Source organism: Novosphingobium sp. BAM6, from assembly GCF_057784955.1.
The window spans coordinates 453,484-508,778 of sequence record NZ_JBYNTR010000002.1; the positions used below are offsets into that span (position 1 = coordinate 453,484).

55 protein-coding genes and 1 tRNA gene (2 of these 56 only partly in view) are annotated in these 55,295 nt (G+C 65.0%); 33 read left to right on the plus strand and 23 right to left on the minus strand.

Going from position 1 to position 55,295, the window contains the following annotated elements:
• The 9 genes from AC3EC3_RS10790 to AC3EC3_RS10830 all read left to right on the plus strand — a co-directional run.
• Positions 1–207 carry the end of a cytochrome c oxidase subunit 3 gene (locus tag AC3EC3_RS10790; protein WP_488489612.1) on the plus strand. 615 nt of this gene lie to the left of the window's left edge, so only the last 207 of its 822 coding nucleotides appear in the window; its start codon lies beyond the left edge, outside the window; the stop codon is at positions 205–207.
• A gap of 37 nt (positions 208–244) precedes the next feature.
• The gene (locus tag AC3EC3_RS10795) at positions 245–850 is read left to right on the plus strand and encodes an SURF1 family cytochrome oxidase biogenesis protein (protein WP_488489846.1); all 606 of its coding nucleotides are present in this window, start codon (positions 245–247) and stop codon (positions 848–850) included.
• Positions 851–1,192: 342 nt separating this feature from the next.
• Positions 1,193–2,605 (plus strand): threonine synthase, encoded by a 1,413-nt coding sequence (gene thrC / locus AC3EC3_RS10800; RefSeq protein WP_488489613.1) that lies wholly within the window; start codon positions 1,193–1,195, stop codon positions 2,603–2,605.
• A 13-nt stretch (positions 2,606–2,618) separates the two neighbouring features.
• Positions 2,619–3,521, plus strand: a complete 903-nt coding sequence (locus AC3EC3_RS10805; RefSeq protein WP_488489614.1) for a class I SAM-dependent methyltransferase — start codon at positions 2,619–2,621, stop codon at positions 3,519–3,521.
• A 75-nt stretch (positions 3,522–3,596) separates the two neighbouring features.
• Positions 3,597–3,968, plus strand: a complete 372-nt coding sequence (locus tag AC3EC3_RS10810) for a dihydroneopterin aldolase (protein WP_260925218.1) — start codon at positions 3,597–3,599, stop codon at positions 3,966–3,968.
• 13 nt (positions 3,969–3,981) lie between these two features.
• Entirely contained in the window at positions 3,982–4,332 is a 351-nt protein-coding gene (locus AC3EC3_RS10815) for a Rossmann fold domain-containing protein (protein WP_488489615.1), read from the plus strand.
• Positions 4,333–4,350: 18 nt separating this feature from the next.
• Positions 4,351–5,394 carry a GTP 3',8-cyclase MoaA gene (moaA, locus tag AC3EC3_RS10820; RefSeq protein WP_488489616.1) on the plus strand — a complete coding sequence of 348 codons (1,044 nt, stop codon included), beginning with the start codon at positions 4,351–4,353 and terminating at the stop codon, positions 5,392–5,394.
• Positions 5,395–5,398: 4 nt separating this feature from the next.
• A complete protein-coding gene (locus AC3EC3_RS10825) occupies positions 5,399–5,641 on the plus strand; it encodes a MoaD/ThiS family protein (RefSeq protein ID WP_488489617.1) in 243 nt (80 codons plus the stop codon).
• A complete protein-coding gene (locus tag AC3EC3_RS10830; protein ID WP_488489618.1) occupies positions 5,638–6,099 on the plus strand; it encodes a molybdenum cofactor biosynthesis protein MoaE in 462 nt (153 codons plus the stop codon). The genes AC3EC3_RS10825 and AC3EC3_RS10830 overlap by 4 nt, the downstream gene beginning before the upstream one ends.
• A 522-nt stretch (positions 6,100–6,621) precedes the next feature.
• Here AC3EC3_RS10830 and AC3EC3_RS10835 read toward each other — a convergent pair.
• Positions 6,622–7,188: a hypothetical protein gene (locus AC3EC3_RS10835; protein WP_488489619.1), complete on the minus strand. Its 567-nt coding sequence runs from the start codon at positions 7,186–7,188 to the stop codon at positions 6,622–6,624.
• Between the two features lie 294 nt (positions 7,189–7,482).
• On the opposite strand from AC3EC3_RS10835, the gene rplU reads away from it, so the two are divergent.
• The 4 genes from rplU (at position 7,483) to AC3EC3_RS10855 (ending at position 9,879) form a co-directional block, all read left to right on the plus strand.
• Entirely contained in the window at positions 7,483–7,779 is a 297-nt protein-coding gene (gene rplU, locus AC3EC3_RS10840; protein ID WP_260925209.1) for a 50S ribosomal protein L21, read from the plus strand.
• Between the two features lie 24 nt (positions 7,780–7,803).
• Positions 7,804–8,073: a 50S ribosomal protein L27 gene (gene rpmA, locus AC3EC3_RS10845; protein WP_086493003.1), complete on the plus strand. Its 270-nt coding sequence runs from the start codon at positions 7,804–7,806 to the stop codon at positions 8,071–8,073.
• A gap of 264 nt (positions 8,074–8,337) precedes the next feature.
• Positions 8,338–8,916 carry a GNAT family N-acetyltransferase gene (locus AC3EC3_RS10850; protein WP_488489620.1) on the plus strand — a complete coding sequence of 193 codons (579 nt, stop codon included), beginning with the start codon at positions 8,338–8,340 and terminating at the stop codon, positions 8,914–8,916.
• Positions 8,917–9,297: 381 nt separating this feature from the next.
• Positions 9,298–9,879: a GNAT family N-acetyltransferase gene (locus AC3EC3_RS10855; protein ID WP_488489621.1), complete on the plus strand. Its 582-nt coding sequence runs from the start codon at positions 9,298–9,300 to the stop codon at positions 9,877–9,879.
• Positions 9,880–9,943: 64 nt separating this feature from the next.
• Here AC3EC3_RS10855 and ygfZ read toward each other — a convergent pair whose 3' ends face one another.
• On the minus strand, positions 9,944–10,726 hold the full coding sequence (ygfZ, locus tag AC3EC3_RS10860) for a CAF17-like 4Fe-4S cluster assembly/insertion protein YgfZ (protein WP_488489622.1): 783 nt from the start codon (positions 10,724–10,726) through the stop codon (positions 9,944–9,946).
• A gap of 87 nt (positions 10,727–10,813) precedes the next feature.
• Entirely contained in the window at positions 10,814–11,719 is a 906-nt protein-coding gene (locus tag AC3EC3_RS10865; RefSeq protein ID WP_488489623.1) for a LysR family transcriptional regulator, read from the minus strand.
• Between the two features lie 157 nt (positions 11,720–11,876).
• Between AC3EC3_RS10865 and AC3EC3_RS10870 the strand changes: the two genes are divergently transcribed.
• The gene (locus tag AC3EC3_RS10870) at positions 11,877–12,575 is read left to right on the plus strand and encodes a pirin family protein (RefSeq protein ID WP_488489624.1); all 699 of its coding nucleotides are present in this window, start codon (positions 11,877–11,879) and stop codon (positions 12,573–12,575) included.
• Positions 12,576–12,685: 110 nt separating this feature from the next.
• Positions 12,686–13,264 (plus strand): nitroreductase family protein, encoded by a 579-nt coding sequence (locus AC3EC3_RS10875; protein ID WP_488489625.1) that lies wholly within the window; start codon positions 12,686–12,688, stop codon positions 13,262–13,264.
• A gap of 206 nt (positions 13,265–13,470) precedes the next feature.
• Here AC3EC3_RS10875 and AC3EC3_RS10880 read toward each other — a convergent pair whose 3' ends face one another.
• Positions 13,471–13,836, minus strand: a complete 366-nt coding sequence (locus tag AC3EC3_RS10880) for a hypothetical protein (protein WP_488489626.1) — start codon at positions 13,834–13,836, stop codon at positions 13,471–13,473.
• A 469-nt stretch (positions 13,837–14,305) separates the two neighbouring features.
• Between AC3EC3_RS10880 and AC3EC3_RS10885 the strand changes: the two genes are divergently transcribed.
• Entirely contained in the window at positions 14,306–15,049 is a 744-nt protein-coding gene (locus AC3EC3_RS10885) for a hypothetical protein (protein WP_488489627.1), read from the plus strand.
• A 157-nt stretch (positions 15,050–15,206) separates the two neighbouring features.
• On the opposite strand, the gene AC3EC3_RS10890 is transcribed toward AC3EC3_RS10885, so the two are convergent.
• Together AC3EC3_RS10890 and AC3EC3_RS10895 are read right to left on the minus strand one after the other, a co-directional pair.
• Positions 15,207–16,667, minus strand: coding sequence for a succinylglutamate-semialdehyde dehydrogenase (locus tag AC3EC3_RS10890; RefSeq protein ID WP_488489628.1), 1,461 nt, complete (start codon positions 16,665–16,667; stop codon positions 15,207–15,209).
• Between the two features lie 117 nt (positions 16,668–16,784).
• Positions 16,785–18,188, minus strand: coding sequence for a protein adenylyltransferase SelO family protein (locus AC3EC3_RS10895; protein ID WP_488489629.1), 1,404 nt, complete (start codon positions 18,186–18,188; stop codon positions 16,785–16,787).
• A gap of 71 nt (positions 18,189–18,259) precedes the next feature.
• Between AC3EC3_RS10895 and AC3EC3_RS10900 the strand changes: the two genes are divergently transcribed.
• The 5 genes from AC3EC3_RS10900 to AC3EC3_RS10920 all read left to right on the plus strand — a co-directional run bounded on the left by AC3EC3_RS10900 (position 18,260) and on the right by AC3EC3_RS10920 (position 24,160).
• A complete protein-coding gene (locus AC3EC3_RS10900; RefSeq protein WP_488489630.1) occupies positions 18,260–19,198 on the plus strand; it encodes an alpha/beta fold hydrolase in 939 nt (312 codons plus the stop codon).
• 53 nt (positions 19,199–19,251) lie between these two features.
• A complete protein-coding gene (locus tag AC3EC3_RS10905; RefSeq protein ID WP_488489631.1) occupies positions 19,252–20,379 on the plus strand; it encodes a glycosyltransferase in 1,128 nt (375 codons plus the stop codon).
• 158 nt (positions 20,380–20,537) lie between these two features.
• Positions 20,538–21,344 carry a tetratricopeptide repeat protein gene (locus AC3EC3_RS10910; protein ID WP_488489632.1) on the plus strand — a complete coding sequence of 269 codons (807 nt, stop codon included), beginning with the start codon at positions 20,538–20,540 and terminating at the stop codon, positions 21,342–21,344.
• Between the two features lie 20 nt (positions 21,345–21,364).
• A complete protein-coding gene (locus AC3EC3_RS10915; protein ID WP_488489633.1) occupies positions 21,365–22,711 on the plus strand; it encodes an outer membrane protein assembly factor BamB family protein in 1,347 nt (448 codons plus the stop codon).
• An 87-nt stretch (positions 22,712–22,798) separates the two neighbouring features.
• Positions 22,799–24,160 carry a methyltransferase family protein gene (locus tag AC3EC3_RS10920; RefSeq protein WP_488489634.1) on the plus strand — a complete coding sequence of 454 codons (1,362 nt, stop codon included), beginning with the start codon at positions 22,799–22,801 and terminating at the stop codon, positions 24,158–24,160.
• 155 nt (positions 24,161–24,315) lie between these two features.
• Here AC3EC3_RS10920 and AC3EC3_RS10925 read toward each other — a convergent pair whose 3' ends face one another.
• The 3 genes from AC3EC3_RS10925 to AC3EC3_RS10935 form a co-directional block, all read right to left on the minus strand.
• The gene (locus AC3EC3_RS10925; RefSeq protein ID WP_488489635.1) at positions 24,316–24,618 is read right to left on the minus strand and encodes a putative quinol monooxygenase; all 303 of its coding nucleotides are present in this window, start codon (positions 24,616–24,618) and stop codon (positions 24,316–24,318) included.
• Entirely contained in the window at positions 24,618–25,991 is a 1,374-nt protein-coding gene (locus AC3EC3_RS10930; RefSeq protein WP_488489636.1) for a glutamate--cysteine ligase, read from the minus strand. Before AC3EC3_RS10930 ends, AC3EC3_RS10925 begins: the two co-directional genes overlap by 1 nt.
• Before the next feature lie 107 nt (positions 25,992–26,098).
• A complete protein-coding gene (locus tag AC3EC3_RS10935) occupies positions 26,099–26,851 on the minus strand; it encodes a 16S rRNA (uracil(1498)-N(3))-methyltransferase (protein WP_488489637.1) in 753 nt (250 codons plus the stop codon).
• 121 nt (positions 26,852–26,972) lie between these two features.
• On the opposite strand from AC3EC3_RS10935, the gene ubiA reads away from it, so the two are divergent.
• The gene (gene ubiA, locus AC3EC3_RS10940) at positions 26,973–27,917 is read left to right on the plus strand and encodes a 4-hydroxybenzoate octaprenyltransferase (RefSeq protein WP_488489638.1); all 945 of its coding nucleotides are present in this window, start codon (positions 26,973–26,975) and stop codon (positions 27,915–27,917) included.
• Between the two features lie 49 nt (positions 27,918–27,966).
• Here ubiA and AC3EC3_RS10945 read toward each other — a convergent pair whose 3' ends face one another.
• On the minus strand, positions 27,967–29,784 hold the full coding sequence (locus AC3EC3_RS10945; RefSeq protein ID WP_488489639.1) for a bifunctional metallophosphatase/5'-nucleotidase: 1,818 nt from the start codon (positions 29,782–29,784) through the stop codon (positions 27,967–27,969).
• 123 nt (positions 29,785–29,907) lie between these two features.
• Complete coding sequence (locus tag AC3EC3_RS10950) at positions 29,908–30,312, minus strand: metallopeptidase family protein (RefSeq protein WP_488489640.1); 405 nt, start codon at positions 30,310–30,312, stop codon at positions 29,908–29,910.
• 225 nt (positions 30,313–30,537) lie between these two features.
• Here AC3EC3_RS10950 and AC3EC3_RS10955 point away from each other — a divergent pair, with 225 nt between their 5' ends.
• On the plus strand, positions 30,538–31,776 hold the full coding sequence (locus tag AC3EC3_RS10955) for a mechanosensitive ion channel family protein (protein ID WP_488489641.1): 1,239 nt from the start codon (positions 30,538–30,540) through the stop codon (positions 31,774–31,776).
• Between the two features lie 136 nt (positions 31,777–31,912).
• Here the strand turns inward: AC3EC3_RS10955 and gyrB are convergent, their stop codons facing one another.
• On the minus strand, positions 31,913–34,480 hold the full coding sequence (gene gyrB / locus AC3EC3_RS10960) for a DNA topoisomerase (ATP-hydrolyzing) subunit B (protein ID WP_488489642.1): 2,568 nt from the start codon (positions 34,478–34,480) through the stop codon (positions 31,913–31,915).
• A gap of 139 nt (positions 34,481–34,619) precedes the next feature.
• Between gyrB and AC3EC3_RS10965 the strand changes: the two genes are divergently transcribed.
• Positions 34,620–35,141, plus strand: a complete 522-nt coding sequence (locus AC3EC3_RS10965) for a MarR family winged helix-turn-helix transcriptional regulator (protein WP_488489643.1) — start codon at positions 34,620–34,622, stop codon at positions 35,139–35,141.
• 13 nt (positions 35,142–35,154) lie between these two features.
• On the opposite strand, the gene AC3EC3_RS10970 is transcribed toward AC3EC3_RS10965, so the two are convergent.
• On the minus strand, positions 35,155–35,574 hold the full coding sequence (locus AC3EC3_RS10970; protein WP_488489644.1) for an ester cyclase: 420 nt from the start codon (positions 35,572–35,574) through the stop codon (positions 35,155–35,157).
• A 585-nt stretch (positions 35,575–36,159) separates the two neighbouring features.
• On the opposite strand from AC3EC3_RS10970, the gene guaA reads away from it, so the two are divergent.
• Both guaA and AC3EC3_RS10980 read left to right on the plus strand, forming a co-directional pair.
• Positions 36,160–37,755, plus strand: coding sequence for a glutamine-hydrolyzing GMP synthase (guaA, locus tag AC3EC3_RS10975; RefSeq protein WP_260925147.1), 1,596 nt, complete (start codon positions 36,160–36,162; stop codon positions 37,753–37,755).
• A 227-nt stretch (positions 37,756–37,982) separates the two neighbouring features.
• Entirely contained in the window at positions 37,983–38,402 is a 420-nt protein-coding gene (locus AC3EC3_RS10980) for a hypothetical protein (RefSeq protein ID WP_488489645.1), read from the plus strand.
• 34 nt (positions 38,403–38,436) lie between these two features.
• On the opposite strand, the gene AC3EC3_RS10985 is transcribed toward AC3EC3_RS10980, so the two are convergent.
• From AC3EC3_RS10985 to AC3EC3_RS11000, 4 genes are all read right to left on the minus strand, one after another.
• Positions 38,437–38,862, minus strand: a complete 426-nt coding sequence (locus tag AC3EC3_RS10985) for a hypothetical protein (RefSeq protein ID WP_488489646.1) — start codon at positions 38,860–38,862, stop codon at positions 38,437–38,439.
• Positions 38,863–38,980: 118 nt separating this feature from the next.
• Positions 38,981–40,399, minus strand: coding sequence for a metalloprotease TldD (tldD, locus tag AC3EC3_RS10990; RefSeq protein WP_488489647.1), 1,419 nt, complete (start codon positions 40,397–40,399; stop codon positions 38,981–38,983).
• Between the two features lie 84 nt (positions 40,400–40,483).
• Positions 40,484–40,696 (minus strand): zinc-finger domain-containing protein, encoded by a 213-nt coding sequence (locus AC3EC3_RS10995; RefSeq protein ID WP_260925135.1) that lies wholly within the window; start codon positions 40,694–40,696, stop codon positions 40,484–40,486.
• 125 nt (positions 40,697–40,821) lie between these two features.
• Complete coding sequence (locus AC3EC3_RS11000) at positions 40,822–41,391, minus strand: FMN-dependent NADH-azoreductase (protein WP_488489648.1); 570 nt, start codon at positions 41,389–41,391, stop codon at positions 40,822–40,824.
• Positions 41,392–41,485: 94 nt separating this feature from the next.
• Here AC3EC3_RS11000 and AC3EC3_RS11005 point away from each other — a divergent pair, with 94 nt between their 5' ends.
• Together AC3EC3_RS11005 and AC3EC3_RS11010 are read left to right on the plus strand one after the other, a co-directional pair.
• The gene (locus tag AC3EC3_RS11005; protein ID WP_488489649.1) at positions 41,486–41,896 is read left to right on the plus strand and encodes a winged helix-turn-helix transcriptional regulator; all 411 of its coding nucleotides are present in this window, start codon (positions 41,486–41,488) and stop codon (positions 41,894–41,896) included.
• A 67-nt stretch (positions 41,897–41,963) separates the two neighbouring features.
• Positions 41,964–42,908, plus strand: coding sequence for an ABC transporter ATP-binding protein (locus AC3EC3_RS11010; RefSeq protein ID WP_488489650.1), 945 nt, complete (start codon positions 41,964–41,966; stop codon positions 42,906–42,908).
• A gap of 80 nt (positions 42,909–42,988) precedes the next feature.
• On the opposite strand, the gene AC3EC3_RS11015 is transcribed toward AC3EC3_RS11010, so the two are convergent.
• On the minus strand, positions 42,989–43,276 hold the full coding sequence (locus AC3EC3_RS11015; RefSeq protein ID WP_488489651.1) for a hypothetical protein: 288 nt from the start codon (positions 43,274–43,276) through the stop codon (positions 42,989–42,991).
• A 617-nt stretch (positions 43,277–43,893) separates the two neighbouring features.
• On the opposite strand from AC3EC3_RS11015, the gene nadB reads away from it, so the two are divergent.
• Positions 43,894–45,501, plus strand: a complete 1,608-nt coding sequence (gene nadB, locus AC3EC3_RS11020) for an L-aspartate oxidase (protein WP_488489652.1) — start codon at positions 43,894–43,896, stop codon at positions 45,499–45,501.
• 593 nt (positions 45,502–46,094) lie between these two features.
• On the opposite strand, the gene AC3EC3_RS11025 is transcribed toward nadB, so the two are convergent.
• The 4 genes from AC3EC3_RS11025 to AC3EC3_RS11040 all read right to left on the minus strand — a co-directional run bounded on the left by AC3EC3_RS11025 (position 46,095) and on the right by AC3EC3_RS11040 (position 50,190).
• The gene (locus AC3EC3_RS11025) at positions 46,095–47,681 is read right to left on the minus strand and encodes an alginate export family protein (protein ID WP_488489653.1); all 1,587 of its coding nucleotides are present in this window, start codon (positions 47,679–47,681) and stop codon (positions 46,095–46,097) included.
• Between the two features lie 108 nt (positions 47,682–47,789).
• Complete coding sequence (locus AC3EC3_RS11030) at positions 47,790–48,647, minus strand: alpha/beta fold hydrolase (protein ID WP_488489654.1); 858 nt, start codon at positions 48,645–48,647, stop codon at positions 47,790–47,792.
• Complete coding sequence (locus AC3EC3_RS11035; RefSeq protein ID WP_488489655.1) at positions 48,640–49,044, minus strand: carboxymuconolactone decarboxylase family protein; 405 nt, start codon at positions 49,042–49,044, stop codon at positions 48,640–48,642. The genes AC3EC3_RS11030 and AC3EC3_RS11035 overlap by 8 nt, the downstream gene beginning before the upstream one ends.
• A gap of 3 nt (positions 49,045–49,047) precedes the next feature.
• Complete coding sequence (locus AC3EC3_RS11040) at positions 49,048–50,190, minus strand: FAD-dependent monooxygenase (protein ID WP_488489656.1); 1,143 nt, start codon at positions 50,188–50,190, stop codon at positions 49,048–49,050.
• 272 nt (positions 50,191–50,462) lie between these two features.
• Between AC3EC3_RS11040 and AC3EC3_RS11045 the strand changes: the two genes are divergently transcribed.
• The 3 genes from AC3EC3_RS11045 (at position 50,463) to AC3EC3_RS11055 (ending at position 54,457) form a co-directional block, all read left to right on the plus strand.
• Complete coding sequence (locus AC3EC3_RS11045) at positions 50,463–51,950, plus strand: NAD-dependent succinate-semialdehyde dehydrogenase (RefSeq protein ID WP_488489657.1); 1,488 nt, start codon at positions 50,463–50,465, stop codon at positions 51,948–51,950.
• Between the two features lie 234 nt (positions 51,951–52,184).
• Positions 52,185–53,507: a dicarboxylate/amino acid:cation symporter gene (locus AC3EC3_RS11050; RefSeq protein ID WP_488489658.1), complete on the plus strand. Its 1,323-nt coding sequence runs from the start codon at positions 52,185–52,187 to the stop codon at positions 53,505–53,507.
• A 47-nt stretch (positions 53,508–53,554) separates the two neighbouring features.
• Positions 53,555–54,457, plus strand: coding sequence for a LysR substrate-binding domain-containing protein (locus tag AC3EC3_RS11055; protein ID WP_488489659.1), 903 nt, complete (start codon positions 53,555–53,557; stop codon positions 54,455–54,457).
• Between the two features lie 434 nt (positions 54,458–54,891).
• Here the strand turns inward: AC3EC3_RS11055 and AC3EC3_RS11060 are convergent.
• Positions 54,892–54,967, minus strand: a tRNA-Thr gene (locus tag AC3EC3_RS11060).
• 186 nt (positions 54,968–55,153) lie between these two features.
• Here AC3EC3_RS11060 and AC3EC3_RS11065 point away from each other — a divergent pair.
• On the plus strand, positions 55,154–55,295 hold the beginning of the coding sequence (locus AC3EC3_RS11065) for an aminotransferase class I/II-fold pyridoxal phosphate-dependent enzyme (protein WP_488489660.1). Its footprint extends 1,073 nt past the window's final position; 142 of the gene's 1,215 nt are visible here — the first part of the coding sequence; it begins with the start codon at positions 55,154–55,156; its stop codon lies beyond the right edge, outside the window.

A 55,295-nucleotide genomic window follows, 5' to 3' on the forward strand; every position in this document is an offset into this window, starting at 1 on the left:
GCGACGGGGTTCCACGGCTTCCACGTGATCGTCGGCACCATCATGCTGATCGTCTGCCTGATCCGCGCTCACAAGGGAGACTTCACCCCGCGCCAGCACTTCGGGTTCGAGGCGGCGGCGTGGTACTGGCACTTCGTCGACGTGGTGTGGCTGTTCCTGTTCGTGGCGGTCTATGTCTGGGGCAACTGGGGCGCGGTGGTTGAGTAGCGCGCTCGGTTTAGGCGGGGGAGAGGCCGCGCCGGACATGCCGGACCCGGCGCCACGGACGCGCCATCGCCTGCCGGTACTGGCGACCGCGGTGGTGCTCGCCGCCGTGGCGATGATGGTCTGGCTGGGGTTCTGGCAGATCCGCCGCCTGCACGAAAAGGAGGCGCTGCTCGCCCGCTTCGCCGAGGCCCGCGCCCAGATCGCCGAGGTAGACTGGCCTGCGCAGTGGCCCACCGATCCCGACAAGGGCTACGAACTCACCTATCGCCGCGCGCAATTGATGTGCAGCGCCGTGACCGAGCGATCCTCGATGGCGGGGCACAATGCAGCGGGCGAATCGGGCATGGCGCAGACCGCGCGCTGCGCACTGCCCGGTGGCGGCTTCGCGCTGGTGGTGATGGGCTGGTCGCAGAGCCCGATGGCGGGCACCGCGTGGCCGGGCGGCGAAGTCCACGGCATGATTGCACCGGGGCCGCGCCTTGTCGCCGACCCGCCGCTGGCCGGGCTCCAGCCCAACGCGCTGCCCGATCCGGCGGACCTGCCGAACAACCACCTGTCCTACGCCGTCCAGTGGTTCGCCTTCGCCGCGATGGCACTGGCGATCTACGCCCTCGCCCTGCGCAAGCGGTTGGAGAAGGGGTAGACCTTCCTTTTTCGTCATTCCCGCCCTTCGGCTGGCCGGAAGGCCGGCCGCTCAGGGTGAACTGCCCACAGGGCAGGCGGGAATCCAGACTTGGCGGAACGCATCGAGTTTCGGCCCAAGGCGAGAGGGTGGAACTGGATTCCCGCCTGCGCGGGAATGACGACAGTGAGATGGGTGCTATGATCAGTCCCTTACACGAATGACGAAGGGTGTGGCGCCTATGTCCGCCTCGAACATTCTTGCGCCACTGCCCCCGTTCCGGGGCTTTTCATTTCGCGCCCTTGCGGCTAACCGCGCCCCGAAGGCCGAGATTTACAGGCGCCGAAGGAAATGAAGGGCTCCATGGACTACATCAGCACTCGCGGCAGCGCACCGGCGCTCGATTTCGAAGGCGCGACGCTTGCCGGCCTCGCGTCGGACGGCGGCCTCTACGTGCCGCGCGAGTGGCCGCGCTTCTCTGCCGACGAGATCGCCGCGATGGCGGGCCTGCCCTATGCCGAACTGGCCGCGAAGATCATGCAGCCTTTCGTGGGCGACAGCCTGACCTACGCGCGCCTGCTGGAACTGACCACCGAGGCCTACGGTCGCTTCGCGCACAAGGCGGTGACGCCGCTGGTCCAGCTGGACGAACAGCACTGGGTGCTCGAGCTGTTCCATGGCCCCACGCTGGCGTTCAAGGACGTGGCGCTCCAGCTGCTCGGCCTGTTCTTCGAGGAGTTCCTTAGCCGTTCGGACCGCAACCTGACGATCGTCGGCGCGACCTCGGGCGATACCGGCTCGGCGGCGATCGACGCCGTGGCGGGCCGCGCCAAGGTGGACGTGTTCATGATCCATCCCGAAGGCCGCGTCTCGGACGTGCAGCGCCGTCAGATGACCACGGTGCTTGCCCCCAACGTCCACAACATCGCCATCGACGGCTCGTTCGACGATGCGCAGGCGATGGTGAAGCGCATGTTCAACGACGCGGCGATGACCGACCGCTTTGCGATCGGCGCGGTGAACTCGATCAACTGGGCGCGCCTGATGGCGCAGGTGGTGTACTACTTCGCCGCCGCGCTGCAGCTGGGCGCGCCGCACCGCAAGGTGGCGTTCTCGGTGCCGACCGGCAACTTCGGCGACGTGTTCGCCGGGTATGTCGCCGCGCAGATGGGCCTGCCGGTCGAGACGCTGGTGGTCGCCACCAACGTCAACGACATCCTGCACCGCGCGCTGTCGAACGGTGACTATTCGCAAGGGACGGTCACGCCGACGGCGGCGCCTTCGATGGACATTCAGGTGTCCTCGAACTTCGAGCGTCTGCTGTTCGATCTGGGCGGTCGCGACGGCGCCGCGCTTGCCGAGCAGATGGCAGGCTTCGAAGCCACCAAGGCGATGCAGCTGACCAATGCGCAGCGCGAAGGGGCGGCGAAGCTGTTCCGCTCGGCCCGCACCGATGGCACCGAGATGGCGCACGCCATTCGCTGGGCCTGGGAGAACTGCGGTGAGCTGATCGATCCGCACACCGCCTGCGGCCTTGCCGCCGCGCGCGGTCTTGCACAAGCGGGCGGGATCGACGCGAGCATTCCGGTGGTCACGCTGGCGACCGCGCACCCGGCCAAGTTCCCCGAAGCGGTCGAGCGCTCGACGGGGCAGCGCCCCGGCCTGCCCGCGCGCATCGGCGATCTGTTCGAGCGTGAGGAGCGCTTCGTCTCGCTGCCCGGCACCTACGAGGCGATTGCCGAGTTCGTCGCCGGCCACGCCGCGCCCAAGGTCTGACGGGCAGGTTCCGATGGCAACGCTGAACACCCAGCCGCTGGTCCTTTCGGGTGAGGGTTGGGCCGATTACGGGCTCGTCGATTCGGGCCATGGCCGCAAGCTGGAGCGCTATGGCGACTATCGCTTCGTGCGCCCCGAGCCGCAGGCGATGTGGACGCCGCGTTCCGAACAGTGGGATGCCCACGGCGAATTCGTCCCCGGTTCGGACGAGGACGGCGGCGGCAGATGGCAGTTCGACAAGGCGGTGCCGCGCGACGGCTGGCCGCTGGCGTGGAACGAGGTCTCGTTTACCGCGCAGTGCACCCCGTTCCGCCATCTCGGCTTTTTCCCGGACATGGCGCCGGTGTGGGACTGGATGCGCGAGCAGCTGGCCGGGCGCAGCGATGCCGAGACGATGAACCTGTTCGGCTATACCGGCGTCGGCACCATGGCGTTGTCTGGCCATGGTCGCGTCACGCACGTCGATGCCTCCAAGAAGTCGGTGGCGCAGGCGCGCGAGAATGCCGCGCTGGCAGGGCTGGACGATCGCCCGGTGCGCTGGATGATCGACGATGCCGCCAAGTTCGCCGCACGCGAGGTGCGTCGCGGTCGTCGCTATGACGGCATCATCCTCGATCCGCCCAAGTTCGGGCGCGGGCCGGAAGGCGAAGTCTGGCGTCTGGAAGAGCACCTTCCTGCGCTGCTTGCCGATTGCCGCCGTCTGCTGGACGGAGACAGCCGCTTCCTGTTCCTGACGGTCTATGCCGTGCGCATGTCCTCTCTGGCGCTGGCCGGGCTGATGAACGAGCTGTTCGCCGATCTTCCGGGCACCATCGAGCATGGCGACCTGGCGGTGCGCGAAGATGTGCCGACGGATGGCACGTCGCCCCGGATGTTGCCTACCGCGATCTTCGCGCGCTGGTCCAATCCGGCCTGATTCGGGCTCTCGCTGATTTGAATGATGCCGCAGGCGTTCACCTGCGGTGAAAATGCTTTAGAGAGCCTTCCCATCATGGCCGATTCGCTCATTCTTGAAGTCGCCGACTTTGAAGTCGATGTCCTCACCGGCATCCTCTCCGAAGAAACCGGCAAGCCCCAGCCCCTGCGCATCACCATCGCGGTGCGCCTGACGCCGGAGCGTCACTACACCCCCGATACGCCGCTGACCGCCAGCAAGAACTACATGGACCTCAAGTTCGCGGCGCGCGAAGCGCTGCCCGAGGGCGTGCATTTCAAGCTGATCGAGGCAGTCGCCGATCATATCTGCGATACGCTGTTCCTGCAGGACGAGCGGGTCGAGGCCGTCACGGTCAAGATCGTCAAGCTCGCGATTGCCGAGAGCAGCGAGAAGATCGGCATCACGCTCACTCGCGACCGTCGCTGATCGGCGCTGCGGCTTGGCGTCGGCGATCTTTACCGCCCGGATATCCGGTCTGCCCGAAGCCCCGCTCGACGCGGCGGTGGATTTTCATGCGCGTGGATTGCCGCAGGTGCTGGCCGATGCGGCGCAGGCTGTGACAGAGGCGCCGGACGGGCTGCTGTGCCTGCTGTTCGCTGCCGCCAGCTACGAACATCGCGAATGGCGCCTTGCCGCCGTGCAGTCGCTGGCCCGCGCGCAGGCCCCCTTGCGGGTCAATGCGCTGGAAGGTGGCGACGAGGCGCAGGTCGCTGCCGCGCTCGACTGGCTGGAGAGTGTGCCCGGCGTGACCGGCCAATTGTTGCGCCTTGATGGAAATGCCGCAGGCTGAATGCTATATGGCAGGACAATGAACGTGCCTGCAACCGCGCCTGCCCCCCTGCATGCCCCTCTGGTTGACCAGTTCCGGCGCCGGATCAGCTATCTGCGCCTCTCGGTGACGGACCGCTGCGATCTGCGCTGCACCTATTGCATGCCCGAGCGGATGACCTTCCTGCCGCGCAAGGACGTGCTCAGCCTCGATGAACTGCATCGCATGGCGCTGGGCTTTATCGCGCGCGGAATTACGAAACTGCGCCTGACCGGGGGCGAACCGCTGGTACGCCGTGACGTGATCGATCTGATCCGCGCGCTCGGCCGCCGGGTGGGGGCGGATGACGGGCAGGCGGGCCTTGAGGAGCTTACCCTCACCACCAACGGCACGCGGCTTGCCGAATTTGCCGACGATCTGTTCGATGCCGGGGTGCGCCGCATCAACGTCTCGCTCGACACGCTCGACCGCGCGACCTTCGAGAAACTGACCCGCCGCGATTCGCTGGGGCAGGTGATGGAAGGGCTGGCGGCAGCGAAGGCAGCGGGGCTGAAGGTCAAGATCAACACCGTGGCTCTCAAGGGCGTAAACGAGGCCGAAATCGGCGAAATCATCGCCTGGGCGCACGGGCAGGGCTTTGCGATGAGCCTGATCGAGGTCATGCCGCTGGGCGAGGTCGAGGAGGATCGCTTCGACCATTATCTGCCGCTGACACAGGTCCGCGAAAGCCTGGAACGCCGCTGGACCCTGACGCCCAGCAGCTACCGCACCGGCGGCCCCGCGCGCTATGTCGATGTGGCGGAGACCGGCGGGCGGCTAGGCTTCATCACCCCGCTCACCAACAACTTCTGCGATGGCTGCAACCGCGTGCGCGTCACCGCGACGGGTCAGCTCTATGCCTGCCTTGGCGGCAGCGAGCAGGTGGACCTGCGTGCCGCAATGCGTAGCGACGATCCCGAGGCGGGGCTCAGCGCGGCGCTCGACGTGGCGATGGCGATCAAGCCCGCGCGTCACGCCTTCGCGATCGATCGCGCCGGGGCCGCGCCTGCCCTTGCCCGGCACATGTCGATGACGGGCGGCTAAGCGTATGGCGCTGAAACTGGTGTTCCTTGGCCGTCTGGAAGACGTGGCCGGCGCGGGCGAGCGCGAGGTCGCCTTCGTCCCAGACCTTGCCGCCTTGCGCGCCGCGCTGCCATCCGCACTGGCCGAAGTCCTCACAGGCCCTCGCGTGCGCGTGGCGATCAACGGCGTGCTGCTGGCGGACGATGCCACGGCGTTGCTGAACGATGGCGACGAGATCGCCTTCCTGCCCCCGGTCTCGGGCGGATGACGACGGATGTTCGCCTGCTCTCCGCCCCCTTCGATGCGGCGGCGGAGCTTGCAGGCTTCACCCGCAGCCATGGCGAGGCGGGCGGCGTGGTCAGTTTCCTGGGGCAGGTGCGCGCCGAATCGGCGGACGCGGCAAATGCCGTCGAGGCGCTGGATCTGCGGCATTACGGACCGCTCACGCTTCCGGCGATGGAGCAGCTTGCGGCAGGCGTCACCGCGCGCTGGACGCTGGAAGGGCTGCTGGTCCTCCACCGTATCGGCGAGATGGTGCCCGGCGATCCGATCGTGCTGGTCGCTGCCGCCGCGCGCCATCGCCGCGATGCCTTCGCCGCCGCCGACTTCGCGATGGACCACCTCAAGAGCGAATCGTGGTTCTGGAAGCGCGAGCGGCGCGGCGGGATCTGGCAATGGATCGAGCCGCGCGCGCAGGACCACGACGATCTCGCCCGCTGGAAATAACGCGACCTTTGCTCTGATTTGACCGGCATCAATGCCCACCGCTGCGCAGGCGGGCACAAGCGCCCTTGTCGGCAGGCGAGGCGTCCCGTTCGGTCAGGACGGATACGGCGAACCTTCAGGCGGCATTTCGTTCAGCCGGTCACGGCGGCGCACTTCCGGGCGATGGCATGTGCAGGGAAGGCAGGCGTTTTCGGGATGTCGACAGTCCACCGGCATCGGGCTGTTGTCTAAGGGGACGGCAGGCGCGCGACGAGGACCATCGGTGCTCTGCTGCCACCTCGGCAGAACATCGCCTCGCGTTCGTCCACCAGTTCCGGCGGCGCGGTCCGAAGGACCCATTCGTACGGGCGGCGGGCCGGGGGGCCTCGGTCGTCCGTGCGGATGGGTCCCTTTTTTGAGTCCGTTTGAAAATTCGCGCGATGCGAATTTTTGCGGCACCTGCCCCCTTTGTTTTTGGCGCCCCCACCCTGCCACCCACAGGATACTACCGTTAGGTGACAGGGTGAGGCAGAGGACCGACTCCTAGCCCTTCAAACGCCGGCTCAGCGAATCGACAGCAGCGTTTTCGGCCGTGACGATGCCGAGCACGGTCTCGCGCGCGGCGGTGATCGCCTGGAGTGAGGGCGTGTCACCCACCGGCGTCTGGTCCCTGGCATCGCTGTAGAGCGCATCGAGGTCCGCCATTGCGGAAGAGGCCCCGCCGCGGGCCGAATCGAGCTGCGCCATCGCGACTTGCGCATTGCCCCACGAATCGGAGCCGAGCGACGTGCCCGAGGCCGCCGAAATCTTGCGATCGGCATCGGCGCGCAGCGTCTGGAACTGCGAATCGGAATCTTTGGCGTACTTCACCAGCCCGGCCAGGCGCGTGGTGAGGTCGCTCGACGCCGGAGGCGGAGCGGGCGGCGTCGGCGCGGTATCGGGAGCAGGCGTCAGGCTGTTGTCGATTCGCTCGATCGGGCGTTGCGCCAGCGAGGGATAGCTGGAATTCGCGACGCAACCGGCCAGCAACAGCGAGGAAGCCGCAATCGAAAGGATGGGCAGCGAGCGGGCCGCAGCGAAACGGCGGAGGCGAAGACTTGCGCGGATCATGCATTCGCCATAGCACGATGCGCACGCAAGGCGAGGGGGCATCGGTGCCCCCATGAAGGGCGCATGATCCGCAGAAATGCGAGTCTTCTTCATGACAGTTCGCCTACTCTCCCGTTGACAGCGGGCCGGGGTTGCCCTAACGGCACCCACTCTTCCGGCCCCCGCATTTCATGTGCGGGAAGCCGGTGCGTCGCCCGCAAGGCTTCCCACGGTTCTTCGTAGGACCATAGCGGCCGGGGCAAAGAAACTGTTTCGGCCCGTTTCGGGCACACACAAAGATTAGGTAAGGGCACCATGTTCGCAGTAGTGCGCACGGGCGGCAAGCAGTACCGGGTTGCCGCCGGAGACAAGATCGCGGTTGAAAAGCTGGCTGGTGAAGCCGGTGAGACCATCACCCTGGGCGACGTCCTGCTCGCGGGCAAGGACGGCGAAGTTCTCGACGCCGCCAAGGTTTCGGTTTCGGCCGAGATCATCGCGCAGGCGAAGAGCGAGAAGGTCGTGGTGTTCAAGAAGCGCCGCCGCCATAACTATCGTCGCAAGAACGGCCACCGCCAGCAGCTTACGCTGCTGCGCATCGTGTCGGTCGCCTGAGCCAAAGATCGGAAGGACTGAACAATGGCACATAAGAAAGCAGGCGGTTCGTCGCGCAACGGTCGCGACTCTGCGGGCCGCCGCCTTGGCGTCAAGAAGTTCGGCGGTCAGGAAGTGATCGGCGGCAACATTATCATCCGTCAGCGCGGCACCCGCGTGTACCCCGGCGTGAACGTTGGTATGGGCAAGGATCACACCCTGTTCGCCACCGCCGAAGGTCGCGTGCGCTTCCATGACGGCAAGCTCGGCCGCAAATACGTCTCGGTAGACGTAATGGCAGAAGCAGCCGAATAATCGGATGGTTCCTGGGGCCATCCTGACGGGATGGCCCTGCCGACTCTCCTGAGGGAGATGATCGGTAAGACGAGGGAGAGGGCCACGGCCTGTCTCCCTTTTGTCGTTTCTCCCTCGGCAAACCGGCACGGCCGCCCCTGCGGCCCCCGTGCCTCGTAGCGAACGCGGACAAAAGGATTTTCACGTCCGTAACGCGAACGTCACGCGCCTGTCCTAAGGGGCCTCCCAAGGGGCGGGCGGGGTGAGAGAGTGGAGACAAACGCGATGTTCGTTCGTACCGAACGTCTGTTCCTGCGGCCCGCCTGGCCTGAAGACCGGGATGAGCTGCTGCCCCTGATCGCCGACCATGCGGTTGCGCGGAACCTCTCGCGCGTGCCCTGGCCCTATACCGCCAGGGACGCCGAAACCTTTATTGGTCTGCCGCATGTCGCCGGGCTGCCCCGCTTCCTTATCACTGTTCCGGATGGCACGGGATCGCGGGTCGTGGGCTGCATCGGCCTGTCCGAAGTCGAAGGCGCGATCAACCTTGGCTACTGGATCGCGCGCGACCACTGGGGGCAGGGCTATGCCACAGAGGCCGCACGCGCCGTGCTTTCGCTGGCGGCAACGCTGGGTCATCGCCGCATCGAGGCGCGGCATCTGGTGGACAATGCCGGTTCGGGCCGGGTTCTCGCCAAGCTGGGCTTCCGTCGCATCGGCCGGATGGTCGCGATCTTCAGCCCGGCGCGCGGTGAGGCCGCGCCCGCCCTCGTCCATTCGCTCGACCTGTCGGGCGAGGGCGAGAGTGGAGACGACGGCAATGGCAAGGGCAGTGGCTCTGACATGCGCCGCAAGGCCGCTTGAGGTCAAAGCTGGATGAGCTTGTCTCATCGCAGCTTTGGTCAAGCCCGTGTGGCGTCTGAACATCGCCAAGGCGTGATGCGTCAGCATCTCGGCGCCTTGCTATGCGACGCCGCGAATCGGGAGACCGATTCGCGGCAGTTCGCATGACCGGAGCGCTCATCGCGCAGCGGCCTAATTGTCTGTCAAAAGGCGGTGCAAAGGATTGAATGCAGGGGGAAATGCGGTGGGCCGTTATGGCTTACGGAAACTTTTCCCTGCGATATTCGTCCTGTGGCGGAGAAGTGCGCGTCAAGAGGCCTCCCGCCGCAAAACGCGTGCATGTGTCCCGAAACTGGTGCATAAGTTTTCTGCGGCAGTCATAAGAAAACGGAGAACCGTCCCATGTTCATCCGCACGGAGAGGTTGTTCCTTCGGCCCGGTTGGCCTGAGGATTTTGAAGAGCTGATCGAGATGCTCGGTGACGATCCGATTCTCGGAGAGGAACTCCCCGACGAAACGATCGCGTCGATCCGCGATTATCTGGGCCGGCAGCGCGACCCGCGGCTGCCTCTGCTGTTCATCTATTTCCGCAGTGCCGTGGGCGCCGTGCTGGTCGGCGGCATCGGCCTTGCCATGCGCGGAGACGACGTCGAACTCGACTTCTTCGTCGCCCCGCGTTTTCGCGGCAAGGGCTTCGCGGCTGAAGCCGTGCGCGGGCTGCTCGAACATGCCCACGCGCTGGGCCATCGCCGCCTGACCGCGACCAATGTACTGGCCACGGACAGCTGCGCCGGGCAAGTGCTGGAGCGGGCGGGCTTCCGTCCCACCGGCAAGACCCGCCGCCGCATGGTCAGCGGCTTCGAGGGCGAAGTTGAGGCACCGATCTACGCAGCGGAAGTCGCGGCGCTGGCCCCGGTTACAGGTTCTCAGGCGGGCAAGGCCCCGGTTGGCATGGGAAGGCCGGAAGGGCTCGCCTGCCACTGAGCTTCGCGAAATTCTAGAATCCCCTGGGCGCCCCGTCTGACATCTGTCCGGCGGGGCGCTTTGCTTATTCGGCTTCGGTTTCGCCTTCGGGGTTTGGCGCAGGCATCCAGTGGGGGCGCAGATCGTCGGCGATCGCATCGACGCGCAGGTGATCGACCGCCAGCCCCAGTTCGGGATAGGCCGCGCGGCGGCGCTTTTCTTCCGAGCGGTCCAGCGGCACCACCACCAGTCGGCGATTGACCTTCTGGCGCCAGTTCATCCGCGCGGTGTTCTCCTGACCCACGTAACAGCCCTTGGTGAAGCTGACGCCGTTCAGTTCGACCGCGTTGCACTCCAGCCAGAGCGTCTCGCCATCGCCCAGTTCCCCGCGTCCTTCCACGACGCCCAGCGCCAGCCGGTGTGCGCGCCATGCGGCGTCGGCAGAACCTTGCGAATCGGGATCAAGCGGATCGACCGGGGCCAGCCAGCGCTCGCCCAGCGCGTGCAGGCGCGGATCGGGCGCAGCGCCATCGCCTTCATGCGGACTCCAGTGGACGGCGAGTTTCTCCTCGCGAACGATGTCGATCGCGCGGCGCAGGCGGTACATCGACAGGCGCTTCACCAGCGCGTCGGCTACCTCTGCCTCGCAGTCGATCAGCAGCGAGGGGCCGTTCGCATTAGGGCCGCCGGGCCAGACGAGGAAATCGAACAGCGCCTTGCCCTGCGCGGTCAGCAGCGCGGTCCACACGGGAAGCGCCTTCTGCACGTCGGACGTCACCAGCCCCTGCAGGAAAGCGGCAACATCCTCGCCGGGCTCGCGGGGGGAAAGCCGGATTACGGCGCGGTCGGTGAGGCGTGTCGCTGTCATGGCGCAGGACTTGGGATCGGCGGGGGCGATTGGCAAGCGGGAAGGATGGGGGAAGTTGAGGAAGTCGGAAGAGTGATCCTTCAGCCCTCAAACACCGCCGCCGAGCCGTTCCCGAAAAGCATCGAGCACCCACACGGCGGCAGGCCCCGGCGGGGTGTCCTTGCGCCACAGCGCGACCAGCGAATAGCGCAGCGCCGGGCGCTCGGGCAGGTGCAGTTCGACGAGGGCACCGCTGGCGAGATCGTCGGCGACGGCGTGGCGCGGCATCGAGCCCCAGCCGATCCCTTCGCGCAGCAGGGCGTGCTTGGCGCCGAGGTCGGCGAGGCGCCACGAGCGGGTGCCGAGCACCGAGAAGTCGCGCCCTTCGGTGAGCGGCGAACGGTCGGTGAGGACAAGCTGGACATGCTTGCGCGCCTCGCCCGATGCGATCTTTCCGGCGCGAGCGAGCGGGTGGCCCGGCGCGGCGACAGGGACGAGTTCGACCGCGCCCACCGTCTCGCGTTCGAGATCGGGCAGATCCAGCAGGTCCGGCCCGGCAATGGCCAGCGTGGCACGCCCTTCGAGTACCAGCGCCGCCACCGCGCCGAGCGCCTCGACATGGAGGCGCAGCGGAACGGTGGGGTACATGAACTGGAAATCGCGCAACAGCGCGGCAAGGATATGCCCCGGCACCATCACGTCGACCGCCAGCGAGAGTTCGGGCTCCAGCCCCTGCCGCAGGCTGCGGACCTTGGCGAGTAGCGCGTCGATATCGTCGGAGACGGCGCGCGCCTCGCCCAGCAGCGCCTCGCCGTCGGGGGTGAGCGTGGGACGGCGCGAGCCCTCGCGATCGAACAGCCGCACGTCGAGCTGGGCTTCCAGCTGGCTGATCGCGTAGCTGACCACCGAGATCGCGCGGCCAAGCCGTTTGGCGGCGGCATTGAAGCTGCCTTCCTCGACCACGGCCAGAAAGGCGCGCAAGTGATCGAGGCTGGGCGGGATTAGATCAGGCATATTCCACTTCCTCGAACATCTCGCTCGATTTTATCCCAATTTCCCGATTGTCCTGCAAGGCCTAGATAGACCTTCAAGACGCGAAGAGCTGCACTGCCGTCATTGGGACGGGATAGCGCCAGTCGCTTTTGGAACAGCCTTCGCCGGAGTTGCCACGATGATCGAACTGCGACCTTTCGAAACGCTGGGCGGCGCCAACCACGGTTGGCTCGATGCCCACCACCACTTCTCGTTTGCCGGGTATCACGATCCGGCGCGCACCAACTGGGGCCGCCTGCGCGTGTGGAACGACGATCTGATCGCGCCCAAGTCCGGCTTCCCGCCGCATCCGCATCAGGACATGGAGATCATCACCTATGTCCGCACCGGGGCGATCACGCACCGCGATTCGATGGGCAATCTTGGCCGCACCGGCGCGGGCGACGTTCAGGTGATGAGCGCGGGTACCGGTGTCCAGCACGCGGAATACAATCTGGAGGACGAGGATACCACGCTGTTCCAGATCTGGATCCTGCCCGACCAGCGCGGCGGCGAGCCGGGTTGGGGCATGCGCCCGTTCCCCAAGGACGCGCGCGAAGGGCAATTCGTCACGCTGGCCAGCGGGATCTCCGGTGATGGGGACGCGCTGCCGATCCGGGCCAATGCACGCCTGCTCGGCGCGACCGTGAAGGCGGGAGAAAGCGTCACTTACGAGACGACGGCAGACCGCCATCTCTATCTGGTGCCCGCGACCGGCCGTATCCGCATTGCGGAGGTTGAGGCCAAGGCGCGAGACGGCGTGGCCGTGACCGGGCTTGACGCGATCACGGTGACTGCGCTCGAAGACGCCGAACTGGTTCTGGTGGATGCCGCCTGATCCGATCTGAATCCCCCCCGTGTGGGCAACTCTGTGCCGGCCTCTCGCCGAAACCGGAGTTGCCCATAACGCAATTGCTTCTCTAGGCTTATCTCGCGAAAGGATTTCTCATGACTGGACGTACCGCCCACCCCAAGATCGAAAAGCTGATCGTCGATCGCTGGTCGCCGCGCGCTTTCGATGGCTCGGAAATTCCGCAGGAAGATCTGGACGTCATTCTTGAGGCGGCAGGCTGGGCACCCTCGGCGTTCAACGCGCAGCCCTGGACCTTCCTCTATGCGAAGAACGGCGATGCCAACTGGGATCTGTTCCTCTCGCAGCTGATCGACTTCAATCAGGGCTGGGCGAAGAACGCCTCGGCGCTGGTGTTCGTGGTGACGGACAAGCACACCCATTCGGACAAGGGCGATCAGCCCAACTACAGCCATAGCTTCGATGCAGGGGCTGCCTGGGGCTATGCCGCCCTTCAGGCTCAGGCGCTGGGCTATCACACCCACGGCATGACCGGCCTGAAGTTCGGCGAGGCGGAAGCGGCGCTGGGCGTGCCGGAAGATCACCGCCTCGAAGCCGCCTTCGCGATCGGCAAGCAGGGCGACAAGGCGATCCTGCCCGAATTCCTGCAGGACAAGGAAGCCGCCAGCGCCCGCAAGCCGCTGGCCGAGATCGCCAAGGCCGGCAAGTTCGCCTGACAAGGCGCGCTGAATAAGGCCTTTGCACCATCCTGACGGGAAAGCGCGGTTCAATCCAGCCTCTCCCGTCCCAACAGCCCCCCGGGGCGCCCGACCCCCACCCCTCATGGGCGCCTCGATGGCCCGATCCGTCTTTCTGACGGGTCGGGCTTTTGGCTTTTGGGCCTTTTGAATTTGCGGGGCGAGCGGCCTTTTCGTGGATTCGGTCAGAACGGCAGCTTTACGCCGACCATCACCCGGTTGCTCAGCTGGCCATTGGCCATTCCGGCGCTCTCCATGTGAAGATCGAGCGTGGCATTGCCCAGCTTCGTTTCGGCTTTCGGCAGAATCGGATCGATGCTGGGGCCGGTCGCGCCATGCAGGCGGTCGGCCTGCGGGTTGCGCGCGCAGACCACGATCTCTCCCGTGTGTCCTGCCGGACAGCGTGGCCCACCGATGCCAAGGTCGATCTTGCCGGTCGCGAGGGAGGTCGCGGGCGGAGTCTGCGGCGACGGCGATGCGCCGACATCGAACGCGTCGATGTGGCGAACCTGCGCTGGCGGAGAGAGGGGCGGGGCATCGGCAATCGGCATGGCTGCACCTCGTTGGGGGAAACGGAAGCGGGCGGGCGTCGATCGAAGGAACAGAGAATGTTGTCGTTGCCGGTCAGAAGGCCATGGAATTGCGGCAGTTTCGGGGCGGCATGAGCAGGAGGGGAAGATGCTGATGGGCGCGCGGGTGTCAGAGGCGCAAGTGAAATTCGTGTCAGCACGCGCTATTCGCATCGCATAGGGAGCCTTCATGCCTGCCTTACGGCTGAACGCGGGAGCGACCTTTGGTTCAGGAACGCCTCGCTAAACCTGAATGCAGCGGCGGGAGCGATCCCGGCGTCAGGGTCCGGGCGGACGGCGCCGTCCGGACCCGCCTTCCCGACCTGCCTGTCGAGCGGCGCACCGGGGCTTCCCGTAATGGGACAGGCCGGATTCGCCCGGCCGGGGAGCTTGCCAGCGGCTCGGCTGTTCATCACTAGGTGATGATACAGGACGCCAAGGATCGCCGCGCATGACCCAGACTTTCTTCCGTCGCTCCTCTTCCGCCAAGCTCGCCCTGATGGCGATGGCCGGCACGGTGCTGCTCGCCGGGTGCCAGAAGCAGGGCGGCGATGTCGCTCCGGCGGACCGCAGCAGCGACGATCCGGCGCTGTCGGGCGCTCTGGCAGACAAGATCGCGGTCGATCCGGCCAAGACCGGGGATCAGGGCGCGGCGCTTGCCGCCAATGGCGATGACGGCTCGGTGCCGCCGGTGCAGCGCTCGCCCGATGCGATCGCGGCGGCGCTGGGCGAGGCGCGCGCGCAAGTCGGCGGCACGTTGCAGGCTGCGCCAGCACCGCAGGCGGGCGGCGCTGCGGCGCTGGCCGGACAGGCGGCCACGGCAGCGCAGGTCGCCGGGAATGCCAGGCTGGGAAAAGTCGATTGCTCGAAGGCGGTGAAGTATTCCGCCACCTGGGCTGCCAAGCTGCCGCCCGAACTGCCGGTGTTCCCGCGCGGCGCGGTGCAGGAAGCGGCGGGCACGGACGATGACGGCTGCGCCCTGCGCGTGGTCAATTTCGTGACGCCCGTCAGCGTCAGCGATGTGCTCGGCTACTACAACACGCGTGCGGCGCGGGCGGGCTATGGCGTGCAGGCGCGCACCGATGGCACCGATCATGTGCTCGGCGGCAGCAAGGGCGGCCGGGCCTACGTGGTCTATGTGCGCAAGCAGGACAACGGCCTGACCGGCGTCGATCTCGTCACCAGCGGGAAATAAGGCTTGGTGTCCGTTTGAAAATTCGCGGTACGCGAATTTTGCGGCACCGGCCCTCTCCCCCACCCTGCCACTCGCAGGATACTACCAATGGGTGGCAGGGTGGGGGAGAGGGCCGGTGCCGCCTCGAAATGCCCGGAAGGGCATTTTCAAACAATCCCTAAGCCAGTCCCACGCCGATCATCGCGCGGGGCTGGTCCATCTCGCCCGAGGCGACCGGATAGGCCACGCTGTCGGCCAGATAGGCGCCGCCGGGGTGATGGTTGCCCGAAAGTCCGGCGCCGCCCAGCGGGGTCGAATCGTTGGGGCCGGTGGTCGGCCGGTTCCAGTTGACGATCCCCGCGCGCATGTTCGCCCAGAAGCGGTTGTAATCCTGCGGACTGCCGCCGATCAGCGAGGCGGTGAGGCCGAAGCGCGTGGCGTTCGCCTCGGCGATGGCGGCGTCGAGATCGGCCACGCGCACCACTTGCAGGATCGGCCCGAACAGCTCGACATCGGGGCGCTGCTCCATCGCCGTCACGTCGATGATCGCGGGCGAGAGGAAGGGCAGGCTGTCGCTGAGGCGCACGAGATGTTTGATTGCCCGCCCGCCGTGGCTGAGCAGATAGAGGAAGCTCTCGGTCAGCCCGTCGGCGGCGTGGTTGTCGGCGACAGGGCCCATGAATGGCACCGTCTCGTCGAAAGGCGCGCCGACGACCAGCCGGTCTGCCAGCGCCTTCACTTCGGCGATCAGCGGATCATACATGCGATCGGTCACGATCAGACGGCGCGCGGCGGTGCAGCGCTGGCCGCTGGACAGGAACGCGGACTGGACCACCAGCGCGGCGGCATCGGTGATCTTGGGCGTGTCGGTGACGACGATCGGGTTGTTGCCGCCCATCTCCAGCACCGCCAACCGGTCCGGCCGCGCGGCAAGGCGACGGTTGATGCCGATGCCGACCCGTGCCGAGCCGGTGAACAGCACGCCGTCGATCCCGTCATGCCCGACCAGCGCCTGCCCCTGCTCGGGGGCGCCCTGCACCACTTGCGCGACGGCGGCGGGAATCCCTGCGCGATGCAGGCAGCGGACCAGCGCCTCGGCGGTGCCGGGGGCTTTCTCGCTGGGCTTGAGCACCACGGCATTGCCCGCGATCAGCGCGGGCACGATGTGCGAGGCGGGGACATGCGCGGGGTTGTTGAACGGGGTGATGACCGCCAGCACGCCATGCGGCTTGTGGCGAACGGCGGTGCGGCCTGCCAGCGCCGAATCGAAGCGGCGCTGCCCGCTGCGCTCGGCATAGGCGCGGATCGCGTGCTCGACCCCGGCGATCACCCGGTCGACCTCCTCGCGCGCGTCCCATGCGGGCTTGCCGGTCTCACGCGCGACCAGCGTGGCCAGCGCATCGGCATCCTTGCGCGCTTCGTTGGCGAAACGGCGCAGCAGTTCGATGCGGTTGGCCAGCGGCAGCGCCGCCCAGTTCGGCCAGGCGCGCTGTGCCCGTGCGACCGCGCCATCGACATCGCCGATCCGCCCGCGCCAGACTTCGGCGCCGGTCGCCGGTTCGACCGAGACGAACAGGCCCGCAGCGCCAGAGGGCGGCGGCGCATCGTCGGCGGTCGGAGCAGCGGGAGGGCGAGTCATCTCGTTCATCGTTCCTTGCCTATGCCACGCACATCCTACCGGTCTGCTAACGCGAAGGCGATGGACGTGAATTGACGCGGATCACTTGGTAACGTTTCGTATCAGGTCGGCCCGTTTTCAGAAGATCCCGGCGGGGGCAGGCGGTTCCCCCAGCGCTTCGCCGAGCGCTCGAATCCGGGTGACGGCCTCTTCCAGCTGCGACCAGTTGTCATCCTCGGCAATGGCGGCCCAGATGCGCTCCACCTTGTCGATCTGCAACGCAGGGGGCGCGGTTTCGCTGCGAAAGAATGCGTCCAGTTCGGCGGCAGGGGCGCGGGTGCGCAGCGCCGCCCCGAAATCATCATCGCCCGGATCGCGGCCCGCGCGGTGGGCGAAGAAGAACGCATCGGGCGTCTCGCCAGTGGCCAGCATCCGCTTTTCGGCGGCCTGCACCAGCGCGGTGTCGGCCTCCACCCCCAGCGAGGTTACGCCCAGCCGCCAGCAGAACCGGCGCGCCATCGCCGCCTGATAGAGCGGCCCGAAGCGGTCGAGCGCGGCCACCAGCGGCGCGGTATCGGCCAGCATCCGCAACGCTACCGCCAGCTGCCCGCAGTTCCACAACAGCGCTTCCGGCTGGCGACCGAAGGCATAGAGCCCGGCATGGTCGAAATAGGCGGCGGTAAAGCTCGGGTCCCATTTGGGCAGCCAGCGCCAGGGGCCATAGTCGAAGCTCTCACCCGAGATGTTCATGTTGTCGGTGTTGAGCACGCCGTGGACGAACCCTGCGACCATCCACGAGGCGGCAAGGTCGGCCAGTCGCTCTACCACCTGATGCAGCAGGATCACGGCGGGTTCGTCGCGGCCCGGCGCGTCTTCGGGCGGGGGCGGGCCGGGGAACTGTTCGAGGCAATAGGCGATCAGCGCTTCCATGTGATCGCGCTCGTCCAGCATCAGCAGGCGCTGGAAACTGCCGATGCGGATATGCCCGTGGCTGAGCCGCACCATCACGGCGGAGCGCGTGGGCGAAGGCTCGTCGCCGCGCCACAGGTTCTCGCCGGTCTCGATCACCGAGAAGGTCTTGCTGGTGTTCACGCCCAGCGCTTCGAGCATTTCCGTCGCGAGGATTTCGCGCACCGCGCCTTTCAGCGTGAGGCGACCGTCGCCCTGTCGGCTCCACGGCGTTTGCCCCGAACCCTTGGTGCCAAGGTCGAGCAGGCGGCCTTTTGCGTCGCGCATCTGGGCGAACAGGAAGCCGCGACCGTCGCCAAGGTCGGGGTTGTAGATGCGGAACTGGTGCCCGTGATAGCGCAGTGCCAGCGGCTGTGGCAGATTGCCCGCCAGCGGCTCGAACCGCCCGAAATGGCGCAGCCATGCCGTCTCGTCGAGATCGCCCAGCCCTATGCCTTGCGCCCAGCGCTGGTTGCGGAAGCGCAGGGTGGTTTCGGGAAAGTCTGCGGGCGGGACCGGATCGGCCAGCCAGGGGCTGAGAGTTTCGATCGCGGGATCGGGGCGATAGGCACTTGCTTGCGGTTGTAAACGCATGTGGCATTAGTGGGCGTCAAAGGTGCCGCGCGCAAGCGGTGGCGCGAAAAGGGTGAGGGCGGCGGCCCGCAATGGCTGCTCCCCTCGCGCACGAGATGGAGGCCCCTTCGGGCATGACGACGCAATTCGAAAGCCGGTTCTGGGCCAGTCGCGACGGGCTGAAGCTGCACTATCGCGACTATGCCCCCGATATTGCAGCCTATCCTGAAGGTGCCACGGCGCTGCCGGTGGTGTGCCTGCATGGCCTGACCCGCAATGCCCGCGATTTCGAGCGGCTCGCGCCGGTACTGGCCGAGGGGCGCCGGGTGCTCTGTCCCGAGATGCGCGGGCGCGGCGAAAGCGAATATGCGCGCGATTCGGCCAGTTACGTGCCGCTCCAGTATATCGACGATCTGCGCCTGCTGCTGGAAGAGCAGGGTATCACCCGCTTCATCGCCATCGGCACATCGATGGGCGGGCTGATGACGATGGTCATGGCGATGATCGCGCGGGGCGACGAGACCGCGCCGAAGATCGCCGGTGCCGTGCTCAACGATATCGGCCCGGCGATGGAGCTTTCCGGGCTGGAGCGTATCCGCGAATACGTGGGGCAGGGGCGCAGCTTTCCCACCTGGGTCCATGCCGCGCGCGGGCTGGAGGAAGTGCAGAGCGATGCGCATCCGGGGCAACCGCTCGATTTCTGGATCGGCCTTGCCAAGCAGCGCATGACCGTCTCGACCGGCGGGCGCATCGTGTTCGATTACGACATGAAGATCGCCGAGCCTTTCGCCAGCTTCGATGCCGATACCCAGCCCGATCTGTGGCCCGCGTTCGAGGCGTTGTCCGATGCGCCGCTGCTGCTGCTCCACGGCGAGAAGTCCGATCTGCTTTCGGCAGCGACGCTTGCCAAGATGCAGGCGCGCATTCCTGCGGCGCAGGCGATGACGGTGCCCAGGGTTGGCCACGCGCCGACGCTGGACGAGCCCGAGGTGGTCGCCGCGATCACCCGGCTGGTCGAGCAGGTCGGCTGAGCGCGGTGGTAAAGGTGGTGGCCACGAACGGCGCACCCTTGCGCATCCTCCACATGCATTCCAGTTTCGCGGCGGGCGGCAAGGAGCTGCGCGCGGCGCGGCTGATGAATGCCTTTGCCGCCGATGCGCTGGGGCGGCCTGTCCATCACGCGGTGGTCTCGGCAGAGGAAGGTGCGTTCGGGGCGAAAGTGGCGCTCGATCCGGGGCTGGATGTGGTCTTTCCGGAAGACTTCCCCTCCTTGCAGGGCCAGCCGCTGCCGCCGCGTCTTTGGCGCTTTGCGCGGGCGATGCAGGCCTACGATCTCGTGCTCACCTACAACTGGGGCGCGATGGACGGGGTGATGGCGCGCGCGCTTTACGGCGGCGTCCTGAAGATGCCGCCGCTGGTCCATCACGAGGACGGCTTCAACGAGGACGAGGCGGCAGGCCTCAAGCCCAAGCGCAACCTGTTCCGCCGTTTCGCACTGCGCGGGGCGGCGTCGCTGGTGGTGCCCTCGCAGCGGCTGGCGGGGATCGCGCGCGAGGTCTGGCATTGCCCGGAAAGCAAGCTGCGCCTGATCGGCAACGGCATTGCGCTCTCGGCCTATGGCACGCCGCCTGCGCCCGATGCGGTGCCGGGACTGGTCAAGGCGCCCGGTGCGAAGTGGGTGGGCACGCTGGCGGGCCTGCGCGCGGTGAAGAACCTGCCCCGGTTGGTGCGGGCTTTCGCCGCGCTTCCTCCCGAATGGCAGCTGGTGATCGTGGGCGAAGGGCCGGAGCGCACAGCGATCGAGGCCGAGGCGCGATCGCTGGGGCTGGCGGAGCGCGTTCACCTGCCCGGTTTCGTGGCGCGTCCTGCCGATGTCGTCGGCCTGTTCGATATCTTCGCGCTGTCGTCCGATTCGGAGCAGTTTCCGATCTCGGTGGTCGAGGCGATGGCGGCGGGCGTGCCGGTGGCCTCGCCCGCAGTCGGCGACGTGGCCGCGATGGTTTCGGCGCCGAACGCGCCCTTCATCACCGCCCCCGGAGACGGGCAGGCGCTCGGGGCCTCGCTGGCGGTTCTTGCAGGCGATAGTGCCCTGCGAGAGCAGGTCGGCATGGCCAACCGGCGCGAGGCGCTGGCCCGCTTCGACGAGCGGATCATGATCGAGGCCTACAGGGCGACGTATGCCGCCGCGCTGGGGCGCGATAGCTTCCCTTGAGGTGGGCTTAGCCCCTCTCTAGCCCCTTTCTATCCTCCTCTGTCCCGTTCAGACCCGCTTCAGTCGGGGACAGGCAGCGATCAAGCCCGTTGAAAACCCCTGTCCATCCGCTAAACAGCCCGGCAACCTTACCAGAATCCCCAGAAAGCGCGCGCACCTTGGCTCTCATTCCCACTACCCCGTCCAACGACAAGGCGGCTGCCGCAAAGGCGCAAGGCCAGATCTTCCAGCGCGAGGTCGACGACGCGATGCGTCAGGACCGGATGGAAGATTTCTTCAAGCGTTATGGCGTGGCCGTGGCGGTGCTGGTGGTCGCGATTCTGGCGGCAATCGGCGGTTGCTTCTTCTGGAAGCACGAGCAGACCAAGGCTCGCAATGCCAATGCAGAAGTGTTCGTGCAGGCGCTCGACAGCCTGCAGGCGGGCAATTTCGACGATGTGAAGAAGAAGCTCGGACCGGTCGTCGATAAGGCTGACGGCGCTTCCGGCGCGTCGGCAAAGCTGCTGCTCGCCGATGTGGCGCTCAAGCAGAATCGCCTCGCCGATGCGGTAAAGATCTACGATGCGGTTGCTGCCGACACCGGCGTGCCGCAGCCGCTGCGCGATCTGGCGACGGTGCGTTCGGTCGCCGCGAATTACGATACGCTCAAGCCCCAGGCGGTCGTCGATCGTCTCAAGACTCTGGCACAGCCCGGAAATCCATGGTTCGGTGCAGCCGGTGAAATGATCGGCGCGGCCTATGTCGCGCAAGGCAAGAAGGATCTGGCGGGGCCAATCTTCGCCGAGATCGCCAAGGACGAGACCCAGCCCGATTCGCTGCGCAACCGTGCGCGCCAACTGGCCTCGGTGCTCGGCGTCGATGCCGTGGACCCCGTTGTCGATGCCGATGGCAAGCCGCTTCCCGATACTGCCACCGTTTCGGCCGTGAAGGCCCCTGTTGCTGCTCCCAGCGCTGCTGCCCAGTAACGGCTCGAGAGGACACGCGAATGACCGCCTTTTTCAAGACGCGCCGCCTTGCTGCGGCCAGCCTTCTCGCTGTTACGCTGGCCGGCGGCCTTGCCGGTTGCGCGGGACATCACAAGAAGGTTCGCACGACCCCGACCGTGGGCAATCGCGTGCCGATTCTCTCGCGCATTGAAAGCGGCGCGCAGGTCGATGCGACCCTTGCTGGTGTGTCGGTGATCCTGCCGCCGCCTACAACCAATGCCGACTGGCCGCAGGCGGGCAACACGTCGAACAAGAGCTATGGCCAGCTTACGCTCGCACCGCAGCCACAGAAGCTGTGGACGGCCGATATCGCCGGTTCGACTACGCGCCAGCGCCTTGCCGCTGCGCCGGTGATCGGTGACAAGCATCTCTATGTCATGGACACCAACGGCGTGGTCCATGCCTACAACGCCGATACCGGCGTTCAGGAGTGGTCGCACAATTTCTCGGTCTCGGGCGACAACGAAAAGTCGGTGTTCGGCGGCGGTGTCAGCTTCGATCAGGGCAAGGTCTACGTGACCACCGGTCTGGGCGAAGTGGCAGCACTCGACGCGGCGACCGGCAAGCAGGCGTGGAGCGTCAAGCCGGCAGGACCGCTGCGCGGCTCGCCCACGATTGGCTTCGGCGCGGTCTACGTGATGACGCAGGACAACCAGATCTTCGCGGTCAACGCGGCAGACGGCAAGGTGCTGTGGAACGAATCGGCCTCGCTCACCCAGGCAGGTGTTTTCGGTGTTGGCGCTCCGGCTGCCGGCCAAGGTACGATCGTGGCCGGCTACGCCTCGGGCGAGTTGGTGGCCTATCGTTACGAAAACGGCCGTCAGCTGTGGTCCGACGCGCTTGCCCGCACGTCGATCTCGACGTCGGTGGGCAGCCTGACTGACGTCGATGCCGATCCGATCGTCGACAATGGCCGTGTTTATGCGCTGGGTCAGGGTGGTCGCATGGCCGCTTATGAGCTGGTCACCGGACAGCGTATCTGGGAACTCAACCTTGCGGGCATCTCGACCCCGGCTGTTGCGGGGGACTGGATCTTCACGCTGGACGACCACGCCGAACTGCTGGCGATCCAGCGCAACACCGGCAAGGTGCGCTGGCTGACCCAGCTTCAGCGTTATCATAACGAAAAGAAGCACAAGGGTGCGATCTTCTGGAAGGGGCCGGTTCTGGCGGGCAACAAGCTGTGGGTCGCCAATTCCGAGGGTGAACTGGGCTGGGTCGATCCGCTGAGCGGCACGTGGAACGAATATCGCAAGTTCGACGCGCCGATCTCGCTCGCACCGGTTGTGGCCAACGGCACGCTCTATGTACTGGACGATTCAGGCACGATCACGGCGCTGCGCTGAGGCGCCAAACCGCACGAGGGGGCTCGCACACGCCATGATCACAAGCGTCCAACGGGGTCTTAACCGTTTGACGCTAGGCCCTTGATCATGACCGAGCCCTCTTTCGCTTCTCCTGCCCCCACGAGTCGCCCTGTAAGCGACGTATCGCCCGGCGTCGGCCTGTCCGGCGTCGCGGCGCTGATCGTCTGGGTGCTGGTCTGCCGCAACTGGGCGACAATCGGCGAGGCGCTGCATCTTCCCGGCCCGCGTGCCGTCCTGAGCGGGCCTTACGCGGCGCTCGCTTCCGTGTTCTTCACGACGACCACGATGGCGCTGTGGTCGGTTCTGGTGGACAAGGTCCACCGCCGCCCTTCCACGGGGTTGGACTGGACGAACCCGCGCCCGCTCTCGCAGGTGATGGAAACCGCCGTGACCAAGCTCGCCGGGCTGTGGGCGACCTGGGCGGTGATCGGGTTCTACTACTGCATCGGCCGCTGGTACTGGGACGGGCAGTACGTCTTCGCAATGGACGTGCTGGGCGCCGTGGCGGTCCCGCTGTTCGTGCTGTCGATCCCTTACGTGCTCTGGCTCGAACGCTACATGATCGAGCCGCGCGATCATGCCTGGCACTTCGGCGCTATGCTGATCGGGCGCGAGGCGTGGGAAGCCGACGAGGTGAAGAAGCACGCGCGCGCTTGGGCGATCAAGGCGTTCTTCGGCGCCTTCATGATCTCGATCCTCCCCGGCGGTTTCGCAGGCGTTGTCGAGGCGGATTTCGGCCAGATCACCCGCGATCCGGTGATGATCGGCACGGCGCTGATCAACCTGCTGTTCACGGTCGATGTCCAGATCGGCACGGTTGGCTACTTGTGTACCTTCCGCCCGCTTGATGCGCATATCCGCTCGGGCAATCCGCTGCTGGCGGGCTGGGTGGCGGCGTTGATGTGCTATCCGCCCTTCGTGATGGCAACGATGGGCAATGCGCAGGTGCTGGCCTACGAGGTCAATACCGGCGGCTGGGCCTGGGCCTTGCAGGGCCACACGGCACTGCTGTGGCTGTGGGCGGGCGTTATGGTAGCGCTGACGGCGATCTACGCCTGGGCGACCTTCGCGTTCGGTATCCGCTTTTCGAACCTTACCTATCGCGGGGTGCTGACGAACGGGCCGTACCGGTTCACCCGGCACCCGGCCTATCTTTCGAAGAACCTGTTCTGGTGGCTTTCGGCGCTGCCCTTCGCAGTCAACAATCATTCGCTGACCGACATGGTGCGTAACACCGTGCTGCTGGGCGTGGTGAGCGGGATCTACTACTGGCGCGCCCGTACCGAAGAGGCGCATCTGCTGGCGGAAGATCCCAAGTATCGCGCCTATCATGCGTGGATGAGCGAGAACGCGTTGATCACCCGCACGCTGGGCCGCATCGCCGGACTGATCCGCCCGCGTAATGGCGAGGCGCAGGCGGCGGAGTAGGAAGAGCTTTTTAGGGCTGATCGACATTCAGATGATGACGCGCCGAAAATGGTGATTGTCCGAGACCCGGAGCGCAGCGTACTTCTTGTACGTGAGCACCGGAAGCCCGGGAAATCCCCATTTGTAGGCCGTCAGGGCTGAATGTCGATCGGCCCTTAGAGCGCTTCGCTGCTTTCCACGCTATGTGCGGTGATATCGCGGTCGCTGAAACCGAGCGCGGCGCGGGTCTCGGCCCAGACCTTCATATGCGGCTGGGCGAAGTGCGCGGTCAGCGCCTCGCGGCTTTCCCAGATTTCCGAGACGCGAAACAGGCCCGGCTCCAGCACGTCCTCGGCATAGGCATAGTGCAGGCACCCGGTCTCGGCCCGCGTCGCGGCAACGACGGCGGCCATCGCCGCGACCGCCTGATCGCGAACAGCAACGGGCATGCGGAACTGGCCGGTGATTACGATCATCATCAGAAGCTCTTCACCTTGTAGACCTGAGAAATGTCGCCGCCCCACTCACCGTTGTAGAGGTCGAGCAGGCGCTCGGCAGGCACCTTGCCCGAGCGCACGATCTCGGCCAGCGGTTCGAGATAGCCGGTCTCGTTGTCACCGCTCGAATTGAGACGGGCGCGGGCGGCAAGACCCGACCGGGCAATGTCGATCACTTCACCGGCGATGTCGCGCAGCGTTCCGCCACCGGGCAGAGGTGCGCCGAGGCCAAGCTTGGGCACGGAGGCACGCAGCGTCTCGCGGCCTTCCATGTCCCAGCCCTTGACGAGATCCCATGCCGCATCGAGCGCGCTCTGGTCGTAGAGCAGTCCTACCCACAGCGCCGGAAGCGCGCAGATGCGGCTCCATGGTCCGCCATCGGCCCCGCGCATTTCGAGGAAGGACTTCAGACGCACTTCGGGGAAGGCGGTGGAAAGGTGGTCCTGCCAGTCGGACAGGCGCGGCTTTTCGCCGGGGAGCACCGAAAGCTCGCCCTTCAGGAAGTCGCGGAAGGAGAGGCCTGCCGCGTCGATGTACTTGCCGTCGCGGAACACGAAATACATCGGCACGTCGAGCATGTAGTCGACATAGCGCTCGTAGCCGAAGCCGTCCTCGAACACGAACGGCAGCATGCCGGTGCGCGCGGGATCGGTGTCCGACCAGATATGGCTGCGGTACGAGAGGTAGCCGTTGGGCTTGCCCTCGGTGAACGGCGAGTTGGCGAACAGCGCGGTTGCCAGCGGTTGCAGCGCCAGCGAGGTGCGAAACTTCTGCGCCATGTCGGCCTCGCTCGAATAGTCGAGGTTGACCTGGATGGTGCAGGTGCGCAGCATCATGTCGAGGCCCATGGTCCCCACGCGCGGCATGTGCCGCAGCATGATCGCATAGCGGCCCTTGGGCATGATCGGCAGCGCCTCGCGCGTCTTGTCCGGCCACATGCCAAGGCCGAGATAGCCCTTGCCGATCTCGTCGCCGATGGTCTTCACCTGCGCAAGATGACGTCCGGTTTCCGCGCAGGTCTCGTGCAGGTTCTCCAGCGGCGCGCCAGAGAGTTCGAGTTGCCCTGCCGGTTCCAGACTGACGTTGCCGTCTGCGCCTTTGAGCGCGATGACATGATCGCCCTCGATGATCGGGCTCCATCCGAAGGGCTGGAGCTGGTCCAGCAGATCGCGGATGCCGCCGGGCTCGTCATAGGACGGAGCGTGGAAATCCGCCTTGTCGTAGACGAACTTCTCATGCTCGGTCCCGATCCGCCACGCCTCGCGCGGCTTCTCGCCCGCCGCCATGGGGGCGGCCAGCTGGTCCATGCTTTCGATCAGCGGATCGTCGCGATCCGATACCTCACGGGTGCTCATGGCGCGGAGGTAGAATGCCCCGCGCCGCTTCGCCACTGTTTTTTATACCGATCAGTTTATTGTTCGCCTGACGCCTGTTCCGGCACGGATTTCCGCCAGTAACCGGTTCAGTCTCCGGCCCAGTCTCCAGCCGTGCCCATCCACAATCCCAGCGCGGCGATCGTGGCCGTCTCGCCGCGCAGGATACGCGGCCCCAGCGTGATCGCACGGGCTTGCGGCATAGCGCGGATCGCGGCGCGCTCCGCCTCGTCGAACCCGCCTTCGGGGCCGACCAGCAGCGCGGCGGGGCCGGTGTGGGCGCGGAACACCTCTGCGGCCGGGGCGCCGCCGGTCTCGTCGGCGAAGAACAGCGCGCGGTCCTGCGGCCATTCGCGCAGCAGGACGTCGAGCTTCACCGGCTCGGCAAGCTCCGGCAACGCGGTGCGGGCGCATTGCTCCGCTGCTTCGGTGACGATGTTGAGCGCGCGTTCGGGGTTGAGCTTGTCCGCCACGCAGCGGCGGGTGACGACCGGCTGGATCGCGCGCACGCCCAGTTCGGTCGCCTTTTCCAGCACGAGGTCGAAGTTGGGCTTCTTGAGGAGCGCGGCGCAAAGCGTGAAGTCGGGCACCTGCTCGCGTTCGCGCAGATGGTCGCGCACTTCCAGCACGACATCGCGCTTGCCGGCAGAGGCGACCATGCAGGCCCATTCGCCGGTCGCGTTGTCGCAGGCGATCACCGCGTCGCCGCTCCCCACGCGCATCACCTTGGTAAGGTAATGCGCCTGCTGCCCCTCGATAACGAGGGGGTGTCCCGCGAGGAGCGGACCGGAAACGAAAAGACGAGGGGCCGAGCGCGGCGGCCAGGCGGGGGTAGCGGCCATAGGCCTCGAGCTCTAGCGCAAGGGCAGGGGCTCGTCACGATCTTCGTTGCAACGTGCATTGCGGGAGATGGGGCGCAGTCTTGCCATGACAGCGACGCGCGGATGGACTAGGCCGTGCAGTGTGAGTGACACACTGAATAATACGCCAAACCATATCAATTCGGCCTTCGTCCCGGACTCGCAGCATCGCGGCCTGGTGGGGCGCCTGCCCGCGCCGTGGCGGGACTATGCCATGCTCGCCCGGTTCGACCGGCCGATCGGCTGGTGGCTGCTGTTCTGGCCCTGCGCCTGGGGCGTGCTGCTGGCGGGCGGCGAGGCGCGGATCGGCCTGATCGCGCTGCTGCTGGTCGGCTCGATCGCGATGCGCGGCGCAGGCTGCGTGCTGAACGATATCGTCGATGCGGATCTCGACCGCCGCGTGGCCCGCACCGCGCAGCGCCCGGTGGCGAGCGGTCGCGTCAGCCGCAAGGCCGCCGCGTTGTGGCTGGGCCTGCTGTGCCTCGTCGGGCTTGTGGTGCTGGTGCAGTTGCGCTGGCAGGCAGAGGTCATGGCGCTCGCAAGCCTCGGCCTTGTCGCCGCCTATCCCTATATGAAGCGGATCACCTGGTGGCCACAGGCGTGGCTGGGCATGGTCTTCACCTGGGGCGCGCTGGTCGGCTGGATTGAGATCCGGGGCGACAATATCGGCGCGCTGCTGGCGCTCTATGCAGGGGCGATCACCTGGTGCATCGGGTACGATACGATCTACGCGCTGCAGGACCGCGAGGATGACGCGATGATCGGCATCCGCTCGTCCGCGCTGCGCATGGGGCAGTGGGTCAGGCCCGGTGTGGGGCTGTTCTATGCGGCCTCTGTCGCGTTCTGGGCGCTGTCGTTCTGGCTGATCCGGGCAGACTGGGTGGCTTTCCTCGGCCTCGCGCCGGTGGCGCTGCATCTGGGCGCACAGGTCGTCACGCTCAAGCCGGACGACGGCGGCAACGCACTGGCGCGCTTTCGTTCGAACCGCGACCTTGGTCTGCTGATGGCGTTGGCCTGTTGGGTTGTCGGCAATGCCGGGATGCACTGAGACATAAAGCAAGGCCGGGAAGCGAACTCCCCGGCCTTTCTTGTAGCGCTTACTTGCCCGTGCCGATTTGCGTGACACGCGTCTCGGTTGGCACTGCGCGCATCGGCACGGCGGCGAGCCATGCTTCCAGCGCATCGAGATCGTTCATGCCGATCGTCCCGCCGGAGATCTTCGCCAGTTCGCCGAAGCTGTCGCCGCCGTTTGTCAGGAAGTTGTTGGTGGTGACGCGATAGGTCTTCGCGGGATCGAGCGGCTTGCCGTCTAGCGTGATCTTCACCACGCGGGCACCGATCGGCTTGGACAGGTCGAAGCTATAGGCGAAGCCATGGCTGGGGACGAGCGACTGGTGCGGCTGGTCGTCGTCATAGCCTTGCTCCAGCAGGGTCTTGATCTCGGCCCCGGTCAGCGACTTGGTGACGAGCACGTTGCCGAAGGGCTGGATCGCGTAGATCTGCTGATAAGTCAGCGAGCCGTCCTTGGCGGGTGCCAGCATATGCGGGGCGCGAATGCCGAAGGCGTTGGTGAAGGCGATCTGCGCGCCTGCGCCCCTTGTAGCGTCAAGCTGGGCATCGGCGATCAGGCTGCCGAGCGTGCCGCCTCCGGCAATGCCGCTGTCGGGCGAGGAGACCATTCCCGCCAGATGGCCGACCGGACGCTGCGCCTGCGTACGCGCCGCCGCAGCATAGCGCTCGACATAGGCCGCGACCTGCTGGTCGGCGGCAAGCTGCGGGTAATGGTCGGTATTGGCGACAAGGCCGTCCTTGCCCTGATAGGCCGGGCTCTGGACGATCACGTTATGCGCGCTCTTGCCGACGACCTTGTGCGTCACCGGGTCGATCTTGAGCGTGATGTCGGTCACTTCCTTGCCGTAAAGCCCGGCGCTGGTCAGCAGCACGGGGTGTTGCGGATCGACCGCGCCCCAGTTGCACACATAGTCCTGATGGGTATGCCCCGAGACCACCAGATCGACGCGGGGGTCCAGCTTCGCAAGGATCGGCTCGATCGCCCCGTCGAAACCTGCGCAGGCGCTGGGATCGTGCTCCTTGCCGCTTTGCGCGCCGCCCTGATGGATCAGCACGACGACGGCATCGGCGCCTTGCGCCTTCAGCTTGGGCACCAGGGCGTTGATCGTGCTGGCTTCGTCGACGAAGCGAAGGCCCTGCAAGCCTTGCGAGGAGACGAGATCGGCGGTGTCCTTCAGCGTCAGGCCGATGAAGCCGATCGTGACTTTGCGCGCGCCTTCGCCGAAGCTGCGGATGGCGGTGGCGGGGAACAGTGTGCTGCCGTCCGGCATCACCGCATTGGCGGCAAGGTACTGGAACTTGGCGCCGCCGAACTGTTCAAGCTGGCAGGGCTGGCGCAGCGTGTTCTTCTCGCAGCCGCCGAACTGGTCGCGGTGCAGTTCCTTGATGCCGCGATCAAATTCGTGGTTGCCGATCGAGGTGATATCGAGGCCGATGCGGTTCATCACGCCGATGGTCGGCTCGTCAACGAACAGCGCGGAGCTGAGCGGCGAGGCGCTGATGATGTCGCCTGCGGCCACGGTCAGGCTATAGGTGTAGTCCTTGCGCAGGTTTTCGAGCGTGGCGCCGAGCCAGGCCGCGCCGCCGGCCGGAACCGCCATCGTCCCGCCCTTGCCATCGGGTGCCATTACCGCCTGATGCGGCGCTTCGATGTTGCCGTGGAAGTCGTTGAACGCCAGGATGCCGACGGTGACGGGACTGCTGTCCGCTTTCGCTTCAGCCGGGGCAGGCGCGGCGCTGCTGGGCGGCGTTGCGCAGCCCGCCAGCAGGGCGACGAGTGCGGTGGAGAGCAGGGCAGGCGCAAGGGCGCCGTATGCAGAAACTGGGCGCAGGCGGGATTTCATCTCAGGCATTCCCCGAATGGTCGGCATCCCGCGACGGGTTCACGGGAAAATGGGATGGATGCCTTGCTCCTGCACGCAAATGCAGGGCGGATCAACGCGTGTTGCGTGACATTTCAGCGGCATTCAATCGTCCGATGCCTCTTCCAGCGCATGCATCTGTTCGTCGCTGAGGCCGAAGTGATGGCCGACCTCGTGGATCACCACGTGCGTTACGAGCGCATCCAGCGTCACGCCGCTTTCGCACCATTCGGCAAGCAGGGGCTGGCGGTAGAGCGTGATGTGCGGTCGCTCCTCCCCCGCGCTCCAGATGGTTTCGTCCTCCATCGGGCGCCCATGATAAAGACCGGTGAGTTCCCAGCCATCCTCGATGCCGAGGGCGTTCAGAGTCTCGTCGTCGGCAAATTCCTCCACGCTGACGGTGATGCCCTGGAGGTGTCTGGCGAAAGGGGCTGGAATGCGGTGGAACGCGGCCTGTGCGAGGAACTCGAAGTCTTCCACGCTTGGGGCTGCTCCGAAGCTGCGGGCCATGGGCGTTCCTTTCGCGACAGGTGGGGCCTGGCCGGCGTATCAGGTGCTCGTATTCCGGTCCAGAACCGCGCCAAACGGTCTGTCGAGCCGGTGGATCGTTGCGCTGCAAACCTTTGAGCGGAACCTTGACGCCGGGCGCTGCATTGTCTTTCGGGACACGGCGGGCGCCTGAAACTGCCGTCCGTTTTCGCGATACCGTTTTGAAATGCACCCGAAAGGCCGACGATGACAGCCACCGCCGCCACCGCTCCAGCCCCCACGAGCACGGCTACTGCCGCCGCTGCACCGGCACCCGCCGGGCCGCACTATACGCCCGAGCAGATGTTCCATCATTTCTCCAAGTCGGTGATGGACTGGATCGGCGATTACTGGCTGCAGATCCTGATCGCGGGCATCGTCGCCGTGGCCATCGCCTTTGCACTGACGGCGGCGCGGCGGTTCGGCCATCGCCTGATCCGTGAAGAGGATGCCCGGCGTAACTGGCTGGCCATCGTCGGCAAGGCGATCACCAAAACCACCAATTATTTCATCGTGATGGTGGCGATCCGCGTGGTCGACAATTACGCCGGAACGCCGGGCTGGCTCGACAAGCTGGTGGCGTTCCTGTTCACCATCGCTGCCGTGATCCAGGGCGCGATCTGGGCGCGCGAAATCATCCTGGGGGCCATCGAGCACCGCACCTCGTCCGAGAACTTCAAGGGCGAGGCGGTGATGAACGCGATGGGGCTGATCCGCCTCCTCGTCAGCTTCGCGGTCTTTGCCATCGCGGGCGTGGTGCTGCTCGACAATCTGGGCGTCAATGTCACCGGTCTGGTTGCCGGTCTTGGCGTTGGCGGTATCGCCATCGGCCTTGCTGCGCAGGGTATCTTCGCAGACCTGTTCGCGGCGCTGGCGATCATCTTCGACCGCCCGTTCGGGCGCGGCGATGCGGTGACGTTCGATACCTTCTCGGGCACGGTCGAGACCATCGGCATGAAGTCCACCCGCATCCGTGCCTATACCGGCGAGCTGATGGTGATCGCGAACAAGAACCTGCTGGAAAAGACAATTTTCAACGTTGCCGGGCGCGACCACATCCGCCTGCCGTTCGCCATCGGCGTCGCCTACGAGACCCCGCCCGAGACGCTGGCGCGCATTCCCGACATGCTCAAGGAACTGGTCTTGGCCGAGGGGGGCACGCCCTCGCGCGCCGGGTTCGAGAACTTCGGTGCCAGTTCGCTGGATTACACGTTGCTGGTGGACGTGCCGGGCCGCGACTGGTCCATCGCCCACCCCTTGCGCGATCGTCTTGTCGTGTCGATCGTGAAGCGTTTTGCCGAGGAAGGCATTGTCTTCGCCTATCCGACGCAGACGACCTATTTCAACGCCCCGAACGGGCAGCCGGTCACGCCCTGGCCGCAGAAATCCGCCGCTCTCGCCGCCGCCGCGTCTGCCGCGCAGACACCCGAGGCCAAGGCGGACTGAAGGCAGGCTAAGACGGGCTAGAGGTAGGCTAGAGATAGGCTAGAGGCAGGCTAAGACCGCTCTGGCCTCATGAAAAAGGGCCTGCCGGGATATCCTCCCGGCAGGCCCTTTTCGTTTTTGCGAAAACCTGAAGAACTCAGACATCGAGGTTGGCGACGTTGAGTGCGTTCTCCTGAATGAAGTCGCGGCGCGGTTCGACCACGTCGCCCATCAGGCGGGTGAAGATCTCGTCCGTCACGTCGGCATCCTCGACCTTGACCTGCAGCAGGATGCGGTTGTCCGGATCGAGCGTGGTCTCCCACAGCTGCTCCGGGTTCATTTCGCCCAGACCCTTGTAGCGCGAGATCGACAGGCCCTTGCGGCCGCTGGCGAGGACCACTTCGAGAAGTTGTGTCGGACGGGTGATCGCATCGTCGGCCGCGACCTTGCGGGCAGGCGCTGCGGATTCGACGATCTCTTCCTCGGTCTCGCCTTCGGTGGCGGGCGCTTCGGGCTCGCTGGTCTCTGCCGCCGCACCGGCGCGCACGAGGCGGGCGGTTCCGGCGTAGACCTCTGCCTGCTCGGCGGCGAGGCGGGCGAGCTTGCGGGCTTCGGCGCTGACGAGGAAGGCGGCCTCGATCTTGTGGTGATCGGTGACGCCGCGCCACAGGCGCTCGACCTCGACGGTGCCGTCTTCCGAGAGGCGGGCCGACCAGCGCGCTTCGCCGTCACCGCGCTCCAGCCAGGCGGCGGCGCGGGCGAGGGCGCCGCTGCGGGCCTCTGCCGAAAGGTCGGTGGCGAAGGCACCGGCAAGCGCCAGCGATTCGATGATCACCGGATCGTAGCGGCGCGGCACGAAGGCCATCAGGTTGCGCAGGCGCACGGCGTGCTCGACCAGCACCTGCAGATCGGCGCCCGAACGCGCGCCGCCGGTGGTTTCCAGCACCCGTCCGGCAAGCCCCGCCTCGACCAGATAGCGATCGAGCGCGGCATTGTCCTTGAGGTAGACTTCCGAGCGGCCCTTGGCGACCTTGTAGAGCGGCGGCTGGGCGATGAAGAGGTGCCCGGCGCGGATGATCTCGGGCATCTGGCGATGGAAGAACGTCAGCAGCAGGGTGCGGATGTGCGCCCCGTCGACGTCTGCGTCGGTCATGATGACGATCTTGTGGTAGCGCAGCTTCTCGATGTTGAAATCGTCGCGGATGCCGGTGCCCATGGCCTGGATCAGCGTGCCGACTTCCTTCGAGGAGATGATGCGATCGAACCGCGCGCGTTCCACGTTCAGGATCTTGCCCTTGAGCGGGAGGATCGCCTGATAGTGGCTGTCGCGCCCCTGCTTGGCCGAACCGCCTGCCGAGTCACCCTCGACGAGGAAGACTTCGGACTTGGCCGGATCGCGCTCGGCGCAGTCGTGCAGCTTGCCGGGCAGGCTGGCGATGTCCATCGCGCCCTTGCGGCGGGTCAGCTCGCGGGCGCGCTTGGCGGCTTCGCGGGCGGCGGCGGCATCGATCACCTTGAGGATGATCGCCTTGGCGGTGGCGGGGTTTTCTTCCAGCCATTCGCTCATCTTCTCGCCCATCAGCGCTTCCAGCGGCTGGCGCACTTCGGAAGAGACCAGCTTGTCCTTGGTCTGCGAGGAGAACTTCGGATCGGGCAGCTTGACCGAGACGATCGCGGTCAGGCCTTCACGCATGTCGTCGCCCGAGAGCGTGACTTTCTCCTTCTTGAGCAGGCCCGAACGCTCGGCATAGCCGTTGAGCGTACGCGTCAGTGCGGCGCGGAAGGCGGCGAGGTGGGTGCCGCCGTCACGCTGCGGGATGTTGTTGGTGAAGCACAGCACGTTCTCGTAGTAGGAATCGTTCCACTCGAGCGCGACTTCCATGCCGATCCCGTCCTTCTCGGCGGTGATCGCGATGGGGCTTTCCATCAGCGCCGCCTTGTTGCGGTCGAGATACTGCACGAAGGCGCCGATGCCGCCGTCGTAATAGAGGTCGTGCTCGCGCACTTCCTCGCCGCGCTTGTCGCGCAGCAGGATGCGCACGCCCGAGTTCAGGAACGCCAGTTCGCGGTAGCGGTGCTCCAGCTTGTCGAAATCGTAGACGGTGACGTTCTTGAACGTCTCGTCCGAGGCGAGGAAGGTGACGCGCGTGCCCTTCTTGAAGCCGTCCGCATCGGGGTTGCGGTCGCTCTTCGGAGCCGGGCCCTTGACCTCGAGCGGGGCGACGGCATCGCCGTTGGCGAACTTCATCCAGTGTTCCTGGCCCTCGCGCCAGATCGTCAGCTCCAGCCATTCCGACAGCGCGTTGACCACCGAGACGCCCACGCCGTGCAGACCGCCCGAGACCTTGTAGGCGTTGTCGTCCGAGGTGTTCTCGAACTTGCCGCCTGCGTGGAGCTGGGTCATGATCACTTCGGCGGCGGAAACGCCCTCTTCGGGGTGCAGGCCGGTGGGAATGCCGCGGCCGTTATCCTCGACCGAAACCGAGCCATCGGGGTTCAGTTCGATCAGCACCAGGTCGCAATGCCCTGCCAGCGCTTCGTCGATGGCGTTGTCCGAAACCTCGAACACCATGTGGTGGAGGCCCGAGCCGTCGTCGGTATCGCCGATATACATGCCGGGGCGCTTGCGGACCGCATCGAGGCCCTTGAGGACCTTGATCGATTCCGCACCGTAGGCATTGGCGTTGGGGGCGTTGGGCTTGGGGGTTTCCGGATCAGTTGCCATATCGATTATATAGGCACGCGCGCGCGGAATCTAAAGCGAAACCGGCGCTGGAGGGCGCCTTTTCCACAAGCGATGCGGGCGGTCTGTCCGTCCTGCAGAGCGCATCGTCGCCAGTGATCGTCGCGGTTTGCCTGTACGCGTGCTTTGGGGCATCAGCGAGCCCGGTAATTCGATGGTGTGGACGTTGGGCATGAACAGGCAGCAGGGCGGCAGGGAAGGCGGGGGCAAGGACGACGACAGGGCAGAGGCGCTCGCGGACGATCTGCGCCGTGTCGTCGGTACGCTGGTGCGCGCGGTCCGGGCGATGCCGGGGGGGGAGAAGACCGCCCAGTCCGACACGCTCGGCCTGCTGGAGCGCGACGGCGCGATGAACGTTGCCGCCATGGCCGAGCGGCGCGGCGTGCGTCACCAGACGATGCGGCTGGTCGTCGCGCAGATGGAGGCGGCAGGCTGGGTCGAGGGGATGCCCGATCCGGCGGACGGGCGCAGTCGGCTCTATGCGCTGTCGGCGGCGGGTCAGGCCGAGGTCGAGCGGGCACGGGCGATACGCACCGCGCGCATCGGTAGCCGGATCCGCGAGGCGCTCAGCGAGACGGAGCAGGCGCAACTCCACGCCGCGATACCCTTGCTGGAGCGTATCGCGGCGGGAAGTGCGGGTTAGGGCAGGGGTAAGGTCAGGCTGCCGCGCCTTCGCGCAGCGCCGCGAGCGCCTGGGACAGCGTGTTGATGCCCCAGTGCTCGGCATAGCGGCCATCGGCCACGCGCACGATGTCGATGACGTCGACCGAGAGCGCGCCGCCCTTGGGCTCGATATCCATCAGCTTGCCGGTGTGGGTGCCGGTGATCGTCTTGCGGGTCGTGACCACGCTTCCTTCGGCGAACATGTCATGGATGTGCACGGTCAGGTCGCTGAACGCCGAGTGCAGGCCCATGAAGGTCTGCCAGATGCTTTCCAGATCGTTCGGCGATCCCGGCGGCGCGGTGCGGTTGACGTAATCGGGCGCCATGATCGCGTCGAATGCGGCGCGGTCGGCCTTCTGGATGACATCGGTGTTGAAGCGGTGGACGATGTCCTTGGGGGTAGGCTGGGTCATGCGGGGTCTCTCGTCTCCGGGGGATTGGGACGGAGTGCAATATATACAGTAACACTGTATAATTCAAGGCGGCGCGATCACAGGTGCCGCGCTTGCATGGCGTGCATGGGAAGCTGAGGGCGGGGCGGCGGGCGGGGCGGCGGGCATGGAAAGCGCGCAAAGAAAAAGGGCGCTTCCCTCGCGGGAACGCCCTTACTTCTTCTTGAGACCCGGTAACGCCAATCCGGGGCGACGTCTCGCTCAGACGAGTGCGATGGCGAATGCCAGCGCGCTGACGCCGAGCGCCGCGGCGATGCCGACGGTCTTTTCGACGAGAGTCATGTTGGTTGCTCCTGCAAACATATTTATCGTTTTATCGTGGACACGAAACGCTTGGTCCCGCTGTCTGGGGTGTCAAATAAGCGTAACAGAAATTTTCGCAAATTCGAAAGTAACAATCTTGCTTGCAAGAAACGCAATTAAGGCCGCGATTCATTGAAACGCAATCGGCAGGACAGAAGGCATCGCGCACGCCGGGGGCAAACTCTCGTCCTTGGCACCATCGCCGCACTGGACACCTGCGCAAACCCGCTATAGTGGCCGGCCATGACTATCCAGAGCGCAGACCAGACGTCGATTCCGGCCACGGGCCAGAGCACCGATTCGATCCTGATCGTCGATTTCGGCAGCCAGGTGACGCAGCTGATCGCACGCCGCGTGCGTGAGGCGGGCGTCTATTCGGAAATCGCCCCCTTCACCACCGCTGCCGAGGCCTTTGCCCGGATGAACCCGATCGGCGTGATCCTTTCTGGATCGCCCGCTTCGGTGCTCGACGAGAACGGCCCGCGCATTCCGGACGTGATCCTCGAAAGCGGACTGCCTATGCTCGGCATCTGTTATGGCCAGCAGTCGCTGATGCACCAGTTGGGCGGGCAGGTCACGGGCGGCGAGGGCGGCGAGTTCGGTCGCGCCTTCATCGAGATCGCCGATGACTGCGCGCTGTTCGACGGCCTGTGGAAGGTCGGCGAAACGCACCAGGTGTGGATGAGCCATGGCGACAAGGTGACGGCGCTGGCCCCCGGCTTCCGCCCGGTCGCCTCCAGCCCCGGCGCGCCCTTCGCGGTGATCGCCAACGACGAGAAGCGCATCTACGCGATGCAGTTCCACCCCGAGGTCGTCCACACGCCCGACGGCGGCAAGCTGCTCAAGAACTTCGTGCGCCACGTCTGCGGCATGGCCGGTGACTGGACCATGGCCGAGTTCCGCAAGACCAAGATCGAGGAAATCCGCGCCCAGGTGGGTGACGGCAAGGTGATCTGCGGTCTTTCGGGCGGCGTCGATTCGGCGGTCGCAGCAGTGCTGATCCACGAGGCGATCGGCGACCAGCTGACCTGCGTCTTCGTCGATCACGGCCTGATGCGCACGGGTGAGGCCGAGCAGGTCGTCAGCCTGTTCCGCGGCCACTACAATATCCCGCTGGTCCACGTCGATGCCTCGACGCTGTTCCTCAAGGGGCTTGAGGGCGAGACCGACCCCGAGAAGAAGCGCAAGTTCATCGGCAAGACCTTCATCGACGTGTTCGAGGACGAGGCCCGCAAGATCGGCGGCGCCGACTTCCTCGCACAGGGCACGCTGTACCCGGATGTGATCGAATCGGTCAGCTTCACCGGCGGCCCGTCGGTGACGATCAAGAGCCACCACAACGTCGGCGGCTTGCCCGAGCGCATGAACATGAAGCTGGTCGAGCCGCTGCGCGAACTGTTCAAGGACGAAGTGCGCGAACTGGGTCGCGAGCTGGGCCTGCCCGACGTGTTCGTCGGCCGTCACCCGTTCCCTGGCCCTGGCCTCGCGATCCGCATCCCCGGCGAAGTCAGCCGCGACAAGGCCGATATCCTGCGCAAGGCCGATGCGATCTACCTCGAAGAGATCCGCAACGCCGGTCTCTACGATGCGATCTGGCAGGCCTTCGCGGTGCTGCTGCCGGTCAAGACCGTGGGCGTGATGGGCGATGGCCGCACCTACGACAGCGTCTGCGCGCTGCGCGCCGTCACCTCCACCGATGGCATGACGGCGGACATCTATCCCTTCGACGCCGGCTTCCTCAGCCGCGTAGCGACCCGCATCATCAACGAGGTCAAGGGCATCAACCGCGTGGTCTACGACTACACCAGCAAGCCGCCGGGCACGATCGAGTGGGAATGATTTTCCTCATTCGTTGATCCGGATCACGGCGCAACGCTTTCGCAAAGGGCATTCATCGGCGACGGTGAGTGCCCTTTGTGCTTTTGCGCGTTGTGACATCCGGCGTGGTGAAAGCGTCCGGAACGGGCAGATCGGGCCTTGCACGTTGATGTTTATTTATGGTAATGAGAATTAATAGCAATAATAGTATCGACGCTCATGAGGGGTAGCTCGGAAAAGGATCGACAATGACACGCCACTTCACGCCGCCCGTTCATCAGACTGCCGCACCGTCCACCATGCTGGTCGAGGCGATTCGATGCTGGAGCGAGGCGCGCGAGGCGGGGATGTCGGCGCAGCCGCGTCTGTGGCGCGTGCTCGACAGTCACGACTGCACGATGCTGACCCCGGTGCTCGACAGCTTGATGCGGCTGTACGAGATCGGCCTTGGCAGACCGGTGCGCGCGGGCGAGGGGCTTGTCATTTCCGAGGACGAGCATCTCCTGCTCGACCTTATCGACGGGCGCTTTTCCCGCAAGGCCTGCCTCACCTGTGACCGTGAGATCGGCTCGGCGCTGGACTGCGCCATCTGCTCCACGCGGATCATGATGGCGCTGACCGTGCCGCTGCATACGCTGGCGGTCGTCTCCACCTACCGGCTGCAATGAAGGAGCGCCGACAGGAGGACGGGCACCCTGCCGCTTACTTCTTGGGCGGCAGGCGGTAGGGGACGAAATCGTTCAGCGAGACGAAGCCGCGCCACATCGAGGGCGTTGCCCGGTCGTGCAACTGCACGGTGTCAAGGCGGCAGAGCTGGCTGGAGAAGGTCTTGGTGACGAGAATGTCGTCTTCCCGCAGCGTGTCCGCGTTATGCGGCCGGTTCACGTAATAGGTCGACCCGTCCTTGTAGACGATCGCGGTCTTGTCGACGATCTGGGTGCTGTCGATCTGCGGCAGGTTGATGCAGTTGACCGGCTTGCCGGGCACGCGCTTGCCGACGATCTTGGCGATCTGCTCATCCGGCGTCAGCTTGGGCTTGGCCGCGAAAGCCGCGGTCGAAAGGGTGATCCCGGCCGCGGCGGCAATCAGGGCCGTGGCGGAAAGAGCGGTGATCGCAATACGTCTCATCAGCGATTCTCCTTGTTCTGAAAGACACCCTATCCGCTGCCCGGTGAACACATGCTGAGCGCCAGCGGTTCCGCATGCGCGGTGAAACGAGCCGGATCAGGCCCCGGTCAGGCTGCGATTACGCCGTCCCGCCCACGGTGATACCCTCGATCAGCAGGGTGGGCTGGCCGACACCGGCGGGCACGCTCTGCCCGGCCTTGCCGCACACGCCGACGCCGCGATCGAGTTCGAGATCGTTGCCGATCCCCTTCACGCGGGTCAGCACGCTGGGGCCGTCGCCGATCAGCGTCGCGCCCTTGATCGGCGCGCCGATGCGCCCGTTCTCGACCTTGTAGGCCTCGTTGCACGAGAACACGAACTTGCCCGAGACGATATCGACCTGACCGCCGCCCATCGACTTCACATAAATGCCGTTGTTCAGGCGCGAGAGCAGCTCTGCCGGATCGTCGTTCCCGGCGCGCATGAAGGTGTTGGTCATGCGCGGCATGGGGGCGTGGGCATAGCTTTCACGGCGCCCGTTGCCGGTGGCCTTCGTGCCCATCAGGCGCGCATTCAGGCGGTCCTGCATGTAGCCTTTGAGGATGCCGTCCTCGATCAGCACGGTTTCCTGCGTGGGCGTGCCCTCGTCGTCGATGGAGAGCGAGCCGCGACGGTTCTCGATGCTGCCATCGTCGACCACGGTGACGCCGGGGGCAGCGACACGCTCGCCGATGCGGCCCGAGAAGGCGGATGTGCCCTTGCGATTGAAATCGCCCTCAAGCCCATGGCCGACCGCTTCGTGCAGGATCACGCCGGGCCAGCCGGGACCGAGCAGTACGGTCATCTCGCCCGCCGGGGCATCGACACTTTCAAGGTTGGTCAGCGCCTGTCCCAGCGCCACGTCGATGGCGTGGTTCCAGCTCTCCGGCTCGAACAGGGTGTCGTAGAGGTAGCGTCCGCCCATGCCGTAGCTGCCGGTTTCGCGGCGTCCGTTGCTTTCGGCGACGATGTTGACGTTCAGACGCACCAGCGGGCGTACGTCGGTGCCGATGAAGCCGTCGGGCCGGACGATCTCGACCACCGACCACGAACCGACCAGGCTGGCGCTGACCTGCGCCACGCGCGGATCGCGGGCGCGGGCGGCGGCATCTATGCTTTCCAGCAGCGCCACCTTCTTCGCAAACGGCACCAGATCGAGCGGCGAGGCATCGGTGTAGAGGTGGCGGTTGTTGCCCGGCGGCGGCGCGGCGCGCAGCGCGGTGGCGGAATCGAGCAGCCGCAGGGTCTCGCCCGCGCGGCGGATGGCAGCGGGCGAAATCTCGTTGGCGTGGGCAAAGCCGGTCATCTCGCCGGAAACGCCGCGCAGGCCGAACCCTGCATCGCGCGAATAGTCGGCGGTTTTCAGGCGACCGTCATCGAAGCCGAACGCCTCGGTGGCGACGAACTGGAGATACAACTCGCCGTCCTCGCAGGCCGACAGCGTCTGCGCCGCCAGCGCCGATGCCTCTTCGGGCGAGAGGTGGCGATAGAGCAGCGAGCGGGGATCGGAATAGGTCATGGCGGCAGGATATAGGGTTGCCTGCGGCCAAGGGGAAGATCGGGAAAGTGGCTCGGCCCGATTGAGGCTGTACTGCAGCGGCGCTTACGCGGCCTGCTGGTCTGCCGGGCCGCCCTTCAGCACGAAGCGGCGATCGCAGTAGCCGCATTCGACATAGCCCTTCTCGTCGATCTCCAGCCACACGCGCGGGTGGCCGAGGGCGGCGGGCTTGTACTGGCCGTTGCTGCGGATGTCGCTGGCGCCGTCGCAGCTGACGCGGTGCGACTCGACGTATACGGTTTCGGGCTGCGTGCTCATGGTTCCGGCGATTACCAAGGCTGCGGCGCGAAGGCCAGTCCGGTTTTTTGCAGGAGGGGATGCGTGTCCCGCACGCCGGTCATCCATAAGGGACGAGCCGACGTGCAGGAACGCATGGATGCCGGTCAGGCGGCGACGGTCAGGGCCTTGGCCTCTTCCAGTGCCTTGGCGACGGCCGCCTCGCGGGTCGCCTGGTCGATGGCGATGCCTTCGGCCAGAACGAAGGTCGGGTTGGTGATGCCGATGAAGCCCAGCGCGGCGCGCAGGTAGGTCTCGCCATGCTCGAAAGCGGCGGCGGGCTGGCCTTCGCCGTAGAAGCCGCCGCGAGCGAGCGCGACGAACACCTTCTTGTCGGCTGCCAGGCCGACCGGACCTTCGGCGGTGTACTGGAAGGTCTTGCCGGCAACCAGAATGCGGTCGATCCAGGCCTTGAGCTGGCTGGGAACGGTGAAGTTGTAGAGGCCCGCGCCGATCACGATCACGTCGCTGGCAAGGAACTGGTTGAGCTCGTCCGAACCGTCCGGATTGCCGAGTACATCGAGCGTCAGGTGCGGCAGCGGTGCGGCGGCAAGGTCGAGCGTCGAGACTTCGACCGAGGCGTCGCCTGCGGTCAGCGCCTCGACGATGGCCTTGGACACCGTGCGGCTGACGGAGTGTTCGCCGGTGATGCTGGAATCGATGTGGAGCAGTTTCATCTGGGAGAGTATCCTCGGTCTGGATTTGTGACCGGGTCTAGGTATGCTGTTCGTATCGGTTGGCCAAGAACGCATATTTTAAGGACCAGGTCACATGAATATGACCACTCATGATTTCGACGATGCCGTTGCCGCGCTCGAACATGCCAAGGCCAGCGCGGATCATCGCTATTGCCCGGCGATCGGCGATATCCTCGCTCGCGTGGGCGACAAATGGTCGATGATGGTGGTGATGCGCCTGCTGGACGGGGCCTTGCGCTTCAACGCGCTGAAGCGCGAGATCGGCGGGATTTCGCAGCAGATGCTCTCGCGCACCTTGCGCGCGCTGGAGCGTGACGGGCTGGTGGAGCGCACCGTGCATGCCACGGTGCCGGTGCAGGTGGACTATGCGCTGAGCCCGCTGGGGCATTCGCTGGCCGAGCCGGTGCGGCTGCTGGGCGCCTGGGCCTTCGCGCATCGCCCGGTGATCGAGCAGGCGCGTGCCCGCTATGATGCGCAGGAGTAGAGACGGGTCGGTCGATGTGCGCCCTTCGGTCTTTACGCGCCCGCAACAGACCCGCTAAGGGCAGCGCATGACCAGCACCCCCGCGATCGCCATCCGTGACCTCGTCAAGCGCTATGCTCCTGCCGGCACCGGCGAGGGCAAGCTGGCGCTGAAGGGGGTCTCGTTCGATGTGCCGGAAGGCGGCATCTTCGGCCTGCTGGGGCCGAACGGCGCGGGCAAGTCCACGCTGATCAACATCATGGCCGGACTGGTCCGCAAGACTTCGGGCAGCATCGATATCTGGGGCTTCGATATCGATCGCGATCAGCGCAATGCCAAGCGCTCGATCGGCATCGTCCCGCAGGAGATCGTGTTCGACCCGTTCTTCACCCCGTTCGAGGTGCTGGAGAATCAGGCCGGTTTCTACGGCATTGCCAAGGCTCTGCGCCGTTCCGAAGACCTGCTGCGCGCGGTGCATCTGGCCGACAAGCGCGATGCCTATGCGCGCACGCTGTCGGGCGGCATGAAGCGTCGCCTGCTGATCGCCAAGGCGCTGGTCCATCAGCCGCCGGTGCTGGTGCTCGACGAGCCGACCGCCGGTGTCGATGTGGAGCTGCGCCGCCAGCTGTGGGAGCTTGTGTCCGAGCTGAACCGCGAAGGCGCGACGATCGTGCTGACCACGCATTACCTCGAAGAGGCCGAGGAGCTGTGCGATCGCATCGCCATCATCAACCACGGTGAACTGATCGCCAACAAGCCGACGCGCGAGCTGGTCGGCATGGCGCGCGAGAAGATTCTCGTCCTGACGCTGGACCGCGATGTGACGCAGCTGCCCAGCCATCCCGGTTTCCTCAAGTGCGAGGCGGAAGGAGAGCGGGGGCTGCGGATCACCTACGACAAGGATCGCAGCAATGCGGGTGAAATCCTCTCGGCGGTGCAGGCACAGGGCTTCACGGTCGTCGACGTGACGACGCGCGAGGCGGATCTGGAAGACGTGTTCGTCTCGCTCACCAGCGAGGCAGCTGCTGCCTGATCGGCAGGAGATTATTGGTGCATGAGGGGCGTGATGTTTCTCCGCGCCCTTTTATGCAGGTTGGGCGCGGCAGTTTAATGCTATCGCCAGTCGCGCAGCCACATCTGGTGGCGCACGCGCCTGATCGCGCTGCCGCATCGTTCGCATTCGCCGACATAGTGCGTGCCGTCCCAGACGACGTCCTTGCTGCGTGGCTTGTGGCGGTTGAACAGGCACATGCGCGGTAGCGGCAGCAGCCCCTTCGGGTCATCTTCGGTGCCGAGGCTGGCGAGTATCTGAGTGGCCGACGGCGGTCCAGGCGTGTCGCTCTGGTTCGAGAGCGTCAGGTCGGAGTGACGGAAATCGGTCGCAGACTGTATAGCAGTCATAGTCGTATCCTCATCTCGAAGCGCAAAAGCGTTTCAAATCAATACTCGCCGCACTAGATGACGCGCTCAGGCCGAAGTTTGCGCGATGACGCCTCGGTCAAGCACGTTCAATACCACCGTATCCCGTTGGGATCGTGGCACTTCATCCTTCACAATTCAAATTCAGCCTAGGTAGTCCGCCCCGGTACGGTAAGAAAACGACTCGACAGGCCCCCCAGCCTTGCGAACCTCTGTTCGCGCACGATTCGTTTCATTGGGTTCATTTTGAACATAAATTACATACTTGTACAAGTGCTTGTTCGCACGTGCGGCATTACTTCCTAAAAAGATAGGATAATTACGACATTTTTAGCGATTCTATCAATTGCGCAGGCGCGAAAAGAAAAACAAAAATTTCCAGCCAGTCCCGCTTTGAGCCATTTTTGGTCATCTCCGACGTTATTTTGTGGCTTGCGCAATTGACGGTTCCGCACTTGCACGAAATCGACTTGTTGCCGGGGCTGCACCTACCTACGGAGTAACGCCCTGACGGGGTGGCCGCACGGCGACCGCCCGGCGGATCGTAAATATCGCGGGAAAGGTTCGAAGAAATGCACCTCGAAGACCAGGTCGGTCCCATGGCTGTCGGACAGGGTGACGTGGCGCCATCGCACCCGTGGGATGTGATCGTGATCGGCTCCGGTGCGGCCGGCCTCACCGCCGCGCTGGCGCTGGCGCAGACCTGTCGGGTGCTGGTGCTCGCCAAGGGCAGCCTCACCGGAGGGTCCACGGCATGGGCGCAGGGCGGGATCGCCGCGGTCCTCGATGCTGGCGATACCTTCGAGGACCATATCGAGGACACCATGGTCGCCGGTGCCGGGCTCAACCGGCGCGAGACTGTCGAGTTCGTGATCGAACGGGCCCCGCGCGCGATCGAGCGCCTTGTGGATCTGGGAGTGCCTTTCAATGCGGATGGCAATGCGTTGCACCTCACGCGCGAGGGCGGCCATTCGCATCGCCGGATCGTCCATGTGGCGGATGCGACCGGATGGGCGGTGCAGCAGGCCTTGCTGCGCGCGGCTGAGGCGCACTCCAATATCACGCTGCTGCCCGGCCGTTCGTGCATCGATCTCATCACCGGGCGCCATGAACAGCGCTATTCGGGCTCGGGCCGGGTCTGGGGCGTCTACGCCCTCGATGAGGAGAGCGGCCGGGTCGAGGCCCACGTCGCGCGTGCCACGGTGCTTGCCACCGGGGGGGCGGGGCGCGTCTATCAGTTTTCCACGGCCCCGCGCGGAGCGACCGGCGACGGCATCGCCATGGCCTGGCGGGCGGGTGCGCGCGTCTCCAACATGGAGATGATGCAGTTCCACCCGACCTGCCTTTACAGCCTTGAGGTCAAGAATTTCCTCATAACCGAAGCCGTTCGCGGCGAGGGCGGGCACCTGAAGCATCCCGTCACGGGCCACCGCTTCATGCCCGACTATGACGAGCGCGCCGAACTGGCGCCGCGCGATGTGGTTGCGCGCGCCATCGACGATCAGATCAAGCGCTACGGCCTCGACTACGTTCACCTCGACATCAGTCATCAGCCGCCGGAATTTGTGAAAGAGCATTTCCCGAACATCCACGAGAAGTTGCTGGGGCTGGGGATCGATATGACGAAGGAGCCGATCCCCGTCGTTCCTGCGCAGCACTATACCTGCGGCGGTGTGCTGGTCGATCTCGACGGGCGTACCGACCTGCCGGGGCTCTATGCGGCAGGCGAGTGCACGGAAAGCGGCCTTCATGGTGCGAACCGTCTCGCTTCGAACTCGCTGCTCGAATGCTTTGTGTTCGGTGATGCGGTGGCAACCCATATTCTCGATAACTGGGCCAGCTTCGAGGCTCCTCCGGCGGTTCGTCCATGGGATGAGAGCCGCGTGACGGACTCGGACGAGGAAGTCGTCATCAAGCAGAACTGGGGTGAGATCCGCCGCTTTATGTGGAATTACGTCGGTATCGTGCGCACGACAAAACGCCTGGAACGCGCCATGCATCGCATCCAGATGCTGAATGGCGAGGTCGAGGAATATTACCGGCACTTCCGCGTCTCGACCGACTTGATCGAACTGCGCAATCTCCTGCAGAGCGCCGACCTGATCGTGGCTTCGGCTTTGAAGCGCCATGAAAGTCGCGGCCTGCACTATACGCTGGATTATCCGGATATGACGGCGCCCCCGCTCGACACCGTGCTGGTGCCGTAGAGCGGGCGGCAACGCGAACGCGCAGCGGTTATGAGGGCTGGTGCAAGGTGCTCCCGGTTGCTGGTCCTCGCCGAAATTTTCACGTTACAGGTATCATTGAGGGAGGGGGGAGGCCGCGGCCGTGCCCTGCTGTGGGGCCGAAAATGCGTGTCGCCTAGAGGCCGGCGGGAAGATGCGGCCGACAAACCTAAGCAATCTGCGTCGCACTCAAATTCGGTTCGATATCATGTGATGGAACTGGCGTTTACCAGCCATCGAAACTGGCCCAAGTCACCCCAGCCTTGACCCAGGCGCTCCTCAAGCTGGAAGGCCTTCCCGTGGGACACCGCCGATGTCCTTGTGAAAGCACCTTAAGGTAGGTGATCGCTTGCGTGACTCGATGCATGTCATCGGATGATTTATTTTATTGATAAATTATACAAGTATCCGCCCGATCGCTTTTCTCGGCGATTGGTCACAAGTTCGAGCCCCGAGGATCAAATTCGTATCGGATATTTCGCGATTCGCTGCCGATAAATAACGTCGATTTCGGCAGACCGGGGCCAAGCATGTCGTGCATTGCTCAAACTGAACGCAAAGAATGGCGGGTTCCATCAGAACCTGAACGTCAGCGCGCCTCCCAGATAGGTGCTGCTGTTCAGGTTCGCGCGTCGCAACACGTCGCCACGTAGCAGGCGCTCCAGATAGAGCGTTGCCGACAGGTGTCGTGACAGGCTCCAGGCGGCATCGGCACGGAGCAGCTTGCCGATATCATGCCCACGCACCAGTTGCGTGCCCGCATAGGCACCATTGTAAAGATAGACGGCATCGGACTGATTGGGCCGGCGCAGCCATTCGACTTCCGCGCTCACCCGCAGCGAAGGCGTGGGATTGATCCGCAGGACCGGCGCGAACGTGCGCAGGTTGGTGGGCGCAATAAAGAACCCCCAGCTGAAATAGGGCGTCGCTCCGGTCAGGAAATTGAACGTGTGCAAGGGGCCGCTGCCATAGGCGCCCCCGCCCGAAGCATAGTCGGTATGGAAGCCGATCCGCGGCTTCAGTCCGCTATCGCTGAACTGGTATTCGGCGAGCGCGAAATAGCCGTCGGCCGAAATCGGGCGACCGGCGAAACGTCCGTCCTGACGAAGCGCGGTAATATCCAGCGTCAGCTTGCCGAGCGATCCCCATATCCGCGTGCCATAGATGTTGCGACGCTCCTCACCGGTTGTCGGGCCCCACTTCTTCGCATCGTTCTCGTAGCGATAGAAGAACGGATCGACGTAGAGCCTGGCCTTGCCGAACGGCGTCCTGTCCCGAGCAAGGAGCACACTTGCCTGAATGCCCTTGAAGCGCTCGCTGTCCAGCACCGGATCGTCGAAAGCACCGGTACCGAACAGGGTCGAGCGGAAGCTGAACAGGTCGACGCGCGCGGACTTCCAGTTCGCATAGAACCGTACCCCGTTCTGCACCGTATAGACGTTACCGGCAGGGCGCGTGCCGATGATGACCGGCGGGCCGTCCTGAAACTCCTGACGGCCCACCATCACGCCCATTTGCGCGCCCAGCACCTTGCCGCGAACTTCTCCAAACAGCTGCTGGACCACCAGATCGTTGCGATAGGTGGGAGAGATTGTTGTCGAGGTCGACGCGAACGACCTGTTCGTCCCCCACTGTTGCGCGCTGGCCAGTTCACCATAGACCCGCACGTGATCGCCCAGATGCAGGTCGGCGCCAATCACACTGCGCAGCAGTTCCTGATCGGGATCGCGCTTGTCCTTCAATCCCGGCCGGGTGGTGTAATTCACGCGGAACCGCTCTTCTCCGCTCAGCGAAAGGTAGACGTTCCCGTCATCGGCAAGCGGCACGAACTTCAGCGGATCGAACAGATCGGCCCTTGCGCTTTTTGGTCGATCCTTGAGAAAAGACCAGTCCTCCGCCCAGCGCGAGATGTAATAATAGCCTGCACGCGGACCGAGCCCGGAAGCCGGCGCGGGATAGGCCGTCGGCTCCGTCGGCACTGTCGTGCGAACCGGCGCGCTGGCCGAACGATCGCCGGTGATGATCGAGCCCGTGGTTCCCGGCAGCCCGAGTGGCGGAGCCGTCGATGCCTGACCGGAGGACAGCTCCGATGATTGCGCATGCGCGCCGCTTGCCATGCTGATCGCACAGATCAGCAACGGGACAGGAATGCCTCTCCGCATCCTCACCTCTCCATTGTTATGTTCTGGGTGGCGCGCCGGTTATCCGGCTACGTCCGATCCGGGCGACGGCAGTTTTCCTGCTCGCCGCCCGGCATAGTGCAGGTCGGCTCAGTTAAGGGCCGCCTGTGTCTGTTTCAGATGGTCTTCAAGGATCGCTGCGAACACGTCGGGGCGATCGAGTTGCGGCAGATGCCCGGCACCGGCAATCTCGTGCAGGATCGCGCCCGGAACCAGCGGTTCGAGATCGCGCATCGGCTGAAGCAGCAGGGTATCGTGCTCTCCAATCACCAGCGCCGTGGGCATGGTGATGCGCGCAGTCCCGTCCAGATAGGCAAGCCCCTGGATCGCCTGCGCGCAGCCGATGAAGCCCTCTGCCGACGTCTCGCGAATGCAGGCCAGCAGATCGGCAGCGATAACCGGTTCGGCATCGAGAAACGCCTTGCCGAACCAGCGCTCCGCAGTCGGCAGCGCCAGCGTATCGACGCTGCCCTCGGTGCGAACCAGCGCGATCCGGTCGTCCCATGCCGCCGCAAAGGGCGCAGGGGCATCGGCGCGCGCGGCCACTATGGTCAGACTGGCGAGCCTCTCGGGATGGCGAACACCCAGACCGAAGCCGATCATGCCGCCTTGCGACACGCCCACGAAATGCACCTTCGCGATATCGAAGGCATCAAGCACGGCGATCGCATCGGCCACCAGATCGTCCATGGCATAGGGCGCAGGCGTCGCTTCCGACTGCCCATGTCCACGCATGTCCATGCACAGCACGCGAAAGCCCCGGGCTGCCAGTTCGGCTGCCTGCCGGGCCCATACGGCACTGCCGGTCAGGATCGAATGCGCGAACAGCACCGGCTCGCCCTTCGGATCACCGCCGACCCGGACGCTCAGCGCCGAGGCAGGGGCGGAAACGGTGCGTCGCTGGAAACCCGGCCATTCGGCGTTTAGGATGACGGGAATATCAGTCATCGAGCCCCATCTCCTTCATCACCTCGCGCGCGACACGCCAGCTGTCGAGCCCGGCAGGAAGCCCGCAATAGAGTGCGACCTGCAGGAAGACCTCGCGGATTTCCTCCTTGCTCAGCCCGTTGTTGATCGCACCCCGTACGTGGGCACGCAACTCGTGCCCACGATTGAGAGCCGACAGCATGCCCAGGTTGAGCAGGCTGCGGCTGCGGCGGTCGAGGCCGGGACGGTTCCATATCTCGTCCCAGCATACTTCGGTCGCATATTGTTGCATCGGCCAGCCGAAGGCATCGGCGGATGCCAGTGCCTTGTCGACATAGGCATCCCCGAGCACTTCGCGCCGTGTGGCGAGGCCGCGCTCGAACTTCTCGCTTCGCGGCTTCTCTTCACTTCCGGCCATGATTCAGGCGTCCTCCAGTTCCACCAGCGGTTCGTTCCAGGCATCGTAGGCATAGACCCAGTCGGGATTGATCGGATCCTTGAGCCAGGTGTTGGTGCGCGAACTGAGCTGCACACGCGACGTGCGCGGCTTGCGGGTCGCCTCGAAGACCTGGAACGCCTTGGCCACGCCGTCGCGATCCACGCCTTTGAGGCAGCGCGAGAGCACGGCGGCATCCTCGATCGCCATGGCTGCGCCCTGCGCCATGTAGGGGGTCATCGGGTGGCAGGCATCGCCCAGCAGAGTGATATTGCCTTGGCTCCAGGTGGGCAGCGGATCACGATCGACGAGCGCCCACTTGTGGACCGAAGGGCATGACTCGAGCACATGGCGCACTTGTGGGTGGAAGTCCTTGAACGCCTCGCGAAGTTCATTGACGTCGCCCATCGCCGACCAGCTTTCCACCGTAAATCCCGGCTCGGGCTGGCTGGTCACGAAGTAGACTTCCGAACGGTCGGGCTTGACGTAGTAGATCACGATATGGCGGTCCGGTCCCCACCACTTGGTGCAATCGTCGATCTCGTACCCGTTCAGCAGTTCTGCGGGGAACACCGTGCGATAGGCGATACGACCGGTGAAATTGGGCTCATCCTTGCCGAACATGCGCTCCTTGAAGAACGAATGCACCCCGTCCGAGGCGACGACGGCGTCGGCTTCCACGGTCTTGCCGTTTGCGAAAGTGATGGTGACGCTGCCGTCCGCAGCCTGGGCATAGTCCACGACCTTGTGATCGAGATTGATCGTCGCCGGATCGACCGCGCTGGCGAGCGCCGAGTGAAGATCGCCGCGATGGCCCAGCAGATAGGGGGCGCCGTACTTTTCTTCGGCGCTTTCGCCGAAGATCATGTCGAAACGCACTTCGCCGGTGTCGTATTCCTTGTTGTTCCACGAACGCGGATAGAAGGCCTCACCACGCAGCACCGGCTCAAGGCCGAACTCGCGCATCACCTTCATGGCGTTGCAGCCGATCTGGATGCCTGCCCCCAGACGCGTGAACTGCTTGGCCTGCTCGTAGACATTGGCCTCGATCCCTGCACGCTGAAGCGCGGCGGCGGTCGCCAGACCGCCCATGCCCGCTCCGATCACGGCGACGCGAAGTTTACTCATATCCTCTACCTTTTTGCTGTTGGGAACAGCGGCGGCACGATCGCCACCAGCGAGGCCAATATCCCGCCACAAAAGGCCGGTGAGCAATCGAGTAATGCTGGCTCAGCGTGAGTAAATATCACGGTAGATGACTGTTGAAGGAGCCGCCTCCAGCCTATTCCCGTTCCATGAGGCCCGCCGCGTCATGCGCCGCCGTCTTCGGCATGATCAGCACTCACAGTCCGTCAGCTATTGTGGTTTGCGCTCAGGAGGGCCTTCGCGATGATGGGGCCATGCTCGATACACCGACCTCGCTCGCATCGCGCCTGTCCGACCCGGATCTGCTGCGCGAGAAGTGCCACATCGATGGACGATGGGTGGACGCCGACAACGGCGCCACTCTTCCCGTCACGAACCCGGCGACCGGCAAGGTCATCGGCTCGGTTCCCGATTGCGGCATAGTGGAAACCCGACGCGCGATCGATGCTGCTGCCAGGGCACTGCCCGCATGGCGTGCTCGCACCGCGCAGGAACGCGCCGATGTTCTTTTGAAACTTGCTGCCCTGATGATCGACAATGCCGACGATCTTGCGATCATCCTCACGGCGGAACAGGGCAAGCCGTTGGCCGAGGCTCGAGGCGAAATCGCCTATGCCGCCAGCTTTATACGCTGGTTCGCCGAGGAAGGGCGGCGCGTCTATGGCGATATCATTCCGGCTCCGGCCAAGGGCAAGACGATTCTGGTCCGCAAGGAGCCGATCGGTGTCTTCGCGGCGATCACGCCCTGGAATTTTCCCGCCGCGATGATCACTCGCAAGGTCGCCCCCGGTTGGGCGGCGGGCTGCACCGGTATCGTCCGCCCAGCTGAACTGACGCCCTTCTCGGCCCTCGCCATCGCGGTCCTCGCCGAACGCGCAGGCATGCCGGCAGGCGTGTGCAACGTCATCACCGGTGCGCCCGAACCCATCGGCGGCGAACTCTGCGCCAATCCGACAGTGCGCAAGCTCAGCTTCACCGGCAGCACGCCGGTCGGCGCGAAGCTGATGGCGCAATGCGCGCCGACCATCAAGAAACTGAGCCTGGAACTGGGCGGCAACGCGCCTTTCATCGTGTTCGAGGATGCCGATCTCGACGCGGCGGTCGAAGGCGCGATCGCATCCAAGTTCCGCAACACCGGGCAGACCTGCGTTTGTGCCAACCGCCTGTTGGTGCAGGACAGCATCTATGACGTCTTTGCCGAGAAGCTGAAGGTCGCGGTGGAAAAACTGCACCCCGCAGACGGCCTTCTCGATACCAGGGCAACCGCAGGCCCGCTTATCAGCGAGCGCGCGCTGGCCAAGGTGGAGACCCATGTCGCCGATGCTCTCACTCATGGCGCAAGCGTGGTTACAGGTGGGGCGCGACATGCCTTGGGGGGCACCTTCTATCAGCCCACCGTGCTGCGCGATGTCTCGCCCGAAGCCATGATCTTCCGCGAGGAAACCTTCGGCCCGGTCGCCCCGTTGTTTCGCTTCGCGGACGAGGCAGAGGCGATTCGCCTTGCGAACGACAGCGAGTTCGGCCTTGCCGCCTATTTCTACAGCCGCGATGTCGGGCGGATATTCCGGGTCTCCGACGCGCTCGAATATGGCATCGTCGGCATCAACGACGGTGCGATCTCCACCGAGGTTGCCCCGTTCGGCGGCATCAAGTCGTCCGGCCTTGGGCGCGAAGGGTCGAAGTACGGCATCGAGGACTATCTGGAGATCAAGTATCTTGCCCTGGGCGGCCTGGACAACTGATCCAACAGCCTTTCGTACCATGCGTACCAGAAAAGTCAGGCCCTGACGCGCTGAACGGCGTCTGGGCCTGATTTTGAGCGAAGTGAAGCGATAGGCGTGAGAAATTATCACGCCTCAGCAGCATTAGTGGGATTGCCCCTGTTCCCACAGGCTCGCAATCTCCCTTTACGAAAAGAACCGGCCTCTCAACCGGCTGGTTCGACATAACAACCGGGTCATCCGGGGGAGAGCAATATGCATGCGACGCTCGTCGATCAGCAGCAGCCGGTGATGATTCACTCGCGCCAGCAACGCTGGTTCGAAAAACTCTACATCCAGGTTTTGATCGCCATCGCACTGGGGGTGATCGTAGGGCAGTTCTGGCCCGATGTCGGCGCCGGACTGAAGCCGCTCGGCGATGCGCTGATCAAGATGATCCAGATGGCGATCGCACCGATCGTCTTTCTCACCATCGTCCACGGCATCGCCAGTCTGGGTGACATGCGCAAGGCAGGTCGCATCGGCCTCAAGGCTATCGTCTGGTTCGAGATCGGCACGGTTCTGGCGCTGATCGTCGGGCTGGTCGTCGTCAATCTCGTCCACCCCGGCGCCGGCATGAATGTATCGGCGGCCTCGCTGGACCCCGGTCTGGTCAAGACCTATGTGACGAAATCGCATGAGCAGTCGCTGGTCGGTTTCCTGATGGGGATCATTCCTTCCACGGTCGGCGGCGCCTTCACCGAAGGCAATACGCTGCAGGTGCTGTTCTTCGCCGTACTGTTCGGCATTGCCCTGCAGCGCATGGGCGAACGCGGCCGACCGGTGGTCAAATTGATGGACGATCTATCGAAGGTGTTCTTCCTGCTGATCGGCATGGTCATGCGCGTGGCGCCGATCGGCGCTTTCGGGGCGATGGCTTTCACGATCGGCAAGTATGGCCTCGGCACGCTGCTGACCCTTTCCGGTTTCATGCTGAGCTTTTACGCCACTTGCCTTGTATTCGTGTTCGGGGTGCTGGGCATTGCCAGTCGGCTTATGGGCTTCAGTATTTTCAAGCTGATCCGTTATCTGAAGGAAGAGCTGCTGCTGGTGTTCGGCTTCTCCGGATCGGAACCGGTTCTGCCGCGTTTCATGGCCAAGATGAAAGCGGCAGGGTGCTCAGAATCGGTCGTCGGTCTCGTCATTCCCACCGGCTATACTTTCAACCTTGACGGCACCTGCATCTACCTCACCATGGCTGCGGTGTTCCTCGCGCAGGCGACCAACACGCACCTCGGCCTTGAGCATCAGCTGATCCTGCTGGGCGTTTGCCTGCTGACATCAAAAGGGGCTGCCGCCATCCCCGGTTCCGGCTTCATTGTGCTCGCCGCGACCCTGGGCTCGGTCGGACACGTCCCGGTCGCAGCCATCGCCCTGATCCTGGGCGTTGACCGTTTCATGTCCGAAGCCCGCGCGATGACCAACTTCATCGGCACTGCCGTCGCCACGATCGCCGTCGCCCGCTGGGAAGGAGAACTCGACAAGGCCCATCTCGACAGGATACTGGACAACCCCGGTCTCGTGAAGCTGGGGGCCTGAAAGGCAAGCCCGAACCCACCATGCGAAAACTTCCACCGCTCAATGCTGTGCGCACTTTCGAGGTCGCTGCGCGTCATGTCAGCTTCACCCGTGCAGCCGAAGAGCTTCTCGTTACCCACGGGGCGGTAAGCCGTCAGGTTGCGCTGCTGGAGGACTGGTTCGGGATCAAGCTGTTTCGCCGAGCCCCCTCGCAACTCACGCTGACCGACGCCGGGCGTACATACTTTCGCGAGGTGACGGCCATTCTGGATCGTCTGGCGCTTGCCTCCATGGACATGAAGCAGCAGGCGGCCCCTACGGCACTGCGCATCAATGCCCCGCCGACCTTCACGATGCGCTGGCTGATCCGTCGCATCTCGTCCTTCCAGCGCCAGCGTGCTGACGTCGAGATGCGCATGACCACGGCGCTCGGCCCGATCGGCGCCAACGACAGCGGCTTCGATGTTGCCATTCGCGGGGATCAGGGTGAACTCGCCGGCTGGACGTCACGCCATTTCATGACCGAGTTGATTGCGCCTGTCTGCCATGCCGATCTGCTGGCCGACGGGAAGCTGAAGACTCCGGATGACCTGCGCCATCACCGGCTGATGACATACCTGACCGAGCCTTACGACTGGAACCAGTGGCTCGACCACGCCGGAAGCAGCATGGCGCCCGATCAGGAAACCCAGCGCTTCGAGCAGATGTACTTCGCCCTGCAAGCGGTGCAGGACCGTCTCGGCATCGGCCTGTTTCCGCTGTTTCTCGTTATCGAGGAGCTTATGAGCGGCCAGCTTTGCGTGCCCTTCGGAGCTCTGGGGCTGCGCAAACGCGACTACAGGATTTTTTACCGGGCGGAGAATGCGCAGTGGCCTGTGATTGGCGACTTCGCAACCTGGCTTTCCGCCGAGGGCCAGCAAACAGAAAATGCCACTCTTGCGTTTGCCCAATCCATGGGATGGTATTTTTAATATACTGCGCACCGAGGCAAATAGCCGGTGCGCGATCAAATTCAGCAGGAATTAACTTGGGAAGCCCGTTATAGAACGGGCTATTCAGGTTACAAGGCGCCGAGGATCTCCCGCCTATATCCGACGACCTTAGGGACGTTGATGGGAATGTGCCCACAGGCAGCGTGCCGGGATGCAGTCGATAGCTTCGGCACGCGATGTCCTCGTCGACCATGATGACCATCTTGGCATAGCCGAGCCCGTGCGAGGTAGTCAGCCCGCCAAACCCCACTGACTTGCCGAAGCCGCCATAGCGAAGGCCCCCGATTCGGGGCCCCAAATTACCTGGATTGAGGTGGGCAAAAGGTGAGCGCGCGCCACCGGAAAGCCGATGCCCGATTATACCTGATTTCCAGGGATTTTTGGAACGAGAAACGCTTGACAAAGGGGTGTTGTGGTGCCGCTTACAGGATTCGAACCTGTGACCCCATCATTACGAATGATGTGCTCTACCAACTGAGCTAAAGCGGCTTGCCGACTGCGCGCGGGTGTCCGCGTGCGGGGCAGGGGGCGCCTTTACCGGGGGTGGATGGATCGCGCAAGGGAATTTGCAGCGATCGTGGCACTTCTTTGCTAATTGACGGATAACGGTGAGGCGTACTCCGTTGAAAGGAGGCACGCTTGCCGTTTCGGGGCATGGGCGGTAGCAGACGGATCATGGAAAATGCCTGTTCCTCTGGCCAGAGTATCGCTGTCGTCGAGCCCTTCCATGCCATGGCCATCGGGCGGCTGGCGCATGATCTTGCGGCCGCGGGTCGATTGGTGATTCACATGGAGTACGGGCAGCCGTCCACGCCCG

Excerpts from the sequence above, each read along its gene's own strand:
- AC3EC3_RS11015 (WP_488489651.1), bottom strand. The coding sequence starts at position 43,276 with ATGACTGCTATACAGTCTGCGACCGATTTCCGTCACTCCGACCTGACG.
- AC3EC3_RS10920 (WP_488489634.1), top strand. The coding sequence starts at position 22,799 with ATGACCGAGCCCTCTTTCGCTTCTCCTGCCCCCACGAGTCGCCCTGTA.
- gyrB (WP_488489642.1), bottom strand. The coding sequence starts at position 34,480 with ATGGCAACTGATCCGGAAACCCCCAAGCCCAACGCCCCCAACGCCAAT.
- AC3EC3_RS10885 (WP_488489627.1), top strand. The coding sequence starts at position 14,306 with ATGACCCAGACTTTCTTCCGTCGCTCCTCTTCCGCCAAGCTCGCCCTG.
- AC3EC3_RS10985 (WP_488489646.1), bottom strand. The coding sequence starts at position 38,862 with ATGAGACGTATTGCGATCACCGCTCTTTCCGCCACGGCCCTGATTGCC.
- thrC (WP_488489613.1), top strand. The coding sequence starts at position 1,193 with ATGGACTACATCAGCACTCGCGGCAGCGCACCGGCGCTCGATTTCGAA.
- ygfZ (WP_488489622.1), bottom strand. The coding sequence starts at position 10,726 with ATGACAGCGACACGCCTCACCGACCGCGCCGTAATCCGGCTTTCCCCC.
- AC3EC3_RS10955 (WP_488489641.1), top strand. The coding sequence starts at position 30,538 with ATGACAGCCACCGCCGCCACCGCTCCAGCCCCCACGAGCACGGCTACT.
- AC3EC3_RS10850 (WP_488489620.1), top strand. The coding sequence starts at position 8,338 with ATGTTCGTTCGTACCGAACGTCTGTTCCTGCGGCCCGCCTGGCCTGAA.
- AC3EC3_RS10890 (WP_488489628.1), bottom strand. The coding sequence starts at position 16,667 with ATGACTCGCCCTCCCGCTGCTCCGACCGCCGACGATGCGCCGCCGCCC.
- AC3EC3_RS11005 (WP_488489649.1), top strand. The coding sequence starts at position 41,486 with ATGAATATGACCACTCATGATTTCGACGATGCCGTTGCCGCGCTCGAA.
- AC3EC3_RS10950 (WP_488489640.1), bottom strand. The coding sequence starts at position 30,312 with ATGGCCCGCAGCTTCGGAGCAGCCCCAAGCGTGGAAGACTTCGAGTTC.
- AC3EC3_RS10810 (WP_260925218.1), top strand. The coding sequence starts at position 3,597 with ATGGCCGATTCGCTCATTCTTGAAGTCGCCGACTTTGAAGTCGATGTC.
- AC3EC3_RS10915 (WP_488489633.1), top strand. The coding sequence starts at position 21,365 with ATGACCGCCTTTTTCAAGACGCGCCGCCTTGCTGCGGCCAGCCTTCTC.
- AC3EC3_RS10870 (WP_488489624.1), top strand. The coding sequence starts at position 11,877 with ATGATCGAACTGCGACCTTTCGAAACGCTGGGCGGCGCCAACCACGGT.
- AC3EC3_RS11025 (WP_488489653.1), bottom strand. The coding sequence starts at position 47,681 with ATGCGGAGAGGCATTCCTGTCCCGTTGCTGATCTGTGCGATCAGCATG.
- tldD (WP_488489647.1), bottom strand. The coding sequence starts at position 40,399 with ATGACCTATTCCGATCCCCGCTCGCTGCTCTATCGCCACCTCTCGCCC.
- rplU (WP_260925209.1), top strand. The coding sequence starts at position 7,483 with ATGTTCGCAGTAGTGCGCACGGGCGGCAAGCAGTACCGGGTTGCCGCC.
- AC3EC3_RS10795 (WP_488489846.1), top strand. The coding sequence starts at position 245 with ATGCCGGACCCGGCGCCACGGACGCGCCATCGCCTGCCGGTACTGGCG.
- AC3EC3_RS11030 (WP_488489654.1), bottom strand. The coding sequence starts at position 48,647 with ATGACTGATATTCCCGTCATCCTAAACGCCGAATGGCCGGGTTTCCAG.
- moaA (WP_488489616.1), top strand. The coding sequence starts at position 4,351 with ATGAACGTGCCTGCAACCGCGCCTGCCCCCCTGCATGCCCCTCTGGTT.
- AC3EC3_RS11000 (WP_488489648.1), bottom strand. The coding sequence starts at position 41,391 with ATGAAACTGCTCCACATCGATTCCAGCATCACCGGCGAACACTCCGTC.
- AC3EC3_RS10980 (WP_488489645.1), top strand. The coding sequence starts at position 37,983 with ATGACACGCCACTTCACGCCGCCCGTTCATCAGACTGCCGCACCGTCC.
- AC3EC3_RS10930 (WP_488489636.1), bottom strand. The coding sequence starts at position 25,991 with ATGAGCACCCGTGAGGTATCGGATCGCGACGATCCGCTGATCGAAAGC.
- AC3EC3_RS11040 (WP_488489656.1), bottom strand. The coding sequence starts at position 50,190 with ATGAGTAAACTTCGCGTCGCCGTGATCGGAGCGGGCATGGGCGGTCTG.
- AC3EC3_RS10925 (WP_488489635.1), bottom strand. The coding sequence starts at position 24,618 with ATGATGATCGTAATCACCGGCCAGTTCCGCATGCCCGTTGCTGTTCGC.
- AC3EC3_RS10935 (WP_488489637.1), bottom strand. The coding sequence starts at position 26,851 with ATGGCCGCTACCCCCGCCTGGCCGCCGCGCTCGGCCCCTCGTCTTTTC.
- AC3EC3_RS11010 (WP_488489650.1), top strand. The coding sequence starts at position 41,964 with ATGACCAGCACCCCCGCGATCGCCATCCGTGACCTCGTCAAGCGCTAT.
- AC3EC3_RS10855 (WP_488489621.1), top strand. The coding sequence starts at position 9,298 with ATGTTCATCCGCACGGAGAGGTTGTTCCTTCGGCCCGGTTGGCCTGAG.
- rpmA (WP_086493003.1), top strand. The coding sequence starts at position 7,804 with ATGGCACATAAGAAAGCAGGCGGTTCGTCGCGCAACGGTCGCGACTCT.
- AC3EC3_RS10945 (WP_488489639.1), bottom strand. The coding sequence starts at position 29,784 with ATGAAATCCCGCCTGCGCCCAGTTTCTGCATACGGCGCCCTTGCGCCT.
- AC3EC3_RS11035 (WP_488489655.1), bottom strand. The coding sequence starts at position 49,044 with ATGGCCGGAAGTGAAGAGAAGCCGCGAAGCGAGAAGTTCGAGCGCGGC.
- AC3EC3_RS10865 (WP_488489623.1), bottom strand. The coding sequence starts at position 11,719 with ATGCCTGATCTAATCCCGCCCAGCCTCGATCACTTGCGCGCCTTTCTG.
- AC3EC3_RS10970 (WP_488489644.1), bottom strand. The coding sequence starts at position 35,574 with ATGACCCAGCCTACCCCCAAGGACATCGTCCACCGCTTCAACACCGAT.
- AC3EC3_RS10880 (WP_488489626.1), bottom strand. The coding sequence starts at position 13,836 with ATGCCGATTGCCGATGCCCCGCCCCTCTCTCCGCCAGCGCAGGTTCGC.
- AC3EC3_RS10895 (WP_488489629.1), bottom strand. The coding sequence starts at position 18,188 with ATGCGTTTACAACCGCAAGCAAGTGCCTATCGCCCCGATCCCGCGATC.
- nadB (WP_488489652.1), top strand. The coding sequence starts at position 43,894 with ATGGCTGTCGGACAGGGTGACGTGGCGCCATCGCACCCGTGGGATGTG.
- AC3EC3_RS10830 (WP_488489618.1), top strand. The coding sequence starts at position 5,638 with ATGACGACGGATGTTCGCCTGCTCTCCGCCCCCTTCGATGCGGCGGCG.
- AC3EC3_RS10875 (WP_488489625.1), top strand. The coding sequence starts at position 12,686 with ATGACTGGACGTACCGCCCACCCCAAGATCGAAAAGCTGATCGTCGAT.
- AC3EC3_RS10900 (WP_488489630.1), top strand. The coding sequence starts at position 18,260 with ATGGCTGCTCCCCTCGCGCACGAGATGGAGGCCCCTTCGGGCATGACG.
- guaA (WP_260925147.1), top strand. The coding sequence starts at position 36,160 with ATGACTATCCAGAGCGCAGACCAGACGTCGATTCCGGCCACGGGCCAG.
- AC3EC3_RS10905 (WP_488489631.1), top strand. The coding sequence starts at position 19,252 with ATGCATTCCAGTTTCGCGGCGGGCGGCAAGGAGCTGCGCGCGGCGCGG.
- AC3EC3_RS10825 (WP_488489617.1), top strand. The coding sequence starts at position 5,399 with ATGGCGCTGAAACTGGTGTTCCTTGGCCGTCTGGAAGACGTGGCCGGC.
- AC3EC3_RS10805 (WP_488489614.1), top strand. The coding sequence starts at position 2,619 with ATGGCAACGCTGAACACCCAGCCGCTGGTCCTTTCGGGTGAGGGTTGG.
- AC3EC3_RS10995 (WP_260925135.1), bottom strand. The coding sequence starts at position 40,696 with ATGAGCACGCAGCCCGAAACCGTATACGTCGAGTCGCACCGCGTCAGC.
- AC3EC3_RS11045 (WP_488489657.1), top strand. The coding sequence starts at position 50,463 with ATGCTCGATACACCGACCTCGCTCGCATCGCGCCTGTCCGACCCGGAT.
- AC3EC3_RS10835 (WP_488489619.1), bottom strand. The coding sequence starts at position 7,188 with ATGATCCGCGCAAGTCTTCGCCTCCGCCGTTTCGCTGCGGCCCGCTCG.
- AC3EC3_RS11050 (WP_488489658.1), top strand. The coding sequence starts at position 52,185 with ATGCATGCGACGCTCGTCGATCAGCAGCAGCCGGTGATGATTCACTCG.